Annotated in this window: 54 protein-coding genes (2 of these 54 running past the window's edge); 22 read left to right on the top strand and 32 right to left on the bottom strand. The window is 44.7% G+C overall.

Annotated elements, in window-relative coordinates:
* Positions 1 to 3,104: the 5' portion of a DUF1566 domain-containing protein gene (locus APB76_RS15695; RefSeq protein WP_054961877.1), read on the bottom strand. The gene continues 1,750 nt to the left of window position 1, outside the view; the window shows 3,104 of its 4,854 coding nt (coding positions 1-3,104); the start codon lies at positions 3,102 to 3,104; its stop codon lies off the left edge, out of view.
* A gap of 162 nt (positions 3,105 to 3,266) precedes the next feature.
* On the opposite strand from APB76_RS15695, the gene APB76_RS15690 reads away from it, so the two are divergent.
* The 5 genes from APB76_RS15690 (at position 3,267) to APB76_RS15670 (ending at position 10,839) form a co-directional block, all read left to right on the top strand.
* On the top strand, positions 3,267 to 5,276 hold the full coding sequence (locus APB76_RS15690) for a hypothetical protein (RefSeq protein WP_237767917.1): 2,010 nt from the start codon (positions 3,267 to 3,269) through the stop codon (positions 5,274 to 5,276).
* 372 nt (positions 5,277 to 5,648) lie between these two features.
* A complete protein-coding gene (locus APB76_RS15685; protein WP_054961947.1) occupies positions 5,649 to 7,400 on the top strand; it encodes an SgrR family transcriptional regulator in 1,752 nt (583 codons plus the stop codon).
* A gap of 227 nt (positions 7,401 to 7,627) precedes the next feature.
* The gene (locus APB76_RS15680) at positions 7,628 to 8,617 is read left to right on the top strand and encodes an ABC transporter substrate-binding protein (protein WP_054961876.1); all 990 of its coding nucleotides are present in this window, start codon (positions 7,628 to 7,630) and stop codon (positions 8,615 to 8,617) included.
* A gap of 100 nt (positions 8,618 to 8,717) precedes the next feature.
* Entirely contained in the window at positions 8,718 to 9,617 is a 900-nt protein-coding gene (locus APB76_RS15675; protein WP_054961875.1) for an ABC transporter permease, read from the top strand.
* Entirely contained in the window at positions 9,610 to 10,839 is a 1,230-nt protein-coding gene (locus APB76_RS15670; RefSeq protein ID WP_054961874.1) for a quaternary amine ABC transporter ATP-binding protein, read from the top strand. The genes APB76_RS15675 and APB76_RS15670 overlap by 8 nt, the downstream gene beginning before the upstream one ends.
* Positions 10,840 to 10,897: 58 nt before the next feature.
* Here APB76_RS15670 and APB76_RS15665 read toward each other — a convergent pair whose 3' ends face one another.
* Positions 10,898 to 11,221 (bottom strand): hypothetical protein, encoded by a 324-nt coding sequence (locus APB76_RS15665; RefSeq protein ID WP_054961873.1) that lies wholly within the window; start codon positions 11,219 to 11,221, stop codon positions 10,898 to 10,900.
* Positions 11,222 to 11,327: 106 nt separating this feature from the next.
* Positions 11,328 to 12,383, bottom strand: coding sequence for a 3-deoxy-7-phosphoheptulonate synthase AroG (gene aroG / locus APB76_RS15660; RefSeq protein WP_054961872.1), 1,056 nt, complete (start codon positions 12,381 to 12,383; stop codon positions 11,328 to 11,330).
* A 305-nt stretch (positions 12,384 to 12,688) separates the two neighbouring features.
* Here aroG and APB76_RS15655 point away from each other — a divergent pair, with 305 nt between their 5' ends.
* The 4 genes from APB76_RS15655 to APB76_RS15640 are packed head-to-tail and all read left to right on the top strand — an operon-like array spanning position 12,689 to position 16,018.
* Positions 12,689 to 13,405 carry an amino acid ABC transporter ATP-binding protein gene (locus APB76_RS15655; RefSeq protein WP_049843331.1) on the top strand — a complete coding sequence of 239 codons (717 nt, stop codon included), beginning with the start codon at positions 12,689 to 12,691 and terminating at the stop codon, positions 13,403 to 13,405.
* Positions 13,406 to 13,407: 2 nt separating this feature from the next.
* Complete coding sequence (locus APB76_RS15650) at positions 13,408 to 14,202, top strand: amino acid ABC transporter permease (protein WP_074181715.1); 795 nt, start codon at positions 13,408 to 13,410, stop codon at positions 14,200 to 14,202.
* An 11-nt stretch (positions 14,203 to 14,213) separates the two neighbouring features.
* Complete coding sequence (locus tag APB76_RS15645; RefSeq protein ID WP_054961870.1) at positions 14,214 to 15,053, top strand: transporter substrate-binding domain-containing protein; 840 nt, start codon at positions 14,214 to 14,216, stop codon at positions 15,051 to 15,053.
* A 53-nt stretch (positions 15,054 to 15,106) separates the two neighbouring features.
* On the top strand, positions 15,107 to 16,018 hold the full coding sequence (locus APB76_RS15640; RefSeq protein WP_054961869.1) for an amino acid ABC transporter permease: 912 nt from the start codon (positions 15,107 to 15,109) through the stop codon (positions 16,016 to 16,018).
* A gap of 7 nt (positions 16,019 to 16,025) precedes the next feature.
* On the opposite strand, the gene APB76_RS15635 is transcribed toward APB76_RS15640, so the two are convergent.
* The 5 genes from APB76_RS15635 to APB76_RS15615 form a co-directional block, all read right to left on the bottom strand.
* Complete coding sequence (locus APB76_RS15635; RefSeq protein WP_054961868.1) at positions 16,026 to 16,445, bottom strand: VanZ family protein; 420 nt, start codon at positions 16,443 to 16,445, stop codon at positions 16,026 to 16,028.
* Positions 16,446 to 16,534: 89 nt separating this feature from the next.
* Positions 16,535 to 17,431 carry a heme o synthase gene (cyoE, locus tag APB76_RS15630; RefSeq protein WP_054961867.1) on the bottom strand — a complete coding sequence of 299 codons (897 nt, stop codon included), beginning with the start codon at positions 17,429 to 17,431 and terminating at the stop codon, positions 16,535 to 16,537.
* On the bottom strand, positions 17,424 to 18,464 hold the full coding sequence (locus APB76_RS15625) for a COX15/CtaA family protein (RefSeq protein WP_054961866.1): 1,041 nt from the start codon (positions 18,462 to 18,464) through the stop codon (positions 17,424 to 17,426). Before APB76_RS15625 ends, cyoE begins: the two co-directional genes overlap by 8 nt.
* 18 nt (positions 18,465 to 18,482) lie before the next feature.
* Entirely contained in the window at positions 18,483 to 19,025 is a 543-nt protein-coding gene (locus APB76_RS15620) for a hypothetical protein (RefSeq protein WP_054961865.1), read from the bottom strand.
* Positions 19,018 to 19,758 carry an SURF1 family protein gene (locus APB76_RS15615; protein WP_074181719.1) on the bottom strand — a complete coding sequence of 247 codons (741 nt, stop codon included), beginning with the start codon at positions 19,756 to 19,758 and terminating at the stop codon, positions 19,018 to 19,020. The genes APB76_RS15620 and APB76_RS15615 overlap by 8 nt, the downstream gene beginning before the upstream one ends.
* Here APB76_RS15615 and APB76_RS15610 point away from each other — a divergent pair.
* Positions 19,757 to 20,005, top strand: a complete 249-nt coding sequence (locus APB76_RS15610) for a DUF2909 family protein (protein ID WP_049843339.1) — start codon at positions 19,757 to 19,759, stop codon at positions 20,003 to 20,005. The genes APB76_RS15615 and APB76_RS15610 overlap by 2 nt on opposite strands.
* A 17-nt stretch (positions 20,006 to 20,022) precedes the next feature.
* On the opposite strand, the gene APB76_RS15605 is transcribed toward APB76_RS15610, so the two are convergent.
* The 4 genes from APB76_RS15605 to coxB are packed head-to-tail and all read right to left on the bottom strand — an operon-like array spanning position 20,023 to position 24,299.
* Positions 20,023 to 20,907, bottom strand: a complete 885-nt coding sequence (locus APB76_RS15605) for a cytochrome c oxidase subunit 3 (RefSeq protein ID WP_049843340.1) — start codon at positions 20,905 to 20,907, stop codon at positions 20,023 to 20,025.
* Positions 20,904 to 21,503, bottom strand: a complete 600-nt coding sequence (locus APB76_RS15600) for a cytochrome c oxidase assembly protein (protein WP_049843341.1) — start codon at positions 21,501 to 21,503, stop codon at positions 20,904 to 20,906. The genes APB76_RS15605 and APB76_RS15600 overlap by 4 nt, the downstream gene beginning before the upstream one ends.
* Positions 21,504 to 21,513: 10 nt before the next feature.
* Positions 21,514 to 23,178, bottom strand: a complete 1,665-nt coding sequence (gene ctaD, locus APB76_RS15595; protein ID WP_054961863.1) for a cytochrome c oxidase subunit I — start codon at positions 23,176 to 23,178, stop codon at positions 21,514 to 21,516.
* Positions 23,175 to 24,299, bottom strand: coding sequence for a cytochrome c oxidase subunit II (gene coxB, locus APB76_RS15590; RefSeq protein WP_408058712.1), 1,125 nt, complete (start codon positions 24,297 to 24,299; stop codon positions 23,175 to 23,177). The genes ctaD and coxB overlap by 4 nt, the downstream gene beginning before the upstream one ends.
* Positions 24,300 to 24,661: 362 nt before the next feature.
* Between coxB and APB76_RS15585 the strand changes: the two genes are divergently transcribed.
* The gene (locus APB76_RS15585; RefSeq protein ID WP_054961861.1) at positions 24,662 to 26,368 is read left to right on the top strand and encodes a phospho-sugar mutase; all 1,707 of its coding nucleotides are present in this window, start codon (positions 24,662 to 24,664) and stop codon (positions 26,366 to 26,368) included.
* Between the two features lie 56 nt (positions 26,369 to 26,424).
* On the opposite strand, the gene APB76_RS15580 is transcribed toward APB76_RS15585, so the two are convergent.
* From APB76_RS15580 to APB76_RS15555, 6 genes are all read right to left on the bottom strand, one after another.
* Positions 26,425 to 27,123, bottom strand: coding sequence for a DsbA family protein (locus APB76_RS15580; RefSeq protein WP_004745737.1), 699 nt, complete (start codon positions 27,121 to 27,123; stop codon positions 26,425 to 26,427).
* Positions 27,124 to 27,132: 9 nt separating this feature from the next.
* Positions 27,133 to 27,633, bottom strand: a complete 501-nt coding sequence (locus tag APB76_RS15575; RefSeq protein WP_054961860.1) for a protein disulfide oxidoreductase — start codon at positions 27,631 to 27,633, stop codon at positions 27,133 to 27,135.
* Entirely contained in the window at positions 27,633 to 29,741 is a 2,109-nt protein-coding gene (locus APB76_RS15570; RefSeq protein WP_054961859.1) for a protein-disulfide reductase DsbD family protein, read from the bottom strand. The genes APB76_RS15575 and APB76_RS15570 overlap by 1 nt, the downstream gene beginning before the upstream one ends.
* 132 nt (positions 29,742 to 29,873) lie before the next feature.
* Positions 29,874 to 30,239 (bottom strand): hypothetical protein, encoded by a 366-nt coding sequence (locus APB76_RS15565; RefSeq protein ID WP_054961858.1) that lies wholly within the window; start codon positions 30,237 to 30,239, stop codon positions 29,874 to 29,876.
* An 83-nt stretch (positions 30,240 to 30,322) separates the two neighbouring features.
* Positions 30,323 to 30,742: a GNAT family N-acetyltransferase gene (locus APB76_RS15560; RefSeq protein ID WP_054961857.1), complete on the bottom strand. Its 420-nt coding sequence runs from the start codon at positions 30,740 to 30,742 to the stop codon at positions 30,323 to 30,325.
* Between the two features lie 230 nt (positions 30,743 to 30,972).
* A complete protein-coding gene (locus tag APB76_RS15555) occupies positions 30,973 to 31,605 on the bottom strand; it encodes a LysE family translocator (protein WP_049843350.1) in 633 nt (210 codons plus the stop codon).
* A 221-nt stretch (positions 31,606 to 31,826) separates the two neighbouring features.
* Between APB76_RS15555 and APB76_RS15550 the strand changes: the two genes are divergently transcribed.
* From APB76_RS15550 to APB76_RS15540, 3 genes are all read left to right on the top strand, one after another.
* A complete protein-coding gene (locus tag APB76_RS15550) occupies positions 31,827 to 32,651 on the top strand; it encodes an AraC family transcriptional regulator (protein ID WP_049843351.1) in 825 nt (274 codons plus the stop codon).
* 88 nt (positions 32,652 to 32,739) lie between these two features.
* Positions 32,740 to 33,459 carry an AzlC family ABC transporter permease gene (locus tag APB76_RS15545; protein WP_049843352.1) on the top strand — a complete coding sequence of 240 codons (720 nt, stop codon included), beginning with the start codon at positions 32,740 to 32,742 and terminating at the stop codon, positions 33,457 to 33,459.
* The gene (locus APB76_RS15540) at positions 33,456 to 33,764 is read left to right on the top strand and encodes an AzlD domain-containing protein (protein ID WP_049843353.1); all 309 of its coding nucleotides are present in this window, start codon (positions 33,456 to 33,458) and stop codon (positions 33,762 to 33,764) included. The genes APB76_RS15545 and APB76_RS15540 overlap by 4 nt, the downstream gene beginning before the upstream one ends.
* 179 nt (positions 33,765 to 33,943) lie before the next feature.
* On the opposite strand, the gene APB76_RS15535 is transcribed toward APB76_RS15540, so the two are convergent.
* From APB76_RS15535 to lamB, 4 genes are all read right to left on the bottom strand, one after another.
* Positions 33,944 to 34,558 (bottom strand): fumarylacetoacetate hydrolase family protein, encoded by a 615-nt coding sequence (locus APB76_RS15535; RefSeq protein WP_049843354.1) that lies wholly within the window; start codon positions 34,556 to 34,558, stop codon positions 33,944 to 33,946.
* A 190-nt stretch (positions 34,559 to 34,748) separates the two neighbouring features.
* Positions 34,749 to 35,759 (bottom strand): porin, encoded by a 1,011-nt coding sequence (locus APB76_RS15530; protein WP_049843355.1) that lies wholly within the window; start codon positions 35,757 to 35,759, stop codon positions 34,749 to 34,751.
* 323 nt (positions 35,760 to 36,082) lie between these two features.
* Positions 36,083 to 36,916, bottom strand: coding sequence for a MalM family protein (locus tag APB76_RS15525; protein WP_054961856.1), 834 nt, complete (start codon positions 36,914 to 36,916; stop codon positions 36,083 to 36,085).
* Between the two features lie 139 nt (positions 36,917 to 37,055).
* On the bottom strand, positions 37,056 to 38,237 hold the full coding sequence (gene lamB / locus APB76_RS15520) for a maltoporin LamB (RefSeq protein WP_054961855.1): 1,182 nt from the start codon (positions 38,235 to 38,237) through the stop codon (positions 37,056 to 37,058).
* A 445-nt stretch (positions 38,238 to 38,682) separates the two neighbouring features.
* Between lamB and glgX the strand changes: the two genes are divergently transcribed.
* The gene (gene glgX, locus APB76_RS15515) at positions 38,683 to 40,632 is read left to right on the top strand and encodes a glycogen debranching protein GlgX (protein ID WP_054961854.1); all 1,950 of its coding nucleotides are present in this window, start codon (positions 38,683 to 38,685) and stop codon (positions 40,630 to 40,632) included.
* A gap of 33 nt (positions 40,633 to 40,665) precedes the next feature.
* Here glgX and APB76_RS15510 read toward each other — a convergent pair whose 3' ends face one another.
* Positions 40,666 to 41,790, bottom strand: a complete 1,125-nt coding sequence (locus APB76_RS15510; protein ID WP_054961853.1) for an MFS transporter — start codon at positions 41,788 to 41,790, stop codon at positions 40,666 to 40,668.
* Between the two features lie 96 nt (positions 41,791 to 41,886).
* On the opposite strand from APB76_RS15510, the gene APB76_RS15505 reads away from it, so the two are divergent.
* Both APB76_RS15505 and APB76_RS15500 read left to right on the top strand, forming a co-directional pair.
* Positions 41,887 to 42,660 carry an AraC family transcriptional regulator gene (locus APB76_RS15505; RefSeq protein ID WP_054961852.1) on the top strand — a complete coding sequence of 258 codons (774 nt, stop codon included), beginning with the start codon at positions 41,887 to 41,889 and terminating at the stop codon, positions 42,658 to 42,660.
* A gap of 48 nt (positions 42,661 to 42,708) precedes the next feature.
* Positions 42,709 to 43,575: a hypothetical protein gene (locus tag APB76_RS15500; RefSeq protein WP_054961851.1), complete on the top strand. Its 867-nt coding sequence runs from the start codon at positions 42,709 to 42,711 to the stop codon at positions 43,573 to 43,575.
* 26 nt (positions 43,576 to 43,601) lie between these two features.
* Here APB76_RS15500 and APB76_RS15495 read toward each other — a convergent pair whose 3' ends face one another.
* From APB76_RS15495 to APB76_RS15470, 6 genes are all read right to left on the bottom strand, one after another.
* Entirely contained in the window at positions 43,602 to 44,411 is an 810-nt protein-coding gene (locus APB76_RS15495; RefSeq protein WP_054961850.1) for a substrate-binding periplasmic protein, read from the bottom strand.
* Positions 44,412 to 44,573: 162 nt separating this feature from the next.
* Entirely contained in the window at positions 44,574 to 45,002 is a 429-nt protein-coding gene (locus APB76_RS15490) for a YccF domain-containing protein (protein ID WP_054961849.1), read from the bottom strand.
* Between the two features lie 50 nt (positions 45,003 to 45,052).
* Positions 45,053 to 45,364 carry an antibiotic biosynthesis monooxygenase family protein gene (locus APB76_RS15485; RefSeq protein WP_054961848.1) on the bottom strand — a complete coding sequence of 104 codons (312 nt, stop codon included), beginning with the start codon at positions 45,362 to 45,364 and terminating at the stop codon, positions 45,053 to 45,055.
* 35 nt (positions 45,365 to 45,399) lie between these two features.
* On the bottom strand, positions 45,400 to 46,128 hold the full coding sequence (locus APB76_RS15480; protein WP_054961847.1) for a sulfite exporter TauE/SafE family protein: 729 nt from the start codon (positions 46,126 to 46,128) through the stop codon (positions 45,400 to 45,402).
* A 108-nt stretch (positions 46,129 to 46,236) separates the two neighbouring features.
* Complete coding sequence (locus tag APB76_RS15475) at positions 46,237 to 46,845, bottom strand: glutathione S-transferase N-terminal domain-containing protein (protein WP_054961846.1); 609 nt, start codon at positions 46,843 to 46,845, stop codon at positions 46,237 to 46,239.
* Positions 46,836 to 47,249: a rhodanese-like domain-containing protein gene (locus APB76_RS15470; protein WP_049843367.1), complete on the bottom strand. Its 414-nt coding sequence runs from the start codon at positions 47,247 to 47,249 to the stop codon at positions 46,836 to 46,838. Before APB76_RS15470 ends, APB76_RS15475 begins: the two co-directional genes overlap by 10 nt.
* A 133-nt stretch (positions 47,250 to 47,382) precedes the next feature.
* Here APB76_RS15470 and APB76_RS15465 point away from each other — a divergent pair, with 133 nt between their 5' ends.
* Positions 47,383 to 48,318 (top strand): helix-turn-helix domain-containing protein, encoded by a 936-nt coding sequence (locus APB76_RS15465; RefSeq protein WP_054961845.1) that lies wholly within the window; start codon positions 47,383 to 47,385, stop codon positions 48,316 to 48,318.
* 124 nt (positions 48,319 to 48,442) lie between these two features.
* On the opposite strand, the gene APB76_RS15460 is transcribed toward APB76_RS15465, so the two are convergent.
* Entirely contained in the window at positions 48,443 to 50,635 is a 2,193-nt protein-coding gene (locus APB76_RS15460; RefSeq protein WP_054961844.1) for a hypothetical protein, read from the bottom strand.
* Positions 50,622 to 50,780 carry a hypothetical protein gene (locus APB76_RS22975; RefSeq protein WP_157633206.1) on the bottom strand — a complete coding sequence of 53 codons (159 nt, stop codon included), beginning with the start codon at positions 50,778 to 50,780 and terminating at the stop codon, positions 50,622 to 50,624. The genes APB76_RS15460 and APB76_RS22975 overlap by 14 nt, the downstream gene beginning before the upstream one ends.
* 307 nt (positions 50,781 to 51,087) lie before the next feature.
* Here APB76_RS22975 and norR point away from each other — a divergent pair, with 307 nt between their 5' ends.
* The 3 genes from norR (at position 51,088) to APB76_RS15445 (ending at position 55,937) form a co-directional block, all read left to right on the top strand.
* Complete coding sequence (norR, locus tag APB76_RS15455) at positions 51,088 to 52,617, top strand: nitric oxide reductase transcriptional regulator NorR (protein WP_054961843.1); 1,530 nt, start codon at positions 51,088 to 51,090, stop codon at positions 52,615 to 52,617.
* A gap of 570 nt (positions 52,618 to 53,187) precedes the next feature.
* Positions 53,188 to 54,849 carry a hydroxylamine reductase gene (hcp, locus tag APB76_RS15450; protein WP_054961842.1) on the top strand — a complete coding sequence of 554 codons (1,662 nt, stop codon included), beginning with the start codon at positions 53,188 to 53,190 and terminating at the stop codon, positions 54,847 to 54,849.
* Between the two features lie 56 nt (positions 54,850 to 54,905).
* Positions 54,906 to 55,937, top strand: coding sequence for a hybrid-cluster NAD(P)-dependent oxidoreductase (locus APB76_RS15445; RefSeq protein ID WP_049843373.1), 1,032 nt, complete (start codon positions 54,906 to 54,908; stop codon positions 55,935 to 55,937).
* A 43-nt stretch (positions 55,938 to 55,980) separates the two neighbouring features.
* Here APB76_RS15445 and APB76_RS15440 read toward each other — a convergent pair whose 3' ends face one another.
* The gene (locus APB76_RS15440; RefSeq protein ID WP_054961841.1) at positions 55,981 to 56,877 is read right to left on the bottom strand and encodes an EamA family transporter; all 897 of its coding nucleotides are present in this window, start codon (positions 56,875 to 56,877) and stop codon (positions 55,981 to 55,983) included.
* A 103-nt stretch (positions 56,878 to 56,980) separates the two neighbouring features.
* Here APB76_RS15440 and APB76_RS15435 point away from each other — a divergent pair, with 103 nt between their 5' ends.
* Positions 56,981 to 57,671, top strand: partial view of an aminotransferase-like domain-containing protein gene (locus tag APB76_RS15435; RefSeq protein ID WP_054961840.1) — the beginning only. The gene runs 701 nt beyond the window's last position; 691 of the gene's 1,392 nt are visible here — the first part of the coding sequence; the start codon lies at positions 56,981 to 56,983; its stop codon lies off the right edge, out of view.

Genomic DNA, 57,671 nt, shown 5'->3' with positions numbered 1-57,671 from the left:
CATTTCACAAATGCATATTTGCTGTAATAACTTGGCGAGGTATCTTTTAAACCATTTTTGTAAGCAACCGCTTTACCAACCTCATCAGCCCAAACCGTATAGTAGTCTGAAATCAAGTATGAGCGAGCAAAGCTAGGCAACGTATCACGGCTCCGCGTAGACAGCGTTAATACTTCTGTTTTTTTTGGTAAAGTCCAATGCTTGATACCACACTTGTTAAGTGCATTGACTTCGGCGAACACTTCTTCCGCATTCGATTCAGAGATATACATCCAGAATGTCGGCTCTCCATCACCTTGACTGCCATACACAGCAATGCACTGCGTATCATAGGTGTTCCAACCATTATACAAACTGTAACCAGAGGCCTGATTCCAGCTTGCCATCGGTACGTACTGAATAGGCCCAAATTGTCCAGTTAGTGACGTAGCCCATAAAACACTTCCCGATGGATTATCTTTACCTGTGATAGCGTTCTTCTTGATACGTAGACCAACATGACTTTTGTCGTAAGCTTTAGGCCCAACAAACTGGGGATTGCTGGTTACCGCGTTCCATGTAGCTCCTTGATCAACGGTAAATTCGTAATGTTCAGGTCTGTTATAATTTTCACCACTATTGACGTAATCCCAACCAATCATATTGGGCGCTATGGAGTTGTTCGCTACTTTAATCTCGCCACCTGTTGGCGCAGGTAACTTTGGTGTCTCTGTAAACGGCTGTGGGTTAAAAGCTGCCGCACCTGCTGGCATACCATTGTGAGTATTGGCGCGAACGCGGACCTGAACGACACCAATTGATTTCGCGATATCACCAACAACAATAGGTTTAACGAGGGCAGGTGTCCAATTAGAACCTGAATCTGCTGACCATTCATAATTTGCCAATTCACTAAAACCAGCAACATTAGCCCAATCTAGTGTGTTGGCATAATCGTCTACCACTAAATTGGTCGGTGCGGTTGGCGCATCAGGCTGCTTAGTAAATACAGAATTATTAGATAGAACGGTACCAGCCGGGCGACCATTGAGTGGGTTCGCTTTTACACGGATTTGAATACTGTTTTGCGCATAAGCGCGATCTTGTAGCGTGATAGGTTTGTTCACTACAGAAGCCCAATCACCAGATTCAATACTGACTTCATAATCAGCTGCCGCCTCAAAACCAGCAACCCAAGTCCAATCGAATGTATTAGCGGCATCATTAACAATACCGTTTGTGGGTGCTGCTGGCGCCATAGGGGTTACAGTATATGGTTTGTCATTGCACAGTAAGCTGCCTGTTGCATTGCTTGCCCCAGCTTTAACGCGAACGCAAACTTTACCGGCATGGTAGTTAATGTCAGGAATCGATTGAGGGTTTGTCGTAACTGCTTGGAAGCTTTGACCACCATCAATAGAGAGCTCATATAGGTTTGGTTGTTGGTAACCGGAAACTAGTGTCCACCCAAACTGGTTATTAGCATCATCCACTACTGGCGACGTAGGAGAAGCCGGTTTATTCAATACTTTGGTAAAAGCTTGGCCAATAATCAGCTCTGTACCAACAGGGCGACCGTCCAGCGGATTCGCTTTAACACGTACGCGGATTGTCTTGGCGCTGAGTGCGACATTCCCCACCACGTGAGGGTTAGACGTCAGTTGCTGCCACCCAGATCCTAAATTTACTTGGTAGTTTTGCAATGCATCAAAACCAGCAACAAGCTGAATCTCAAACAAATCCGCGTTATCATCGGCGCGTAGCAATGTTGGTGCACTTGGCGCTGTTGGGGTTACCGTCATCGGCTTAGCGGACTTAGCTGTTAACCCTGCCGGGCGTGCTGAGTTAAAGTCTTCTCGCACGCGTAGCTTAAGGTCACCTGCCGCTATTGCGATATCCGCTACCTTTTGTGGTTTAGCGTTGACAATGTGCCATGTACGGCCACCATCAACTGTGAATTCATAGTCACTAAGACGCGCAAAACCCGCCGAGTGTTGCCAGTCAAAAATGTTATTGGCGTCATTCACGACAAGGAGGGTTGGTGCTGTTGGCACTTGAGTCTCGGTGAACGCCTTCGATGATTCTAGCGCTTTACCTGCAGCAATGAATTTAATAGGTTTAGCAGCCACACGAATCTGAACTGCACCGACCGCTTTTTCGCTTTCACCTACTGAGATCGGTTTTTGCGTTACCGTGGTCCAAGTGACCCCGCCATCTAACGAATACTCATAGTCAGAGAGCGAGCGAAATGGTTTTACCATAGTCCAATCAAACGTATCTGCAGAGTCATTAATGACACCATTTTTCGGCGCGCGTGGAACCATAGTGACCGTGCTACCTTGTATATCAGCATGGTCGACTTTAAGTTCATCACGGTAGTCAATAGCTATCTGATCCAAAGCTTGCTCTGCGTTTTGAGCACCATGTGACAGCTTATCAGTGCGCTGTTTCATCGCAGTTAGATCTAAGGTTGCTAGGCGATTCATTGAACCTTTGCGAGCAAACTCTTCAGTCACACCATTATCTTTTGACGCATCTTGTGCCGATTGAATCACTCGAGTAATTCCGCGGGCAAGCATGTGGATCTGTTGGCTTTCAGAACTTGTTCCAGAAACATAGTCAGATTTAAGTACATCTTCTGAAATGTTGAGTTCACCAGCAAGCGTACGAGCTGCCTGATCAAAGCTTTCTCCAGATAACTGTGCCAAGCTTGCAATCATTGACGTCATAGGGCTCACAATATCAGAGTGAGTTGCCGGAGACTCTAGGGTAAAGTCTTTGGTAATTGTCTGGTTGGGATTATCCAAATCAACGGTTAGGTTTGCCACAGCTTCAACGAGAATACTATAGCCTTGAATACTACCTTCCACCGGCAATTCATATTTGCCTTGAGAGTTTGTTTTGACAACGGATCCATCGCCGCTGTCACAAATTGAGTTTTTGTTTTTGTCTAGACAAACATTGGCGTTAACAAGGTATCCATCCATAACAACGCCGGATAAACGGTGACTTGCCGTAGGTTCTGCCGATGGTGCTAACTTGCTGTCAGATTCACTTCCCCCACCACACCCAATAAGCGCGACCGATATGGCTCCAGCCCCAAGCTTTTTGACCAGTATTCCCACCGTTCAAACTCCAAATTTATAAAACAATCACAGAAATGAGCGGGAATATTAATTTAAATGATATTTGTTATCAATATCATTTGATCTTTTATTTTGCCTAGTGATTAAATGGTAGGGATAAATACTAGGTACATTAGAAATTGATAAAATAATTGGTTATATATGCTCAAAAAACACACAGTATGCAACTTAGCCCTCAGTATATCGAGTGCTCTGTTGCTCTCCGCATGCGGTGGTAGTTCTAGTGACTCAAACACTCCCACTACGACATCAAACGTATATAGTTATTCAGGCCTACCTCAATGTGCAGACACAGACGCAGATGGCGTTTGCAGCGCCCTTGAGCAGCAGATTTCTTACAGCGGAAACTATGCGCGAATCGTTAATGACAATGGGGCGATATTAACAGCCCATAAAGACTCAGAACTCGTCTCTCCGTTCACTACTTTAATCTACAATGAAGTACTGTTTAACCCAGCATTAAAAGGTGAACCTAAAAGCGCAGAAATCTATTTACAAACAGCGTTGGGAGATAAGTTAGGGGTTAACTTTTCGAGTGCGTCTACTACTCACGGACCCAAACAACAGACTGAGATTTTGCTAAATTCATTGCGCCAAGCACAAGTTCAAGGACAACATAATCCTTTGGTAAATATAGCCCATGCTGTCGATGTAATGATTGCTAATCAAACGCTTGACTTATCTGGCTTTGACCTTAGAACTCAACCCAATAGGCATGTTTCATTTGATAACCAGCTTACCATACATGGTTCACAGGCCAATTCTGACTTGGTCGGAGCAAAATCGGTTGCGTTCAACCCCGCGAATAGCAAAATTGTCTACGTTGACGCGACAGACAACATCAAACAGATTGATATCACCAATTCAAACCGTGCAGTACTGGCAACTCGCACGATTGACGCTTACTCTTCGGCATCTTCAGATGACGACGATGACGATGACGACCATAAACACGGCGGAAGTATTCTCGACCTGCTAGGTTATCAGCCTAAAGCACATCAGCTCGTACAGGTTGTACCAGCACTAAACAGTGTTCAATCTTACAAGCTTTATCAACCTAAAACAGGTTCTGTCAGTATGCGCAGCACTGTTTGTGATACAACGGGTTCGAGCGGTATTTTCTTAACCAGTTTACAAGACAAGTCGACTCAATCTCGTTCGATGACAATAAAGAAAGTAGACGCATACGCGAGTGCCTCAGGGAGTACCGTCCCTCCTACGCCAAAGCCCGTACCAACAAACCCTGATACCAATCTATCTGCGAAACGTTGCTTCAATGACAACTTCAACTGGATTCAACCACTTTATTCACAGAAAGCTATTATTGCAGAGCTGGACGATGGATTTAGCTCTAACGACTATTTGCGTAGACTTAACGCAGACACCCTCGCCATGGAAACTCAAAGCTACACCCTTAGTTCAACCCAAAATCTCGTCGTCCCTTCTCTCGATGAGACTGAGTTACTGGTCGTGGATGACGGCGGAAACGCAAATGCCGTATTGCTTAACTCTAAAACTCTAAAACCAACCGCACCTAAGGAAATTGGCGTAAATAATGCTTCAACCGCAGCCTTTGCAATTAACAATCTGTTGGTATTTGGTCTGAAGAGTAACAAAATCATTTGGGTTGAAAAAAACACATCAGCTAACCAAATTCAATCGTTTGATGTCGATGGCACCGTGCGTCTACTTAAATCTTCCCCTAATGGGAAGTTCTCGGCAGCGGTAACAAATAGTTCTTTGTATATATTGAACAACAGCTCACGCAGTTCCATCAAAAAGATCGCTATAGCAGGTAATGATGTCAAAGAACTTATTGTTCTTAACAACAAGGCTGTCGCAGTTAAAAACAATGGCTTAGACTATGTGCAATTTAGCAATATCTCTGGACCAAAACTTAAAGTTGCGGCTCAGTTAATCACTAATTCGCTCAAAGACCAGTGGGCAAGCACTCCAGGGATGAACTGGAACACTTCAAACTTCGGCTATATCCTCGAAAAAACCGGAGTCACTCAACAGGTTGCCACTCAGTTCGACAATATCGAAATCACCTGGCTACCCGCGGGCGTGTCTCAGGCAAGCAGTGTGACAGGGGCCAACATTAGTGGCTTAGATAGAGGGCGATGGATCACCTTATATAAATCCATGTAGTAGCAAAAAAGCAGCACCAGATAACGGTTCTTGGGGGTCAGGAGCTTATTGCATCAGGTGCTGCTTATTTTTACCAGTTCAAAAGTTGAATCAGGCCTATTAGCGCGACCTTCTCTAATAAGGATGAGCTACTCTCTAGCCTTGTTCGGTAGTAAGCACTGAGTAATTGTTCACGTTTATGAATGTCCATTTTTTCCTCCTAGGTCGCTTACTATTTTGCGCCTTAATACGGAATAGAAAAACAGCCAAAATAATGATAGTTCGTTCCCTATAAAAACAGAAATGACAAATTGGCTGCTAAAAATAGTGGTAATTTGGCAAAACTAGGAACAAAATCAACTGAGATAATTCTTGTTTGTTGAGTATTTTGTTGTGTCTGATCTAAATCTATTGCGCTATTACACTCGTTTAGTTCCATTGGGTGTTGGTATGGAACACAAAACGACGTTACCTATCGTAGCCGATGCCTTGTTTACCACTCCAAGACACGCCCGTAACTTGCTCAATCAAATGTTTGAACTCTCATGGCTATCATGGACCCCAAAACCTGGTCGAAACCAACGCTCAACGCTGCTACTTAATCTGCAATTAGACGAACTCAAAGCACAACTCGCAGCAAAGAGAATCTTGGAGGGAAAATATGAAAAAGCCCTATCGATACTTGATGACAATGAACTGGCTTTTGGCAGACTGCTACAAAGCACTTCGGGTGCGTCAATTCGAGAAGGCCTGCTGCACATTCAGCTTACTTATAAACGTCCTTTTGAACGCTTAGTCCCTCACCAATTGCAACGCTCTAGCGAACGATATTTACTGCGCCAGATATACTGTTGTTTGGTATCTAGCGGAGCCAATGGAACTCTGGAACCACAACTTGCCCATCATTGGTACTATGATGAAACGAGTCTTGAATGGAGCTTTTATCTTCGACCTGGATTAACTTTTCACAATGGTGAGGCAATTAATGAAATTACTGTCGTCGACCTGTTTCAAAAGCTAGCAACGCTAGAAGATTATCAAAGTGAGTTGCATCACTTAGTCGATGTTTCTTCACCCATGCCCAATAAAATCATCTTCAAACTTTCTAAACCTGATCTCGGTTTTGGTGGTCTTATATCAGGGGTCAAATACTCTATCCAACCTGTCACACAAATCAACAATTCAATGATCAAACAAGTCGTTGGCTGTGGCCCCTTTGAAGTCACTGAACACTCTGACAGTAAGCTCTGTTTGCAAGCTTTTGAACGATTCTATGCCTGCCGAGCCTTAACTGATCAAGTCACCATCTGGCATCTTGATGAATCCGATCTAGAGAATAAGCAAATTCAAACTAACCAGCCCGGCGCTCAGTCTAGCAATAACTGTAATTATTATGTCTCTCATGCTGTTAGCCAACATGTAGATCGCAACGTGCAGCAAAGTCGAACGGAAGATGGTTGTATGTTTGTGCTCTTCAACCAATGTAGTGAAATTGAGTTGAACGACAAACAACGACGCTTCCTTTCAACCTATTTCACCCCCGATAAAGTGTTCGATTACCTAGACAACCACAACCTCCTGTTCGGTTGTGAAATTGCCCATAACCTGCTGCCGATGTGGCATAAGATAACTCGTCCAGCAATGCCTCAAGAACCTCTCCCACACAAGTTGAGCATTGCCACCTATGACTACAGTTCACTACGAAATTGCGCTTTGGCAGTAAAACACCTGTTGGAGCAATTTGGTGTTAAGGTCTCCATTAACAATTATAGCTATCGTCAACTGACAGCCCTAGCCGACTCTGGTCAATTACAAGAATCCATCATCATTACTAATATTAACCTTGATGATAATAGACACGCTTCTGCGTTCAATAGCCTTTATCACAACCCAGTCATTCAGCGCTGTATCGGTGAGGAGTCGAAGATATGGTTACTTGATAGGCTGAACGAGCTTCGCTCAAAAACAGAACTACATGACTATCTAGATGCTCTTGAACCCATAGCTTCAGCGCTGATCAATCAATATTGGCTCTCACCTCTGTTTCATCATCGCCAGACATTACGCTTCCAAGGTGTACTTAAGGATGTCGCACTCACTAACTGGGGATGGCCGGATATTAAAAATGTTTGGTCTACCAACTAATGTAATTTTTATCGCACAGCGTTAATCATTCGAACTCGAAATATAAAACCCTCGTAAATCGGTTATACTGCGTAATTTTCCGTGACCATAGTGCCGTTTTTTGCTGGCAATTGTTTTATTTTTGTCACAAAAAACATCAACACTGGTTCACAGAGTCAACATATTAATTTGAACTCTAAATATCAATTCGCTACTTTTATAACGTATTCATTAAAAAGGAAATTACAATGAAACTAAAAACGGCTGCATTACTAACCCTAAGCGCAACCGCTTTCCATGTCCAAGCTGAAGAGTGTGGCAAGGTTACAATCGCTGATATGAACTGGAACTCTGCAACAGTGATTGCCAACGTAGACAAATTTATTCTAGAGCACGGTTATGGCTGTGAAGCCGAATTAATACCCGGTGATACGATGCCAACAGGCACATCTATGATTGAAAAAGGTCAACCGGATGTTGCACCCGAGTTATGGAGCAACAGCCTTAAAGATGCATTAGACAAAGGTGTTGCCGAAAAACGCCTTCGCTATGCGGGAAAATCTCTCGTAGATGGCGGTGAAGAAGGTTTTTGGGTTCCGGCCTATCTGGTCAAACAGTATCCTGAGATTGCCACGATCGAAGGCGTTAAAAAACACGCTAAGTTGTTTGAACACCCAGAAGACCCAGACCATTCCGCCTTTTATAGCTGCCCTGCAGGTTGGAACTGCCAAATCAGCGCAGGTAACTTATTTAAAGCCTTAGGCTTAGACAACTCTGGTTTTACCATTGTTGATCCTGGCTCAAGTGCCGGTTTATCCGGTGCTATAGCTAAAGCCTATGAACGTGAAGAAGCTTGGTTTGGCTACTATTGGGCACCCACTGCAGTACTAGGCAAGTATGAGATGGTCAAAGTCGACTTTGGCAGTGGCGTTGATGAATCAGAGTTTGTCGGCTGTACAACACAAGCTGAATGTGAGTCGCCAAAAGCGACCATGTATCCACCGTCACCTGTGCATACAATTACTACCGAAGAGTTCGCAAGCCGCGCGCCACAAGCTTATGACTATTTCACTAAGCGTGGGTTCAGCAATGCCGATATGAACCAGCTTCTAGCCTGGATGGAAGACAACCAAGCAGATGGTGAAGAAGCGATGTTCCACTTCCTAGAAGAGTACCCACAAATCTGGCAAGCATGGGTGCCGAAAAATGTTGCAAACAAAGTGAAGCAAGCACTTTAGTACCAATAGCATAAGAAACCTATATAGCGCATGACGCGCTATGCTTTAGATGTACTCCTTCGCTACCTATGTAGCGAGGGAGAATAAAAGGAACTTATTGATGTCAAATGAAAGCTGGTTCAACAGCTTCCCTGAAATGGAGCGCTCAGATCTAAGAGCAATCCGCAAAACGCTTGATGGCGCATATCGAGATTTCTCCCGCGAGTATGGCGACCTAATCGAATCTTTCTTCGACCCACTTTTATCTTTTTTAATCTGGTTTGAAAAACTTCTTCTTTCAACGCCCTGGATGATCGTTCTCGCGGTTAGTACTGGTCTTGTTTATGCCGCTAGCCGTTCTTGGAGATTGGCCGTTGGTTGTTTTGTCTCGTTAATACTGATCGGCTACTTCGGAATGTGGGAAGACACAATGCGCACCTTGAGCATTATCACTGTCTGTACCATGCTGTCCATCGTGCTAGGAATTCCAATTGGTATTGCTATGGCTCGATCTAATCGTGTTCAATCGATAGTCACTCCAATGCTCGATGTAATGCAAACCATGCCAGCTTTCGTTTACTTAATTCCGGTCGTGATGCTGCTTGGTATTGGTAAAATCCCAGGTCTTATCGCAGTTGTCATTTACGCTATTCCACCGGTTATTCGCCTTACCAATCTCGGCATCCGCTTAGTAGACAAAGAAGTACTAGAGGCTTCCACAGCCTTTGGAGCCAGCGCCAAACAACGCTTGTTTGGTGTCCAGCTTCCCCTTGCAATGCCAACTATCATGGCAGGTATCAACCAAACCATCATGATGGCACTGTCTATGGTCGTGATCGCCTCAATGATTGGCGTAAAAGGACTCGGTCAGCCCGTTTTAAAATCGATTACTAACCAATATTTCACCCTCGGCCTACTCAACGGCTTTGCGATCGTTGCTCTCGCAATCCTATTTGATCGAGCATCCCAAGCCTACGCAAAACGAACACAAGCTCATTTAGGAGATCTAAAGCATGACTAAACCACTTATAGAGATCAGTGGCTTATATAAGGTTTTTGGTCAAAAGCCTAAGTCAGTGATGGAGCGTGTAAAGCAAGGTGAAAGTAAAGACAAAGTACTGGCTGAAACCGGGCATACGGTTGGCTTGAAAGAGATTAACCTGCAAATCAACCAAGGCGAAATATTTGTCATTATGGGGCTATCTGGCTCAGGAAAATCAACCTTGATTCGCCACTTCAATCGCCTTATTGATCCCACTGAAGGTCAGATTCTGGTTGAAGGTACCGATGTGATGCAACTTAGCCAAACGGAGCTTGAAGAGTTTCGTCGTCACAAAATGTCGATGGTATTCCAACGCTTTGGCCTACTACCCCACCGAACTGTGGTTGATAACGTTGCCTACGGATTAGAGATTCAACGGGTCGAAAAATCTCAACGGCTACAAAAGGCGAACCAGTGGCTTGATACAGTAGGGTTAAAAGGTTATGAGAACCAGTACCCGTCTCAGCTTTCAGGTGGTCAACAGCAGCGTGTCGGCTTAGCTCGCGCTCTGTGTACAGATGCTGAAATACTATTAATGGATGAGGCATTTTCGGCCCTCGATCCATTAATCCGCAGCGAAATGCAAGATCAGCTAATCGAGCTACAAGAGAAGCTACACAAAACCATTATTTTCATTACCCACGACCTAGATGAAGCACTTCGGTTGGGTGATAGAATCGCTATTCTCAAAGATGGCGAGTTGGTGCAGCAAGGAACACCTGATGAAATCTTACTTCACCCTGCCGACGATTACGTAGAGGCATTCGTCAAAGATGTAAACCGGGCCCGCGCCCTAACCGTTGAAACGGTGATGAACCCACCCGCCTATCGCATAACGGCCAATACAATCCAAGAAGCCATTGCCCAAATGAAAGGCTTTAAACAAAATTATGCTTACCACGTAACAGAAGATGGGTACCAAGGCGTATTAACCAAAGAAGGGCTACTAGACGCGGCGAAAGATACGGCTACAGCAGAAGAAATCAAACAAGAGTTCTACGAAGAAGTTCCGGCGGTTTCTCCAGATGCTGCGATTGAGGAAGTGTTGGTCGATACTATGTCGTATGACTACTCATTACCTGTTGTCGACGAAGATGGCAACTTACAAGGTGAACTTGAACGTAGTGCTGTCGCAGAAATATTCTCTGACAATACTGAGGAGGAAGTCTCTCCTTCCCCAAAGCTAGATAAGGTCTCTTAGACTTCTGAATACAAAAACGCCACTTGCGACACAAGTGGCGTTTTTATAATTCCAATTGTTATGGTTCGTAATTTGGATTCATCAATGAATAACGATACTCTTGGTCAGCTTTACCTTCGACAATCATATGCAGTAAAACAAGCCCTGTCATACTCACCCCACACTTAACATCACATGGTGCGTCGTATTCAAGCTCGACAGGCAGTGATAAGTCCGTCGCTGCTAGCGGTGTAGCCGTGTCCTGATGCTCTACCAACAGCCCTGCATCTTCAAGTTCAGGAAGCGAATACAGAAACAATTCTTGTTGTGTATCGGCAGCAGACACTATCTTCGTCGTCGCCAACCATAAAACACTCACAAGCGCGAGTTGGTTCAGTTTCATAAATTAGCCAAGTTTACAAATTCCCTTGCATTATAACTCGCAGCTATCAATCAGCAAACAAAAAAGCTCCCGAAGGAGCTTTCAGTAATTGAGTATAAAAGGTCGATTACTTGTTATTACGGCGCGCTTCAACGGCATCAGCGAGTTGACGAAGCACCTTCTCTGTATCATCCCAACCAATACACGCATCAGTGATTGACTGACCATAAGTTGGTGCTTGACCATCAACTAGATCTTGGCGACCTTCGACTAGGTGAGATTCAATCATCACACCAAAAATAGCCTGCTCACCACCTGCAAGTTGACCTGCAACATCTTCAGCAACCACCATTTGGCGCAGGTATTGTTTAGAGCTGTTCGCATGACTGAAGTCAATCATCACTTTCTGTGGTAAGCCCGATGCTTCTAGCTCTTGCTTGATAGTGCCAACATGGTCAGCGCTATAGTTTGGCTCTTTGCCGCCACGTAGAATAATATGACAGTCTGGGTTACCCGCGGTTTCGATGATTGCAGAGTGGCCGTATTTCGTTACTGACAAGAAATGGTGCGAAGCACTTGCGCTGCGAATCGCATCCGACGCAATTTTAATGTTGCCGTCAGTACCATTTTTAAAGCCAACTGGGCAAGAAATACCAGAGGCAAGTTCACGGTGAACCTGAGATTCTGTCGTACGCGCACCGATTGCGCCCCAGCTAATCAAATCAGCCACATACTGAGGAGTAATCATATCTAGGAATTCACTTGCCGTTGGCATTCCCATGTCAGTTAGGTCTAGTAGCAGTTTACGCCCCATGCGTAAGCCGTCATTGATCTTAAAGGTATCGTTTAGGTACGGGTCATTAATAAGCCCTTTCCAACCGACAGTAGTACGCGGTTTTTCAAAGTAGACACGCATAACCACTTCTAGGCGGTCGCCTAGCTCATCACGCAGTACTTTTAAACGCTTGCCGTACTCAATCGCCGCCTCTGGATCGTGAATCGAGCAAGGACCGATGATCACAAGCAAGCGGTCATCTTTGCCTTTTAAGATATTTGAGATGGCTTCACGAGAACGAAACGTAGTCGAAGAAGCAGATTCAGTTGCAGGAAACTTCTCTAAAACCGCAACTGGAGGTAATAACTCTTTGGATTTGTTAATTCGTACATCATCAGTTTGAAACATTGCTACTTCTTCCTATTACTCTTGGTTGAACGCATCACCTAAACTATGTGGTGAAAAAACGTTCACGCTTTCTAATTCCTGTTCTGTGTAACTTATCTATCAAAAACCAAGGTTGCAACCACTATTTTAAATAAAAGGCAATATTTCTAACATTTTTACATTTTACATAGACTGTAAAGATTAAGTTACACCCTAATAAATAAGGCGCTAGCAGAGTTTTTATACCAGTTTTCTATACCACCAGATGCATTATCAATCTGATATTGATAAGGTATTAGCACAATAACAAAAGCGGCAGATCAGGCATGCACGCCATTGAATTTACGAACGTTAGTAAGTGGTATGGGCAATTCCAAGCACTAAAAAATATTAATCTATGCGTACGAAAAGGGGAGATTTTGGTTGTCTGCGGTCCTTCAGGCTCAGGTAAGTCGACCCTGATCCGAACCATTAATGGACTTGAAGCACTCGAACAAGGGATAATATCCGTATTAGGCAAACGCAACTCAGCATTAAATCCAGGGCAAGTGGGAATGGTGTTCCAGCACTTTAATCTATTTCCCCATCTGACTGTGCTTGAAAACTTAACACTTTCACCAATACGCACGCTTAAACTGAGCAAGGAAAACGCCTATCAGCGCGCGCTTCATTTTCTGAAACGGGTGAATATTGAAGAACAGGCCAACAAATACCCGGTGCAGCTTTCTGGCGGACAGCAACAAAGAGTCGCCATTGCCCGCTCTCTATGCATGCAACCAGAAATTCTACTCTTCGATGAGCCTACTTCTGCACTCGATCCAGAGACAATTCAAGAAGTTTTAGATGTCATGACAGACTTAGCGCAAGATGGCATCACGATGATCTGCGTAACGCATGAAATGGGGTTTGCGAAAAAAGTCGCAGACAGAGTGATCTTTATGGATCAAGGGCAAATACTTGAAATGGCAACACCAGAGCAACTCTTTTCTGCCCCAAGTCATCCAAGAACGCAGCAGTTCTTAGCGCAGATCCTGAGTCACTGACAATGAAAAGAGTATTCCAACCCATTCTGTCAGCAGTATTGCAAATCACCTTACTTATCTTAGCCCTGTTCTGGTTACTCGATTCTGGAGCCAAAAGTATGGGTTATCAATGGCAGTGGGAGCGCGTTCCCGATTTCATCACTTTTTATGAAGATGGAGAATGGTGGCCTGCTGAGTTAGTCGAAGGGCTGATAGTTACCATCAAAGTCTCGGCAATCAGTTTAGGTTTTACGCTAGCGATCGGATTGACTACCGCGCTGCTAAAACTGTCTAACTCTTGGGTTGGTCGAAATCTCGCTACTGTTTACATCGAAGCAATACGCAATACGCCACTGCTGGTGCAGATATATTTGCTCTACTTTGTCTTTGGCCCAGTTATCGGTTTAGATAGGTTTTCCACAGCGGTTCTAGCTCTGTCACTTTTTCAAGGCGCTTATACCGCAGAGATCTTTCGCGGTGGTTTAAATAGCATCCCGAAAGGTCAGTTTGAAGCCTCTAAATCCTTAGGGCTTAACTCATTTTTTACTTACTACGATGTGATCTTACCACAACTGATTCAACGAACACTCCCTCCACTAACCAACGAAGTTGTATCTCTAATCAAGAACTCTTCCATTGTCAGTGTAATGGCTATCTTCGATTTAACTACCGAAGGACGAAACATTGTCTCGGAGACAGCCATGCCATTTGAGATTTGGTTTACAGTGGCAGCTATCTACCTGGCTCTAACACTGACATTGTCAGGGCTCTCTGCTTGGCTAGAACATAAACTCGGCGCAAGTTGGCGCACACAATAGAGGACACTTCAATGATCAACATAGGAAAAAAACGCATTTCAGGGAAAGGTTTTAAAGCAGCCATTACCGCGTTGTTAGGTCTCGCGATTAGCTTACCTAGTTTAGCTTCTGAAACACCGAACTTAGATAGAATTAATGATCGCGGCACTTTACGTGTTGGCATGTCAACTTTCGTTCCTTGGGCAATGCGCAATAAGCAAGGTGAGTTAATTGGTTTTGAAATAGATGTTGCTAAACGTCTTGCCAAAGATTCAGGCTGGCAAGTCGAATTTGTACCTACGGCTTGGGATGGCATTATCCCAGCACTACTCGCAAAAAAGTTCGATGTCATCATTGGAGGTATGAGTATTACTTCAGAGCGTTCGAAAAGTGTGTTGTTCTCTACTCCCTACTCCCATTCTGGCGTTCAGGTAGCGGCGAACAAAGAGCTCGCAGACGGATTCTCTGAGTTGAGTGACTTCAACTCTCGCCGAGTAAAAATTGCCGCACGTCGCGGAGCCTTTACTGTACAAGTTGCTCGTGAAACTTTCCCGAAAGCTAAAATTCTTCAATTTGACGATGATGCACAGGCGTTCCAAGAAGTGCTTAACGGCAATGCACATGCAGTGATTGCCTCGAGCCCAAAGCCGGAACACGAAGCGGTTAAAAACAGCGATAAACTCTTTATTCCTTTCACGGAACGTTTGTCTAAAGGCAACGAAGCGTTTGCTGTCCGTTTAGGCGAGGCCGACAAAGAAGCCTTCTTCAACAGTTGGATCCAGGCACGTACGCAAGACGGATGGTTAAAAGAGCGTTATGAATACTGGTTCTCCACACTAGACTGGCAAGATCAGATCGCTTCAGGCCAATAACTTGATCGCCTCTGATTTAGGTAAGTCAGAGGCTCTTACCGTGGAATAAATAAGTGACTAAAAGTAACGCTCTAACCTCAATTTCGCCATCAGTAAGCAGGCCCTCTATCAACAAACTCGATATCGTTTTGTTGCTGCTATTAGCCGGATTCAGCTACTGGATTTACTACCGCTCTTCGGCAGGGGTTAATTATACTTGGCGCTGGCAAGAAGCGTTATCTTTACTTTTTACACCACGCGCAAACGGTTCACTACCCTATTTTTTCCAAGGATTGGTTGCCACTTTAAGATTGAGTGTTTGGGGAATGATATTAGCCCTAAGTTTAGGAACAGCGCTCGGCGTCGCTCGACACTCTAAAATCACTCTATTTGCTGTACCGGCAAATATGTTCGTTCAACTAATTCGAAATATTCCTCCTTTGGTGTTTGTCTTCATATTTTACTTTTTTATCTCTAACCAGCTGATTCCATTGTTGGGTTTAGATAGTGTACTAAGAGAGTATTCTGGAAACATTAACTGGCTACAGTCTGTATTATTTGGTCCTGCCAATTTATGGGAAAACCTACTGTCTGGTGTACTTTGCGTTGGACTACTATCGGCAGCTTATGTCGCTGAAGTGGTGCGTTCTGGTTTATCTGGGATTCCAGAGGGACAATGGGAAGCCGCAGATTCATTAGGTATCTCAGGATGGCCGAAATATCGCTATGTGATTGCTCCACAAGTACTCGCGGTTATCACTCCCGCATTAGCTGGACAAGCTATCTCGCTAGTCAAGGACACTTCGATCGTCTCACTCATCTCTATTCAAGAAATGACGTTCGTCGGCACTGAAATCGCCAACTCGTCAGGTCTGATTTTTGAAATTTGGTTGATTGTCGGACTATGCTATCTTTCGATCTGTTTATCTTTGTCACTTTTCTTTAAAAAGCTGGAAAAGAGGAGCCTAAGACATCTTAATCGGTAGCTGAAAATCAAACGGCCTTACTGCCCAGGGGAAACTTTAACTTCAGGAAATTTACGTAAAGCAAAGCACCTAACGTTACACAAAACAGATTAATGGTCAGGTCGAGCACAGCAAACTCACGCAGTGGATTAAACATTTGCAGCAGTTCATCTAAGGAGACCATCACCAGTAAACCTAGCACCCAAGGGGAGAGGATCAACCGATGGTAATGATAGTAAGAAACGGGTGTCGACCACGCGGCGATAAATCCGAGAGTAGTCGCTACCGTGGCATGCAATACCCAAGCGCCCCCTAAGGTAGACTCAAGTGCTCGTATCGCGTCACCATGAAAATCAAATGATTTTGCCATCGATGCGCCACCGCCCATAGCCATTAGGCTAAAAAGAACAATCAATCTTTTACTAAAAAGCTGCTCGACCAAGTACATAAAAGCCTACTACTGAGGAAAACAAAACGCTCAGTAGACTAGCTGAAGTTTATTGCAGAAAAAAGCGCATCTTGGCGTCGTCTTAATATTTAGACAGTTATGTAATGATCCACCAGCAGCAACAGGAACAAAAACATTAAGTGATAGATAGAAAACTTGAACGTTTCAATCGCTGATTTCTCATCTGGGTTGAACTTGAGTTTCCATGCATGTCCAATAAAACCTAAGCTTAGAGCTGTCGATCCAACCCAATATAATATGCCCGCCATACCCACTAAAGCAGGTAACAAACACACTAAAGCAAGTAGCACTGTATAGAGCAAAATGGACGTTTTAGTGTATTCAATACCGTGAGTAACGGGCAACATTGGAATATCCGCTTTCGCGTAGTCATCTTTGCGGTGGATCGCTAATGCCCAAAAGTGCGGTGGTGTCCAGATGAAGATAATCATCACTAACAGCCAACCATTGGCGTGCATCTCTCCAGTCACGGCTGTCCAGCCTAATAGTGGTGGCATGGCTCCCGCTATTCCTGCAATCACAATGTTCTGCGGTGTCGCACGCTTTAAGTACATGGTGTACACCACTGCATAGCCAAGCAAGCTCGCAAACGTTAACCATGCCGTTAAAGCATTCACACCGATATAAAGAACGGTGAAACCCAACACCCCGATCGCAACCGCGAAAGCAAATACATGGCTAGACTTGATTTCTCCTGAGGGTAGCGGCCTTTTGTAAGTTCGAGCCATAACCGCGTCTATGCGCTGGTCTATCAGATGATTAAATGCCGCCGCCGAACCTGCCATCAATCCAATGCCTAAAAGCCCAAGCACTGTACCTTGTACAGGCAATGCGCCAGGAACCGCAAGACACATTCCGACTACCGCGGTCAGTAACATCAGAGCAACGACTTTAGGCTTAGTCAATGCCAAGTAGCTACGCCATAGTGCTCTCTCTTGAGCAGTAACAGATAGTGTTTTACTCATGCGCACTCTCCTTATTAATCAGAGCAGAATCCACTGCAGACTGATGACTGGTTTGCCAAATTAGATAGTTGGTTCGTAATACGATCAAAAGCAACAAAGCAGCCCCTAGATTGTGTGCCACCGCGATAACCAAAGGTAAGCTCAATAATACGTTACCTATGCCGAGTGCAATTTGAATAGCCAGCATCAGCAATAACCCTTTCGCTACTTTGGTGTAAGCATGTTTTTTCTCCGCGAACAGCATAAATGCTAATGCCGAAACAAACAGAGTGACGACAACAGCTCCCACTCGATGCGTAACATGAATTGTCATCCGCGCGCCGTAATCTAACGTGCCAAACTCATAGCTTTCTTGTTTGGGTTGAATCAATTCAAAAGCGCGCCCGAAGTCGAGATAAGAAGTCCAGTTTCCTTCACATATCGGAAGAGTCGTACACATCAACGCAGCATAATTAGAAGATGCCCAACCGCCTAACGCAATTTGCAGCACCACCACCACAAGCGTCGAAGCAGCTAATAGCTTCAATCTCTGCCTTGCCTTATTGCGATCCTTAACCAAGGGAGTTTGCCTCGCTTCGAGTCCCCAGTGAGTTAGCGCTAGCAAACTGAATAAGGTAAAACCTCCAAGCAAGTGACCCATTACAATGATTGGCATTAACATCATGGTCACTGTCCACATTCCAAGTAAGGCTTGAAATATCACCACGACAGAAATTGCCGAAGCCATCGCGATTGGTATTTGCCCTGTTCTGACACCAATAAAAGTAATGGCAAACACCACTAAACCCAGAGTTCCTGCAAAGTAACGGTGAATCATTTCGAGCCAAGCTTTATTGGCTTCAACGGTAAGAGATGGGTACAGCGATTGAGCCAAAGCGATTTCATGCTGCTCATTAGGGACGGTTAACTGACCATAACAACCCGGCCAATCAGGACACCCGAGTCCTGCATCCGCAAGTCGTGTGTACGCGCCGAGCATGACAACAATGAATGTGAGGATAAGACTGAATCTGACAAGGTTGATCAACTTCATATCATGACTCCTAGCGGATTAGCCAACGCGAGATAACTTGAGCAGCTTACGAAAATCGGCAAGTAATCCCTTGCTTTGTGCAACCAACTCACCTTGTTTGCTCACTTTGGGATAACGCATCACCAACTGGCCCAGAGGATCAACAATTACGTATTCAAATTGATCAACAAGCTGAGAAAAGCCATCATTTACTTTTATCTGAGCATATTCTGAGTTTGCCAATACCTCGCTGCTAGGCGTAGATATCAGCACGGGTTGCACACGTTGTTGGTACTTACCCAGTGCGATATGGCTCTGACCAAGTAAATAGATTTGTTGCTGACAGAACTCATCGCATTGATCCGGAACCACATAACCAAGCTGCCACTGGCTCTGTTGGTAAGGGTTATCGATACCTAACGATTCCAATGTCGCCACCGGTTCAATAAGTTCGCCCTTGTTGGTTACACCCGCTTGATACCAGTGTTGGCTCAATACTGTTTTGGCAATAATGGCAGGTAATGCAAACATCACCACTAAGCTGACAAAAATGATCCTTCCTCTTAAAACTGGGTTACTCATCTTTTACTCCCTGCTTCAAAGCTTTGACTAGTAAGCCGACACTTAACAACGCAAGTACTGCCGCCATGGAAAACCACTGCACTGCATAGCCTAAGTGCTTGTCTGGATTCATTGAGACTGGTTGCCAAGGCTGAATATAAGGCCAAGACTCAACCAACGGCTGCACAACAAAAGGTTCTAATTCGATCTGCCAATGCTGCTCTAACTGAGCAAAATTAAGATTCTGAATTCGACTCATCGTGCCTTGCTCCAAGTGCAAATCTTTGCTGAGCGGATTTCTCGATTTGCGATAAAGCCTGCCTTCCAGTGCATGCTCGCCATTTAACCAATCAACCTGTGGCAGCTGTGAGCGTAAATCAGGCGCTTCAACAAAACCGCGTTCGAGCAACAGGTATTTTCCAGATTGTGTTTTCACTAACTGCAACGCCAAATAACCTACCTTGCCATCAACACTTTGGTTATCTAGCAACAAGTACTTATCCATCACTGGGATCGCGCTAAGCACTACTTTTACCCCAGTTGGGTTACTGATTTGTTCCTGAGTCAGATCAGATAAACCAATAGGTGACATTTGCGCTCTCTGTATAACCTTTTGCTCTATTTGGCTTTTCTCATCTGCTCTAGATAATTGCCATAAACCTAAGTTGATCAATATCGAAAAGGCGACCACAGTTATTAGACAAACAACCACAAACCTTGTGGTTTTCAGCGGAGCAAAAAAGGAACCACTCATGGTATTCATATTCAAACTTGTCCTAGTACTGCTGCTACTCTTCATCCTTGTTAACCTCGGTAGAGCGATGTTTGAAATGGTTAAAGGTCCCGAATCGGAAGACGACTCTGATGAAGATTCCCTCCCAGATGACAAACCCATGAGCTTTTATTTAGGTCGCCGCGTTTTCCTTTCTGCACTCGCTATTGTGTTAATGGTGGCCGCCTTATTAAGCGGCCTAATTGAACCTAACGTACGCCCTTACTAGCACTGTTTAGATTAACGTTAAAGCACGTATACAAAGACGAACAAGCATAGCCACACCACATCAACAAAATGCCAATACCAACTACCAGCCTGAAAGGCAAAATGGTCTTTGGGCGTGAAATGATCTTTTGCCACTCTAGCCAGCAATATGATCAAAAATGTGGTGCCCAATAGAACATGCATGCCATGGAACCCGGTTAATAAGAAAAAGGTATTGCCATAAATTCCTGATTGAAGCGTTAAGCCTAAATCTTGATAGGCATGTGCGTACTCAACCCCTTGGTAGTACAAGAAGAAACACGCCAAAACAATTGTGATTTCAAGCCAGACAATCAACGCCATACGCTTATTCTGCTCTAAACTGACATGCGCTAGATGAAGAGTAATCGAAGAAGTGAGCAGGATAATCGTGTTGATTAATGGCAAGCCTTGCCAAGGCATAGCATTGGTCGTGTCTCCACCTGGAGTAGTCGTTAATGGCCATAAAGCCTCAAATGTCGGCCAGATAACCTCATGGGTCATGGCATTGTTACCTGCCCCGCCAAGCCAAGGCACAGAAATCATACGCGCGTAAAAAAGAGCGCCGAAGAAAGCGCCAAAGAACATCACTTCAGAAAAAATAAACCAGCTCATCCCTTGCCTATAAGAACGGGACAACTGAGCAGAATTCTTACCACTCATAGATTCAGTAATAACGTTGCTAAACCAACCCGCGAACATATAGAGCAGAAAGATAAAGCCCGCGAGCAAAATCAGCTTGCCAAAGACACTTCCATCCCCACCTTCAGCCATGTTCTGTACGGTCAAGCCTGCACCGACAGCAATTAAAAACAAAGCAACAGCGCCAACAATCGGCCAGCTACTTTGAGCGGGAACGTAATAGGGTTGATGTTTTGAACTCATTGTGCTGCTCCTTGCAAAATCTCATCGCTTGATGATGAAACGTTAGCTAACTCGGTTGAGGTCGTTTTCTCTGTGATGTCATATAAGGTGTACGACAAAGTCAGGGTATGAATCGAGTCTGGGATATCCGGTTCGATATAGAAAATCAGCGGCATTTCTGCTTTTCCAGCAGCCTGCAAAGGCTGTTGATTAAAACAGAAACATTCAATTTTGTTGAAATAGGTAGCACCTAGCCCCGGAGAGACCGATGGCACAGCTTGGCCGACAATATCTTTAGAAGACAAATTCTTAGCGAAGTAAGCGGTTTGAATCACTTCACCGGGATGCACTTCCATTGAAGTTTGTGCAGGGACAAAAGACCAAGGAATTCCTTGATTATTGTGCGCCATAAACTCTACGCGAATAAGACGTGATGTGTCAGGGACCATACCTTGAGGTTGTAGCGCAGACTCTGTATTGGTTTTTCCGTTGATTCCTAATGTTTCACACATCACGTCATATAAGGGGACAAGAGCAAAACCGAAGCCAAACATGGCGACAACCGCAGCACATAGCTTGAGCGTAAGCTTTCTATTGGATTTCGCTTGCCCGTCCATAGCAGAGTCCCTAGTCCACTTTTGGCGGTGTTGAGAAAGTATGATGAGGTGCAGGACTTGGTACTGTCCATTCCAATCCTTCAGCACGATCCCAAGGTTTCGCCGAGGCCTTTTCACCACCTTTGATGCATTTGATCACCAGCCACAAGAAGATTAACTGTGACAGGCCAAAGGCAAAGCCTCCTATTGAGACAATTTGGTTAACGTCTGCAAATTGAATCGCATAATCGGGGATACGCCTTGGCATACCTGCTAAGCCTAAAAAGTGCATCGGGAAGAAAAGGACATTGACTGAAATGATCGAACACCAGAAATGCCACAAACTCAACTTGTGGTCATACATGTTCCCCGTCCATTTAGGCAACCAATAGTAAGCCGCCGCCATAATCGAGAACACAGCTCCCGAGACCAACACATAGTGGAAATGGGCGACAACAAAATAGGTATCGTGATACTGAAAATCAGCAGGCACAATCGCGAGCATCAACCCAGAGAAGCCGCCAATAGTGAACAAAATAATAAACGCAATCGCGAACAACATCGGCGTTTCAAAAGTCATCGCCCCTCGCCACATGGTTGCCACCCAGTTAAACACCTTAACGCCCGTCGGCACCGCTATTAGCATGGTGCAATACATAAAGAAGAGTTCGGCGAAAACCGGCATGCCCGTGGTAAACATGTGGTGTGCCCAAACAAGGAAGGACAACAGCGCGATACTACAAGTTGCGTACACCATCGAGTGATAACCAAACAGCTTTTTACCACTAAAGGCTGGAATAATCGCAGAGACAATACCGAAGGAAGGCAAAATCATGATGTACACTTCGGGGTGACCGAAGAACCAAAAGATATGCTGGAACATCACGGGGTCACCGCCGCCCGCGGCATCAAAGAACGAGGTTCCAAAGTACTTATCGGTGAGCACCATAGTAACAGCCCCCGCGAGTACAGGCATAACAGCTATCAATAGAAACGCCGTGATAAGCCAAGTCCAGACAAACATTGGCATTTTGAACCATGTCATTCCCGGAGCGCGCATATTGACAATGGTAACGATCACGTTAATTGCTCCCATGATCGAGCTGATCCCCATAATATGAACCGAAAAGACAAACAACGCGGTACTGTCAGGTCCATAGGTCGTCGAGAGTGGCGCGTAGAAAGTCCAACCAAAGTCAGGACCTCCGCCTTCCGTAAATAGCGAAGCAATAAGAATGGCAAAAGCGAAAGGGAGAATCCAAAAACTAAGATTGTTCATTCTAGGCAGAGCCATATCTGGCGCACCGATCATCATCGGGATCATCCAGTTTGCTAGCCCAGTGAAAGCCGGCATCACTGCTCCAAACACCATGATTAAGCCATGAACGGTTGTCATTTGATTGAAAAACTGCGGCTCGACCAATTGCAAACCCGGCTGGAAAAGCTCTGCACGAATGATCATTGCCATCGCACCGCCGATTAAGAACATGCTAAAGCTAAACCAAAGGTAAAGCGTCCCAATGTCTTTATGGTTCGTCGAGTAGAGCCAACGGGTAATTCCCTTAGCTGGACCATGGTGGTCATGATCATCAGCTTCAACAGCAATCGTGCTATTGGCGCGACCGATATCGGCATCAGTAGCTGGCGCTGATTTGGTTTTGTCTTCTACGATCGAATCAGGTTTGGACGTTTTCATTGTCCCTCCTTAGACGCCTTAAGCTGGTTAACATCTGATGCTTGAACTAAATCACCCACACTGTTACCGAGACCATTTCGTTGGTAGGTCACCACTGCAGCAATCTCTTTATCTGTCAGCTGGTTAGAGAATGCTTGCATTGCTGTACCCGAACGACCATTAACCACAATATCAATGTGCGAAGAGGCATCACCCGTTGCGACTTTACTGCCCGTAATGGCTGGGAATGCTCCGGGTATACCAGCACCATTTGCTTGGTGACAAACCGAACATCGATCGAGATACACTTTCTCACCAACACTTATTAACTCATCCAGAGACAACGAGGCGGTGAGTGAGGCTGCAGCTTCTTGCTTCGCTTTCTCTAATTCCGCTTTCTTGGCAAGCAGCCAGGCGTCGTATTTCTCTTCTTCCATCGCATGAACAACAATGGGCATAAAGCCATGAGCTCGACCACATAACTCAGCACATTGACCGCGGTAGACACCAGGCTTGTCTATGCGAGTCCAGGCCTCGTTAATAAATCCTGGGATGGTGTCTTTCTTCACCGCAAAGTCCGGCACCCACCAAGAGTGGATGACGTCATCAGCTGTTAGCAAGAAACGTACTTTACGATTGATCGGTAACACCAACGGATTGTCCACTTCCAACAGATAGTGCGCGCCTTTCTCTTCGATGCCATCTATCTCTTTTTGGCTAGTTGCTAGCAAGCTAAAGAACTCAACGTCTTCACCGAAATAGCTGTAATGCCACTTCCATTGCGAGCCTGTTATTTTTACGGTCAGATCTGATTGAGTAGTATCTTCCATTGCGACTAAGGTTTTGGTCGCCGGAATAGCCATTAAGACGAGGATAATAATTGGAATAACCGTCCAGATAACTTCCACTTTAGTACTTTCATGGAAGTGTGCCGCCACCGCACCTTTGGATTTGCGGTGATGATACATGGAGTAAAACATCACCCCAAAGACCACAACAGCAATGGCGCAGCAGATGTAAAATATCAGCATATGAAGGTCATAAACCTGCTCACTGATATTGGTGACTCCCTGAGTCATGTTGTAGGCACTTTCTTCTGCGTGTGCAAAAGCAGTGACACAAATTAACAAAACACTGCTCAATCGCCACAGTAACAACTGTAAACTTTTCAAAAGACCTCTCCTCTGCCAGAGTCATCAACCGTGATGCTGGTACTTGTTCCTGCATGTCACCTGAGCCTGCAAGAAAGTACCAATCAGCCTTTGGACTTGGATAATTCCTTATAACCAGTAAATTTCATGTAATTTGTTATATTTATGTTAATAAACGTTAGTTGGCGTTTCTAAATTGTGCAAGAAAGTCCTATTAGAAATGGTGACTAGGCAGAGCATAGAAAGGTTTAGCGATTGCGCTCTCGCAAATGATAATCAATATCAATTAAAATCAAGCTAAATTCAGCAAATAACATAGACTTAAGTTAGGACATGAAGAAGGTAAAAACATCATGATGGAACAAGTGACGCGTTGGTTAGAGAAAGATCCTGACCCACATACAAGAGAAGAGCTTCAACACCTAATCGATGAACAAGCATTTGATGAGTTAGACGATCGCTTTAGCCAACGTCTGGAATTTGGTACTGCCGGCCTACGAGGCAAAGTCGGTTGTGGTCCCAACCGAATGAACCGTTTAGTGATTCAAGAAACCGCGACGGGCCTTGGTCACTATCTTGTTCAACAAGTCAAAGATGCAAAAACACGCGGTGTTGTGATTGGTTATGATGGTCGTACAGACTCTAAGCAGTTTGCTCACGATACGGCTTCTGTTCTTACTTCTCTTGGGATTAAGGTGTTCCTAACCCACGCAGTAGCGGCAACATCAATTGTTGCATTTGGGGTAAAACACTTTGATGCAGCAGCGGCTGTTGTGGTTACAGCCAGCCACAATCCACCAGAATACAATGGCTTTAAAGTGTACTGGGAAAATGGCGCTCAAATCATCCCGCCACATGATTCAGGCATTGCAGGTGAGATTGACATTGCAGCGACCAAGCCTATACCACTTATGGCACTAGATGATGCCGAGAAGCATGGTTTACTCGTTTGGTTGAAAGAGGATTACTACGAAACTTACCGCCAAACGATGAATAACAATCCACTCTTGGCTAACCACACTGCGCCTAACGATGTCGCTATCGCATATACCGCTATGCATGGTGTAGGGGCAAACATGGCGCAAACCCTACTCAACGACGCGGGCTTTAACCACTTTTACAGTGTTGCAGAGCAAAGTGAACCAGACGGCTCTTTCCCTACCGTCAACTTCCCGAACCCAGAAGAAGCTGGGGCGATGGATATGGTCATGGCATTAGCTAAACAACACAACGCAGACATTGCATGTGCCAATGACCCAGACGCAGACCGATTTGCTGTCGCTGTGCGCAAGCCAGATGGTGACTATCAGATGCTGACTGGCGACCAAGTGGGAACTTTATTTGGTCATTACCTCTTGTCACAAACGGAGGCGAGTAAGCAACTTGTCGGCAATACGATTGTTTCATCCACTTTGTTAAACAAGATAGCCGATGCGCACGGTGCCACTTACTTCCAAACACTGACTGGCTTTAAATGGCTAACCAATGTAGCGATGCAAAAGCAAAGCGACGATCAGCAGTTCCTATTTGCCTATGAAGAAGCACTAGGCTACACGGTTGGGAACAAAGTCTGGGATAAGGATGGTCTATCCGCTCTGGTTGCCTTTGCGCAATTGACCGCCGAGCTAAAAAGCCATGGAAAAACCATTTGGGATCAATTAGAAGCCATCTATCGTCAGCACGGTATGTATCTGAATTCGCAACGCAGTATTGCGCTTGATCCGAAGGCACCACCTGTAGGTGATAAGCTCAGGGCTAATCCTCCGACTATGATTGCGGGTAGTAAAGTGGAAGTGACAGAAGATCTTAAGTCACTCACCAAGCACTTTGCTGATGGTTCAACTCAATCCATCGACCTGCCAGCAAGTGACGTACTTATCTATCACCTATCGTGTGGTGCACGAGTGATCGTTCGTCCTTCAGGAACAGAACCGAAGCTGAAGTGTTACTACGAAGTGATCGAGAAGTTTGAAGATTCTGATAGCTTTGAACACGTACTTGATAAGGCGTCAGAGTCTATGGGGATGCTGATTTCAGAACACCAACATAGTTTGCTTTAATACATTAAAGAGCTCTATAAATAAAACCCCATACCTATTGGTATGGGGTAGAAAACCTAAAGTTGCTCTTTAACCACTTCTTCAAGTTGCTGATAAGGCACATAACCTGGGATCACTTGTTCACCCATGATAAGTGCTGGCGTACCTCTTAAGCCTAAACCAGTAAACATGGCATAGTTGTTTTCTAACTGCGCCTTCACTTCATCACTGACATTCAGATGCTCCGTCGTCCCAGTTTTTTGCGCAATCTTCATTAAAGATGCAGCATTATGTGTGCCCGGTTTTGACACCAATAAATCATGTACTTGCTGATATTTATCACGATCTTTTTGCCAAACGTTAAGCGCGTAAGCGGCCGAGTTCACCGAAGAGCTGCCTTCTTTAAGCGGTACATAGAGATTCACCACTTTGATTTGCGGGTAATCTTTCACGAGCTTATCTAACTCCACGTCTAATTTCTTACAGAATGGGCAGCTGTAGTCTGTCACGTTGATGATCGTGAACTCGCCGTTCTCTGCACCCATAAATGAGTGATTAGGATCGTTAAGGTAGTTTTGGCTACTCTCTAGTAGGTGAGTGAACTGCTGTTGCTGCTTGATATACATTCCTAGGCTTTCATGTAATCCATCGACAACCTGCGGGTTTGCCTCAAGCATCTCTACAATCTCAGCTATCTTTTGATCTTGAGGTGCTGCCAATGCTGGAGCAGTAAAAAGAACGCTTGTCGCCAGCGCTAACGTTAATTTATTGAACATAATGAATTCCTAATTGTTTAGCCAAAGACGTGTAAGTAAACCTGGTGGAGTCGTAATACCAGTCGTAATTGATTCGATTTTGCCGTCTCTGACAATGAATATGGTTGGTGTCACTGAGATGCCCCACTGCTTAAACAGCTGAGAGTTCTCGTCGTTGACGTTGGTAAATTGATAATCGTGTTTTTGCTTGAATGCCTCAACACGCAAGTCTGTTCCAGAGGCTCCTGAGACCGCAACCACAGGGTAGTATTGACTCACCCAATCAACGGTAGGGCTGACAAACTTACATACCGGACACCAAGTTGCCCAAAAATAGATAACGACCGGGGTTTGGTAACTCATCTCGATCACATCAACTGGGTTTCCCTTTTCATCCACTGTGACTAAGTCCGGCGCCATTTCCGTCGGTACATCTTGGGCACGATAGAGATCAATTGCAGTGGTGATCACAATCGCGAATAGCAAATACTTTGATATTTCTTTGAGCCAGTGGAGCGGTCTTATCTTCATTAACCCGCCTCCCCACTCGCTTGCTTAAGCGCTTGTGTGACCGATTCATCGGTTAATATCACAGGCAGTGGGATGCCTTGAGGCGCATTAGGTCCATAGACAATATTAAACGGCACACCAAATCTGCCATTGGCTCGAAGATAATCTGTCACTAGACCATCAGGGTGAGTCCAATCACCTTGAATAGGTGTGACATTCGGATGCTGCAGCGCTGAGTAAACGGGATCTTGTAAGATCACACCAATCTTGTTCGCTTTACAGGTCACACACCAGTCTGCTGTCACGTTAACAAACACAGTATTGCCATTGGCTACTGACTCAGTAACGGCTTCATTCGATAACCTTACCCACGGCAAATCTTCAGGTAACGGCGTTGACCAATGATCCGCCGTCATACTTCCAATCACTAGCCCGCCAGCAAGCAGCAGTAAAGATGCGCCACCAGAAATGACAAACGCCTTATCGCTATAAACCTTTTTGATGCGCATAAGCACAACGACCAATGCGGTGACTGCTAGAACAATGACCCAGAACACTGGAAGGTGGTTGGCGAGCAAGTAAAGCAGCCAAACGCTGGTGAGAAGCATCATCACACCGAATAGTAGCTTCACCTTATTCATCCAAGCACCCGGTTTAGGCAGGTAAGAGGCAAGTCCAGGGAACAATGCCACCACTATCCAAGGTAAAGCCATACCTAGCGCAAGAGCAGTAAAGATAACCAGCATATCTACTGTGCTAGCCGCTAATGCAAATGCTACAGCCGTCCCTAAGAAAGGCGCAGAACATGGCGTGGCCAGTAGCGTGGCAAACATACCTTGCAGATAGTGCCCTGCATAAGAGTCATCCCCTTTTGAGGCAAGCCATGTATTGGTGTTCGACGATAGCCTAATTTCAAACAAACCAAGCATATTGGCACCAAACAGAGCCGTTACTGCCACCATGAAGCCGATAAACCAAGGGCTCTGGAACTGTATCCCCCAACCAATGGCACTACCAGAGAACTTCAAAATAAGCAGAAATGCCGCCAACAACCAGAACGAAGTCAAAATGCCTGCTGAAGAAGCAAGAAACTGCAATCGCACTTTACGACGCTCTATACCTTGGGCGCTAATGACACCACTCAACTTCATCCCCAACACAGGGAGTACACATGGCATCACGTTGAGTATCAGTCCGCCCAGTAAGGCAAAACCAATCATCTCAACCACTGAGAAGCTTGGTATTGGTGCAGACACGAGACCTTTTGTCACTTGCGCGGCTTGTTCAGCGATAAAATCCGTATCCTTAATGGTCACATCGACGGACTGTTCGCTTAGATTGATGTCACCAAGCCATGTCGATACATCAAACACTGCGACAAGTTTTTCTCCCTCAACAGTAAGATGGTTGAGCGCATAACTGTAATCACTGATCGCTTCTACTCGACTATCTACAATAAGTTCGGGTACATCCCAGCCTAGTGGTTTTATCAAAGTCACTTGAAGCTGATTAGTCGAACTATCCCAAACTGCACTTTGCTCTGAAATCAAAGGGGATGCTTTAGGCACCTGACTGATCGCTTGAGCATGTTGGTACATAGCCTGTTCTGAGACGACCAACTCACTCGGTATAAAATCCAAACTAAATGGATAATCGGTCAGTACGCAGATGGTGGTACATGAAGATAACGTCAGCTTAGCATCGAGACTTACTGGCTTGTAAAAGTCTTCGACGTGCAGCGTCATTGGGATCAAGGTATCCCCTTTGTAACCAAGAGTGTTGATACCGAGTAGATTAAACTGCTGTGGGTAAGGCCAATGCCAGTCAACGGATTCAAGATTAGAAGAGCCCTGCCATGAAATACTTGGCGCTATACCTCCTTCACCTGGCGAGCGCCAATAGGTTTTCCAGTCACCTTCTAAAGCAACTTCTAGAAAACCTTCGACAGTTTTATCTGTAGGGTTTACTTGCCCTGTCACGACAAAGCGAGTTTTTGCAGGAGGATGATCCGGATTAACCATCCACCCCGTCTCAACCTGTGCAAATGCTAAGGTCGAGAAAAGCACACTGCTCAGCATAAGGAAAAAGCTCAGCAGACTAAAAGGTGCAAATCGAGTTTGTTTTATCATTGTTGTGTCCAATTGAAACCAATCTAATAAATAGATACTCAAATATCTATTTTGGTTGGTATATGCCCCTCAATGGGGGAATAACAAATACGAGCTATCTCTGGCTAAAACTCAAGCCAGTAACGAATTTGTTTACTCTCGGAACACACAGAAAGTGAGATGAAGACGGGATTTGGGGACTATAGGTTCAGTAAACTGAGGAGAAACCTGCCTAGTGGAGACAAGCCAAGCAACAATCACCAACAGCGCAACAAAGAAAGAAACAACGACGTGATCAAGATTAACCTTAGCACTGCCTAAAAGCTTCTCCGTTAAATCACACTGCTTACTAATGTCCGTCGATTGATCGGTAACATGAGTGCTATCGGCAAGAGAAGCATACTTGTACTCACACACCGTTAGCATACCTGAATTTTGCGTAAGACAAATAGCAAACACCCAGCCAATTAGGGCTAGAGTAATTTTTGCAGATTGTGTCGTAGCAAAGTTTTTAAACATACAGTGCGAATAACTCACGAATTAAAGCCAGAGATTATGACAACCCCAAACGCCAACATTGTTAGTTTAATGTGAGAAGTCTCTTAGACAATTTTCTTTTGTAAGAAAATCTTATCAACGCCCGCGGTTGGAAACCCGGTATAACGTCCAACTTCTTCAAATCCTAATTTGGCATAAAAACCCGGAGCTTGAAAGCTGTAGGTATCAAGATATAAATCTGTAACACCTAAAGCGATTGCTTCAGACTCGATGCGTTCCATCAGCAGTGAACCAATGCCAGACTTCCTTTCACGCTCATCCACCCAAAGAAACTCGACAAACAGCGTATTGGTAAATATTTCGCCCGTTAAGCCACCAGCGAAATTACCCTCATCATCTTCTATGTAACAAGCGAGACTCTGAATCTCGTCATCCGGGAAGTGCTGCATATTGAATGCTTTCAAGCCATTGTAGATTACATCTTTAACGTTCTTCGGCGGGTTAAGTACAAACTGAACATTCATTGGCGCTACTTCCTTGTTTCCATATAGATCAAAAAAGGCCAGCACACGCTGACCTTTTATACCAATCTGGATAAGTAGGTGGTCAGATAATTGCGCAGGAAAAATCGCTTAGAGCAAGGCATAGATTGCAGCTAGCTAGTTGACCTACCTACAAAATCTATAACGCAGCTATCAGCGATTTTAACTAGCAAGAATGCCCAGATACTTATTTAGGTTGGTATTAAATGCGGCTAGCTCGCAAATGAGCTTAACATCCAAATCGCTAACACGACAAATATCAACCCCATAAACTTATGCTGATATGTTCTAAATTTAGCGTTTTCGAGTAGCGGCTTACCCAACGTACCCACTAACGCCACCAGCAATAGGTTGAACAAGAGACCTAAGACATTCAGCAATAAGCCCAGTGCTAACATTTGTTCGCCAGAACTTGCGGTAATGTTGCTGGAAACAAATTGAGGCAAAAACATCACAAAGAACACTAAAGCTTTAGGATTAAGCAAGTTACTTACCAGAGCTCGCTGATAAAAAGTTGTCGCGACCTTGTTTGATCCATCCATTTGTGGCGCATCAGCGGCACTTGCTCGAATACAGTCCCAGCCCATTTTTAGTAAGTAAGCACCACCTAACAAGTGCAGCGCTTTTAAGGCAATTGGGCTCATGGCAATCAGTGCAGAAACACCGAGTGCAGCAAGTAGGGTCAGGATAATCCCTGAAGTGGCGTTACCTAAGCTCGCAAAAATGCCTACTTTACGACCGTAGCTCATACTTGAACTGGCGATCAGCAACATATCCGGTCCAGGTAACAGCAGCAGTGCAACAACAGCGGTCAAATAAATCGGCAGCACAGAAATATCAATCATAGTTATAATATTAATAAACCAAAAAACCGCGGCATTTTAGTCCAACACTATCAATTTATCCACCACAAACAATAAACAGCCATTCATAAAAACAGACTAAATGACTTTTATAGTTGTTAATAAAATAAGCATCAACTTGAGCAATTTTGTACAAAAATAACTAAGGCCTATAAGCTAGACTGTCAGATCCGTAAACAAACATTAGAGCGCAAGGAAAGCTTATGGCGAAAGGCAGTAAAGAATCAGCCAGTTTTCATTTAGCCAATGAGCTAGGTGGGCTTGAATTGTTAGATGCGAAATACACGCATCAGAATTTCTCTCGTCATAGCCACGAGGGCTATACCATAGGTGTGATTGAGAAAGGTGCGCAACGTTTTTATCGTACTGGGGGCAACCACATTGCCCCACAAGACAGCATCATTCTAGTGAATGCTGATGAAGTTCATAACGGTCAAACTGCCACTGAGGGTGGATGGGAATACAAAGCCATGTATCCATTACCTAATCAGTTTGCTCAGCTTACAGAAGGCCTCTCACCTGGCTCATCCATCCCATACTTTCCAGAGCCCGTCGTATACGATCCAGAACTCGCTCAGCAACTACGGTTGGTGTTTGACACTTTAGCGCAATCAGACAATAAGCTGCTTAGGGAGACATTGATCTATGGCACCTTAGTCAAACTCGTTTCTCGTCATAGCAAGTCTAAACTCGATTGGGAGCCGAAAACGCGCAGCCAACGCCAGTTGTTGTTAGTTAAAGAGTTTTTGGACGATTTCCCACAAGCAGATGTGAGCCTTGAGGACTTATCCAAGCTGGCGGGACTCAGCCCTTATTATCTCACACGTAGTTTCCAAAAAGAGTTTGGTCTACCGCCACACGCCTATCAGATCCAAGCGCGACTCAGGGTAGCAAAACAACTTCTTCGTCAAGGACTTAAGATTTCAGATGTCGCTCAGGAAACTGGCTTTCATGACCAAAGCCACTTCCATAGACATTTCAAGCGCGCTTTGGGCGTCACACCAAGACAGTTTGTTGGCAAAGGATAAGGCAATACTAGCCAGCAATTTTGTACAAGCCGCTATAACTTGAGTGTGAGTTAATAAGATCATTATCCATCACATCAAAACAATAACTATGAATACCATGACCTTCGAACACAACATACAACTCAGCCGTTCAAAACTCTTTTGGCAAGGTACCCTAGCGATGGTGCCACTCAGTATTGCGGTTATTCCATGGGGATTACTTGCTGGCTCATTTGCTATTGAGTCTGGACTCACCGTTTTAGAAAGCCAAGCATTGTCGGCGATCCTCTTTGCCGGTTCTGCTCAGCTAGTCGCAACCGGAATGTTTAAAGCTGGCGCAACGCTTGCCACCATGCTACTCGCGGCATTCTTTATTACTTCTAGGCATTTACTATATAGCGTTTCAATGCGAGATAAAGTTAGCCCTTTACCACTGAAGTGGAGACTGTGCCTTGGCTTTCTTTTGACCGATGAATTGTTTGCTATCTGCGGTCAACAATCTGAACAGCAGTTTAATCGCTGGTACGCACTAGGAGCAGGACTGAGTTTTTATCTGTGTTGGAATCTCGCCACACTCGCAGGCATTGTCGCCGGAAGCTACATCCCGGCATTGAATGAGTTAGGATTGGAATTCGCAGTCGCTGCAACTTTTATCGCCATTGTCGCTCCCAATGTAAAATCTTCTCCGGTACTTCTTGCGGTCGTCGTTTCATTGGTCACATCAGTCATTTGCTATGCCCAAGGAGTTGAGTCTGGGTTGATGATTGCCAGTATCGCTGGAATGCTTGCCGGATACGTTGCTGAAACACTAAATAGGGCTAACCAATGATTATGCTTTCTATACTCGCGATGACAGCACTGGTATTTGCAAGTCGATATCTTTTTTTAGAGCCTCGTCTACCGTTAAGGCTCAACTCACAGGCTCAGCGACTGCTGAAATACTCAAGCCCTGCTGTGTTAACCGCAATTTGGGCGCCGATTGTCTTTATGCCAGAACAGAAACTTTGGCTCTCGGCAGGTAACCCTTACTTGGTCGGTGCTTTCATCGCAGCATTTCTAGCATGGAAAACCAAGAATGTTCTATTAACAACCTTGGTCAGTATGGTGGTGTTCTTGTTTCTAAAACTGCTCTAACCAAATAGAGCGGCAATTAGGAACAAAACAATCGCCATTATCGCTATGCACTTGAGAAGTAGACCGACATTGTTGCTTCCACCTTTAGGCGCTTGATTACAACAACCCATAATAAAAACCTCCAATTGAACTCTCAATTGGAGGTTAATCCTTGACCTAGGGGCAGAGTAAAGCGTTAATTATTGAGCAACCCACTCAATCTCTATCAGCGTTTTGTCACCGGACTTTAATCGAGCTAAGAACACATCGTCCGCATGCACTTCACCTACACCTTGTGGGGTACCGGTCATAATGATGTCACCATCGCACAAGGTAGTGTAACTCTTGAGCTCTTCAACAATCACTGCTGGCGAATAAATCATTTGTTTCACCGAGCCTTTTTGAACACGGACACAATTGATAAACAGCTCAATTTCTAACGACTCTATCTCTAAGCCAGCCAAAGGGACAAAACGACTAAACACCGCAGAACCATCAAAGGCTTTAGCGCGCTCCCAAGGTAAACCTTTTTCTTTTAGTTGAGACTGTAGGTCACGCTTGGTCAGATCGAGCCCGACCCCCACCGCAGACAAATTGCCATGCTTAACGATAAAGCAGATTTCGCCTTCGTAGTGGAGTCGTTCTTGATGAAAGGAACTTAGATTAGAGGCAATCGAGGATGGCGGTTTGGAAAACACCACCATTTGCTCAGGAACAGAATTATTCAGCTCTTGGATATGTTCTAAATAGTTACGACCAACACATAGAATCTTGCTTGGCTCAACCACAGCCTCTCCAAGTTTTACTGAACTCATGTCACCATCCCTGACGTTATTTAAGAACCTGACATTCTATGCTAAGTGGCTAATAAAAAAACGGTTTGGTTTCAAAACTAAGAGCTCATACCCAATATTACTGAGGTATCACTTACCAGAATAGAAAAACGCCTACTCAAATGCGAATAGGCGTCAACACGATAGATGTGTTAAGGCAGTAGATTCTTAGTTATAGGAAGTAACGTGCACCAATAATCCATTTGTCATCGTCTTTGGTTGCCGGGTCATCATCACCTAGATCGACTTCATAACCTGCAAACGTGACTAGACTTGGCGTAATGGTATATTCGGCCTGAAATGCACTTGTACTATATTGAGTTTTGTTGGTCTTATCGTCTTCTACCGCTTCATAATTCACACTGAAGTTGAGACCGTTTTCCAGTCCGAACGCGAGTAAGCCTTCAAGCTGAATGCTGTCTTCCAGTCCCGCATAGAAATACTCATTCATACCATAAACAGCCGCAACATAGAGGCCGCTACCATAGCTACCATAGTTTGCTGCAACAACGTGGGAGTTGGTATCTTTTTTCACTCCTGATATCTCTAAATCGCCACCAGAGTATGTATACCCTAAACCGAAGCCCATAAACTTCATTCCGAGAGCAACCTGACCACGAGCATCCGCGCTTTTCTCACTTTCATCGCCTTGCCAACCCAATCCGAAGCCTAGGCTTGCATCCTCATTAAAATCGAATGAGTTTCGATAACTGACCATTCTTTCTGCACGACCAGTGCCTAGTAAGTTGTGGTTTTCGTACAAGAAGTCATTGGCAAATGCGATTGGCATATCGGCGACACCTGCAACATCATAGTAGGGAGCCCACTGAGTACCGACAACCATGCGACCTGCCTGTTCATGAGTAACTCCTATGTAACCTAGGCGGGTAGAAAATGAGTTGTCTCCACCGTCTAGATAGTTGAGCGCCCATTCACCTTTTGCATCAACTACGACACCGTTACCAAGGTCCTGGGTACCAGAAATATTTATGCGAGGAGATATCTGGTTGACATCAACATCTTGTGCTGAAGCGGCGGTACCTTTCTCATACTCCCCGATCCCCACATCAACATAACCACCAATTGAAAGAGTTGAACCTTCGCTGCTGTAGATTTCTGCTGCGAAAGCGTTTGTACCACATGCTGTTGCCGCGATTAAAGCGGCTAATAATTTAATGTTCATAACGTATATCCGTATTGGGTTAAACCATGTCCGAATTAGTGCGCAATGCCTAAAAACTGCACGAACACCTAAAACGTAGTAGGTAATACTCAAAAATGAAGTGCAACTAGGCACTTATACGCATCTAAACTTTGTCACAACGTAACACTGCAATTTATCAATTAACATTAAATATTTGAAATTATTATCATTTTACAAGTGGTAGCCACATAAATTTATTTACACGATCAAGTTCACACTTTTATAAATTTAAACGGAACTTTTGTAAAAAACGCAAAAAGCCCTCGCACAATTCGAGGGCTTTGGGAGGAAAAATGGTTAATTTACTTAGCGTTGACTGCTTTAATAAATACCTGTTGTGCGCCTTCTACATTAAGTGCTTTTGCTTCTTCTAGCAGGCTAAGTGCTTTATCCAAATTGTTGGATTCCACCGCACTACGAATCGCGTTGTGGTAATAGGTTTGTGTTTCTGGTTGTACGATCTCTACCGCAGGTGCTTCCGATGGTTTTAAAGGCATATCATCAGTGGTTGGACGACCGATTGAGAATAAGCTTACTCGGTCAATGGATACTTCAATTTTACCCGTATCACCGTTCGGCACAGGAATGTCTTTCACTTCTGGCAGGTAATTGCCACGGCCTTCAGCGTCAAGACGAGCTGGATGAATCACATCAGTAAAGCCACCAATCTCTGATTTGTCGGTGTAGACAATAAGGTAAACCGAATCTAGGCCAACTGGTGGGAAGAAGTCATGCTCTGCAACTAGACGGTTGCCCAAATTGAGTCGTGGCTTAGTATAAACAAAGGTATCTTTATCGTAACTTTCCAGAATGTTACCTGCTTTGTCGACAATGATTGCACGCGGGACAAACGCAGTTTTTTCAATATGGCTGGTTATCGCGACTTCAAACTCACCGCGATTAGCGGGTAGCTCAAACACAGCAACTGGGCTATCAATGTCGTTAAAGTTTAAGTACTGAGAGCTTGAATTAACATTGACTGTAACCGAGCTCGGCAACCTCATGGCTACCGATTGCAACTCAGAAACGGTGGTGACTTTTTCTGCTTGAGCAGCTTGGACATATTCGGTAGGTTGCGTAGTTTGACAGCCAGCAAGCGCAACACAGCCACTAAGAATGAGGGCATGAAATTTCATAGTGTATCCTTTGGTTATTTTTCTAAGAGCTTACTATATACAACAAGGTGATCGAACACCAAAAACAAAAGCGCTTAGAAAAATAGCCGGCTTTCGCCAGCTATTTATATAATCAACTATAAGGACAGTTTATAGTCTATTACCACCAAGCTTCTACTTGGATACCTGCTACTAGCTCTGTATCTTCACCAGTGCCGAATTTATTGTCATCTTCTAGGTCAGAGATGTAAGAACCATACACTCGGATTTCTGGACGTGCCCAGAAGCTATCACCCATTGCCCAAGCTTGTGCAACCGTCAGTTTAGATTGACCAAAGTCTACCTTATTGTCTTCGCCTTTGTTGATGCCCGCTTCAAAAATCGTACGCATAGTATCGTTCCACTTATACATAGGACGAACTACAACTGAGTATTGATCTTTATCGGTTTTGCTAGTGCCCAAATCTGAACCACTCATGTAGGCTAACTGGTGGCCCATTTCCCAACTCTTGCCAAGGTTCATCACACCCCAGTTTAAGATACGGAAACCTGAGGCTTCATTTTGGGTACCACCATCACGGTCATAGTAGCTACCTGCGCCCCAATCAGCCATTTGTTTGCCGTAGCCATTAGTACCATATTGGAAAACCGTTTGGTTAAAGCCATTGCTCATACCTTGGTGGATAATCGCAGTCGCTAATACACCATCGTCTGAAGCTTCAGTCTTGTCTTTCTTCTCGTTAGCAAAGTTGTAGACCGCGGCAAGTTCTAAAGAGGCATCTTCCCACAGTCCGATACCTGCTAAACGAACGTCAGCCTTGTAGGCAGCAGCATCATCAGTTTCCTTGTCTTGCAGAATAGCAAGAGATAGTTTTTGATTACCTACAGAGATATTCTCAATACCACCACCGGTACCTGAAGTATCTAGGAAGTAGAAGTCTGTAATATGGATATCTTTACGTTGGTAGTAGGTTTTACCAGCCCAAAGTGTTGCATCTCGGTCAAACGCCAGAACACCTTTAGCCTTTACAGCAAACTGAGCAACGTTAAAACTATTACTGTCTTCCCAACCTTGCTCACCGTTATCACTCTTCGCAATCATAGACTCTAAACGCCACGTTTGCTCACCAGTCTTCAATTCTTCAGCAAAACCAAATTCATAGTAGTTGCCGTCTTCATTACCTAAACGGCCAATACCTTTGTTATTTACATTTACATCACTACCCGAGTTGGCACTGATACCAGTACCAGCACGCATGTAGCCATTAAAGTCTACGGCGAACGCAGAGCCCGCAGCTAGGGTTGTTGCCACTGCAGCAGCTAATACACTTACTTTTTTCATTTTTAACTCCATTTAGGGTTTATTATTCTTTTTCCTATCTGATTAACTTTTTCCGTAAAGGCAGAAACAGAAGTCATTAAAAAGAGAGGTAAGATGGGCAAGCCCCCCGAGACTTAGCCCCATTTGCTTCAACTGCAGCAAGATTACCTAGGGAGGAGAAAAAACGACTCATCCAGATGAGAAATAGTTAGGGGGGATGAGAAGGGATGAGAAATCATACCGAACAATATTTTTATGTATTGAGTCACAAAAATTAGGCTTAGATATAATGTTCTTAGAAAATTATCAGCAGCAAAATACAACCTAGCTCACTGTTTAACACTTAATCATCATAATTTTGAAATAAAATTACATTTATAATTTTGTCGTAAGGCGCTTGACCAATCTCATTCAAGACTATTTACTTAAGATTCAACAATAAACAATTACATTAAAAGTAGTGACCATGCCGTGCTCCCATCCATACCCTTTAGGCGCAACACCAGATAGCAGAGGGTGTAACTTCTCCATTTACTCTCCTCATGCAGAAGATATTCAACTCGCGTTGTTTAATGACAATGGGGAGTTTAAAACCTATCCATTAGATCGTGAGTATGCCGGAATTCGATTTACCTATATTGAGGGCATCTCGGCCGGACAAATGTATGGCTACATAGTGACTAATGATGGCAAACCGCATTATGTTTCTGACCCTTATGCTAAAGCGTTAGAAAAACCGCTCCATTACTCCGCTCCATTCAACTCCGAAAAAAGCTTTCAGCTTGCGAAGTGTGTTGTGGTCGAAGATAAGTTTTATTGGCAAGGTGTCGTAAAGCCCAATCGTCCTCGTGAGGAAATGGTACTATTCGAAACCCATGTTAAAGGCGCAACTAAACTTAACTCAGCAGTGCCTGTCGATCAGCGAGGTCACTATCTTGGGTTAGTCAGCGAGTCAATGCTGCAGTTCTACAAAGAGCAGAATATCAATACCCTTCAGTTGTTGCCTGTCGCTGCATGCATGCATGAACCTCATTTACTGGAAATGGACAAGGTCAACTACTGGGGCTACAACCCATATCTATTTATGGCACCCGATCCTCGTTATGCGGCTGGTGATGCTGTTACCGAACTGAAGACCACCATACGGGAGCTACACCGGCATGGAATCGAGGTGATTCTTGACGTGGTTTACAACCATACAGCAGAAGGTGGGCCTGATGGGCCAGTATTTAACCTCAAGGCACTTGATAGAGACTACTACTTCAAACATGGTAAACACTACGCTAATTTCACCGGTTGCGGTAACACGGTCGATCTCTCTTATCAGCCTGCCATGAATTTGGTCATGGATACGCTGAGATACTGGGCAAATGAGTTCCAGGTGGATGGATTCCGTTTTGACTTAGCCGCTACGCTCGGGCGTCATGGTGAGCACTTCAGCCCAGACTCTGCATTTTTCAAAGCGGTCGCTCAAGACCCAATTCTCCGCGAGGTAAAACTCATTGCTGAACCTTGGGATATAGGCCCGAATGGCTACCAGGTCGGAAACTTCCCTTTTGGTTGGAATGAATGCAACGATAGGCTGCGCGATATCACTCGTAGTTTCTGGCGCGGAGATCAAGGCTTCTTGAAAGAGTTTGCTACTCGATTAATGGGCTCTCGTGACCTATACAGTGCTGCAAACTGGCCTTACAAGCTCACTGTTAACTACATTACCTACCACGATGGTTTTTGTATGCAAGATCTTGTTTCTTATAAGCATAAGCACAACGAAGCTAACGGCGAACAAAACCGAGACGGGCATGGTGACAATCGTTCAGACAATTACGGTGTCGAAGGGGAAACTGAAAGTCACGCAGTGATAGAACTGCGAGAGAAGCAAAAACGCAATTTTATGGCTAGCCTACTATTTGCATTTGGTATACCTCACATTCTATTTGCAGACGTCCTTTCTCACACGCAAAAAGGCAACAATAACGCCTATTGCCAAGACAACGAAACCAGTTGGCTGAACTGGCAACCTTCTGAAAACAAGAAGAAGTTTAAGTCTTGGCTCGCTGACATGGTCGCGGCAAGACAAAGATATATGGTGCCATTTATTCGTGCTTTCAGTGGCGAAATGCGCAATGAAAACCGTGTATTCTGGCGAAGACTTGATGGAAGCTCTATGGAACACGATGACTGGAATCGTCTCAGCTCGGTTGCTGTACATTTAGGGCTAGGTAAAACTGGAGATGAGCTGTTCTACTGCATTAACCAAACCAATGCGCCCGCACGCTTTACCATGCCTGAAAATGACAAAAACGAATGGACGATGATCTGCAATACAGACTCCCATGACTTGCATCAATCCATTGACCATAAACAGGTGTTAGTTGCACCGAGATCAATCGCAATATTTTTCGCCCATTCTTAGTTAGTCTTTAACGAGCAGCATGGTGACATGCTGCTAATTTTTACGAGCCGAACTTGCAACAACTATCAGTAAAGCGCTCACAAACACCGCAACCCCTAAGTTCTGCATTAAACCAACAGCGGATAAACCAAAACCGATCAGCAAATAATAGAGCAAGCCATACAGTGCACCAGCACTACCAATCTGTGATTTATACTCTATTAGGGCTCGGCTCAATATATTTGGAATCCCTACACCAAATGAAGCAACTACCAATAGCATTGGGGCTAGCAGGGCAACTCCGTCTTGAAGCAACCACACCATAACCGACCCGAATACAGCGCCCCATGCCGACAATTGAACCAAGAGTTTTGACTCATAACCTCGGGCAAGAAGCCCTTTGTTTAGCCAGCTGCCAGCAAAGGTTCCTATTGCCAGAATGATCCCGCTGTATCCGAATTGTTTGCTGGTAAAACCCATAGCATCGAAAATAAATGGACCGAGCAAATAATAACTGAACAGCATTACATTAAAACAAGCCACCATTATGCCATCTAACCAGATATTTCTATCAGCTAACATTTGCTTGGCAAGTGGTACTAATTGAGTGTTACCTTTCATAACTGGCTTGGTTTCCGGTAAGCTGACCAGACAAAGCAGGAAAAGAGCTATCGCCATTATTGTGAGAGAGAGAAACACGGCTTTGTGACCTGCAATATCAGCGAGTACTCCGCCAGACATTAAACCTATGACTGGGCTTATCGATATACCTATTCCCATTAAACCAAATACTTTGGCTAACCGTACACCATCATAACTATCACGTAGCATAGTTTGGGTAACCACTGAACCGACCGCAGCCCCAAATGCGCTAAGTGCACGCATGAGTAGAAGTGTTTCAAACTGCGAGCACTGCATAGCACCAACAGCTGCTACGCCATAAACCACTAGCCCTAATAACATTGAACATCTTCGCCCTAAATAATCAGCAGCCACTCCCCAAAACACAACACCTAGTGCGAAGGCACTAAAGTAAATTGATAGCGTTTGTGCAGCACTATTACTCGCAACATTAAAAGCGAGGGCAATGTGGGGTAAGGCTGGGCTATAGATAGTCTCGACGATTTGCGGAAACATCATCAGAGCTAGCATTACCCCAACGGAAGGAATTTTATTCATTACAACATCCCAATTAGAAAAAGTGGGCGTAGTTTAGACAAGAGTGCTAAAGTCCCAATAACGACATTGGAACAATAAACTTCAATATAAGAACAAATGGCACTGATCAATGACAAGTCCGTATTTGACGTCGATACACTAGATAACACAGTCATCGGAATCGCGGCTCGAATCGGCAAGCATGACTCAGGGATGCATATCCACAGTAAAGCTCAACTTCTCTATGCTCCAGAAGGATGTATCAGCATACAGCTAGACGATAAAAAAAGTGTCTTGCCCCCCACGCGTGCTGCTTGGATACCTGCGGGGGTGCGGCACTGTGCGACCATGAACAACGTCGTTGAATATCGTTCACTCTACTTCGAAGAAGCTCTGGTTGCGTCCTTCAACGAAGTGAAAGTCATCTCTGTAAACTCATTGCTAAAGGCTCTGATCGAGCGAATGTCTTTTTGGCAATGGGACAAGCCTAAGCGAGAAATGCACGCGACACTCCAACTATTTCTGGAAGAGCTCCAATCTGCATCCGAATATCAACTGACGCTACCATTTCCTAACGATCCTAGACTCAATCATTGGCTTGATTCACTTCAACAACCGGACTCTAACGTGCCAAATTTGAACAACTTAGCCAAACAGATTGGAGCTAGCAGCAAAACAATAAGTCGCATATTTTCCAACCAAGCAGGGATGCCGTACCAGTCGTGGCGACAGCAATGGAGACTATTGAAATCAATAGAACTTCTCTCCCAAGGAAAACAGGTCAACGATGTCGCTTACCAATTAGACTTTTCAAGTGATAGCGCTTTCATCACCTTCTTTAAGCAACAAACAGGGACTACGCCGCTCCAATATATGCGCACAACAACTTGATTCATTGGCAGATTACTCTAACAATGACGTATCAATGAGGGAAAGCCAATGTCCGACAAAATCTCTACAACTGCATTAGCCAAATTACGTGAACTGGAACCTAAGCAATTGTTCAACGAACTGAAATCTGCGGGTTACATTAATCGTGCTGAGGAAAGCTGGGTTTTGACCGAGATCGGCGCCAAGTTCGGTGGCGAATACGTCGAACATGCGAAGTTTGGTAAGTTCATTGTCTGGCCAGAAAACCTACTCATAGACAGTGTAGCGACCAGTGGTAAAACGATGAGTGCAACTCAAATTGGAGAACGCTTATCTCTCAATGCCAAAAAAGTGAATCAACTTTTGCAAGAGCTAGGTTGGATTGAAAGGACAGAGAAAGGCTGGACGGTAACGGAATCAGGGCTAACAGTTGGCGGTTATCAACGGGAAGATAAGGAAAGCGGCTATGGTTTTGTTGTTTGGCACGACTCTATCGTTCGTAACAAGCGCTTAAAGCAGTCTGTGATTGAGTTTTCTGGACAAGATGCCATGGCACATGCAACAGACAAATCCCTTTCTAGCTTTAGACAAAAATTTGAAGCGAAACATCGCACTTTAGACGGTCACTATGTACGTTCTAAAGGTGAACTCATTATCGACAACTGGCTCTATATGAATGGAGTGGTTCACGCCTACGATCGTCAATTACCGATAGAACAAGACGTCTTGAGTGACTTCTATTTACCGACTGGAAAGGTCTATTTGCAGTATTGGGGAACTGACGCTGGAAACACATCAGACAAAGAACAGCAATCTATCCGCGAGTTGTATCAGCAGCATAACTTTGCTCTGATAGAGGTATTCCCCGAAGATATCGACAAACTCGATGACGTTTTACCAGCAAAACTCAAAGCCTTTGGCATCAAAGCCTACTAACCTAGCTAAAACCTCTTAGTGGCCTACTACTTCATCGCGTTGCGATATCTGATCATGATTTCACTGTCAGGTTGATATTGCTGCATTAAGTCAGCAAGCTTGCCTTGGTTCTTAAGCCTGTTAAAACTTTCTCTCAATGCATCTACAACTTGTGACGATGTCTTGTTGCCTGTCACCAGCCAAAGCTCCTTACAAAGCTTATCGACTTTAACCACCTCGATAAACTCTTTGGGCTCATACCCATACTGTTCCATTCGATAGTAGTAGCTCGATTTTACCAGTGGAGCAAAGTCCACACGGTGAGCACGCAATAATTTGATGGCAACTTTGCCGTAATTGACGGGAATAATATTGGTAAACCCCTCTCCCTTAGCAAGCTCTTCAAAGTTACTCGCCGTTTGAGCGGCAAAGCTGAAGTTTTTTAACTCTAGGAACGAATTGGGAGAGACTTTGGGGCCATCCAAATGACGATAAATTGCAACTTCATAAGGTGATACTGGACCTATCCACTGAAACTCAAGTTCTCGATTGGGTGTACGAGATAGAGAGAAAAATAGAGTATTTTCATTTTCTTGAGTATTTCGGATAGCCCGCTTCCATGGCGCAAAATGCACGTTAGATACTTCCATAGCAAGCGATTTTGAAGCATGTTCAACCACCGCTTCAATGAACTTTACAACATATCCTTCTGCTTGTTCATCAACTTGAACCTGCAGCGGCGGAAAATCTTGAGTATAAAGATCTAATTGTATTGGCTCAGCATGGCTAGATGTCGCCAAACAGAGGCCCAACCATACAATAGCAACTCTACTGAGCTTACCAGACTGACTTAGCATATTATTGTTCTATTAATTTATAAAAACCGGGCAGCAATTGTCTCTCTACTATAAACCACCTATTGATAGGATCAATTGGCTATTGGTCTAACCTGTTGTATAAGCACTTTTTAACTAAGTCTTTGATAGTAAAAAGCCCCTTTCGGGGCTTAGTGATTTGATTTACTTCGAATATCTTGCCATTGCGGCCTGTTCTTTGGAAACAACCGCCTTACCTATAGGAGCGAGTGATATATACGCTAACTTTAAGTGCTGAAGCGCGAATGGAATACCAATAATGGTCACAAAACAAGCTACCGCAGACATGATATGACCGATAGCAAGCCAGATGCCCGCTAGTAAAAACCAAATAATATTTCCGACCATACCTAGTGGGCTGGTACCAATATCCATTTCATTGCTCAGTTCGTCACGAGCGATCGCTTCCTGTCCAAATGGGAAGAAAGAAAAATTACCCATAACGAAACATGCTCGTCCCCACGGAATACCGACAATACTGATAAATGCGAGCAGTCCGAAGAACCACCACAACAGTCCCATAATAACGCCACCACACAGGAACCAGATGATATTTCCAATAATTCTAAGCACTTTGTTTCTCCTTATAGAAATCAACACCAATCAGATTAAATAGCTGAAATCTACTCGTCCCGATTGGTACAACCGTAAACTGACTCGTAATGTTCTACGGTTGGGAATGGATCATAAAAATGGTGTAAAAGAGCTTTCCATTCCTGATATTCAGCAGACTGCCTAAAGCCCTGCTCGTGGTCTTCTATTGTTTGCCAATTCACTAACAAAATATAGCGATTTGGTTTTTCTATACAACGTTGCAACTGATGCGAAACGTACCCCTTCATAGACGAAATTATAGCCTGCGCTTTACCAAAGTTTTGTTCAAACTCTTTCTCTAAACTTGGCTTAACATCTAAGATTGCGACTTCCAGTATCATGGTTTTTCCTTAACGTAAGATGAACAAAAGGGTTTCTAGCTCAAACCTTGCCAAACGGCCGTTGCGCCACTGATCGAGCAAAGTAAAAGAGCGCCAGTGCGAATTTTCTCTTTCGGTAAGGATTGAGTGGTCATCATGGCGAGTTTATAACCCACCCACGCGGCTGGAATAAGCGGAATACTTATCCAAAGGTGGTGTAAGGTTAAAAAGCCTGCTGGCATTTGAATCACAAGCGAGATGATAGAGCTAAAGACAAAAAAGGCAGACAAGTTGCCACGCAGTTGATTAGCTTCTTGGTGCTGAAGTAGCAATGCCATAGGAGGCCCGCCTATCGCAGAGCTGGTACCAAAGAACCCAGAAAAGAAACCCGCGACACCCATTCGCATTGGCGTTGGCTCAATACGAAAAGGGAGTAAGCTCACGACAACCGCAAACAACACCAAAACTCCCAGCCAAAGAGCAAGCAAGTCAGTCGAAACCATAACCAATAACACACCACCCGCTATCGAACCCGGTACGCGACCAATCAGCGCCATTTTAAGGCCGCCAATTTCGACGCTGTCGCGATGATTTAGAGCGTTGAGGATTGAAATAAACAGCGCCACTAAACAGATTGGAGCAGGCACATAATCGGGAGAAACAAGAAACAACAGGGGTGCAGCGACAATCGCCAGACCAAAACCGATCGCAGTTTGAACAAACGAACCAAGAAATATCAAAAACGCAGCAATTAATGCCTCAGGCGTCATCCATTCAGCGAACATATAAACCGTTTAAATAAAAAGAAAAGTTAAGCAATGGTAATCGAAATGAACGCCATTAGCTTAACTTTTATTCACCTTTCTTACGCTGCAGCAGTGTAAACGATGAATTTAAAAATCGAACAGCCTTCCCCACTGTCTCATCTGCTCTATCCCTGATTGCATAAGCTCCCAATCCAATAGACTAGCCTGATATTTAGCAGCCTTGCCCTCTAAACGAATACCATAACTGCTGAGGCGGTATGCAAGCACGGCATAAAACGCGTCTACAGCGCATGGTCGAGCAAACATAAAGGGAAGTTCAGCCTGCGAGAAAATAGCTTCAACTCGTTCAATCTCAAGTCGTAGTGCTTGGTTTGACAAATCCGCTGGCGGTACAGAATCCAAGGTAAAACTGCATTGAGAGCGAAGGGTAAAAAAGCCTGAGTGCATTTCATTACAAAGCGAACGCGCTATCGCCCTATGACTTTGGTCTTGCGGGTACAGTGATCCTCCAGATTGTTCATTAAGGTATTCGACGATTGCTAGCGAATCATGCACAACCAAACTTCCATTTCTTATAACAGGCACCAAGGTTGAAGGCGACAATTGAGCTAGTTGCTGTTTTGATTCTGGATTAGAAAGATCAATCACTTGGGCATCCAGATCTAAGTCAGCCATTACTGCGCATAACCAAACACGCAGTGACCATGTTGAGCTCGTTCCGACGATTAGCTGCATTGTGCCTCCTCCTCTGCAGTCAATTCAAACCCCTCATCTAACCAGCCTGTAATACCACCAATCATCTTTTTCACTGGTCGGCCAAGCTTCGCTAAACGAATCGCTGCTTTCTCTGTGCCATTGCAATGTGGCCCTGCGCAGTACACGACAAACAGTGTATCAAGCGGAAATTCAGCTAAGCGTTTTTCATTGAGCCTAGGGTGGGGAATGTTGATTGCACCATCAATATGTCCTTGTACAAACAAGCTTTCCCCTCTGACGTCAACCAATATGAAGTCTTGGAGACCATTGGTAAGAGCATGATGCACATCCCAGCAATCGGTTTCGAACCTAAGTAGTTGTTCAAAGTGCGCTAGAGCTTGTTCACTTACTGCGGCTTTCACGCGAGATACTGCACTGGTCATAACTTATCCCTGTTTTGTTATTGCTTGTGTACATAGTGCAACCAATTCTCAATGCATTAAACTGGCTTAAAAGACATATATCGCCAATAATAAGCCAAAATCAGAAAATGAACTTAGTCTTCAAGGAAGAGAAATGAAACGCGTCGCGATACTTGCCCACAGCCATGCTGCACTGTTTGAAATGTCTTGTGCTATTGAACTATTCGCCCTGCCCAGACCTGAGTTTGAGTCTTGGTATGAGACCGACGTGGTAACGTTAGAGTGCGCTGATATAAACACCACAGGAAACATCACCCTTAGCGCGCAAATGGTCGATAACCTTGAAGCTTACGATACTCTGATTATCCCCGGATGGCCTACTTGGGACTATGTGGTTCCCGAGAAAATAGAGGCAGAAGTAATCCGATTTTCCAAACAAGGTAAGCGAGTGCTCACTTTTTGTTCAGGCGCATTTTTATTGGCTAAGCTAGGACTGCTCGATGGTAAAACAGCTACTACTCATTGGATGTACGAGCAAAGCTTTCGCTCTCAATTTCCAAACGTAAATTATCAATCCGATGTCCTCTACGTTTTTGATGGTAATATCGGCTGCTCTGCTGGTAGCGCAGCTGCACTCGACCTTGGCTTAGCGGTTATTCGTCGCGATTTTGGTTATAGCTTTGCCAATCAAGTCGCAAAAAGGTTAGTGATTTCCGCCCACCGACTTGGCGGTCAAGCACAGTTTGTCGAGACACCGATGTTAGAGGTTCCCAACAATTTTGCATCTGCACTCGACTGGGCAAACTGTCATCTAGACAAGAGTATTAGCGTTGATCTTCTTGCTGAAAAAGCCAGCATGTCACGTCGAACGTTTGATCGAAAATTCCGCGCTAGTTTCAACTTGTCTCCTAAAGAGTGGCTAATTCAGCAACGTATTGATCGCGCAAAAGGTCTGCTCGAAATCGAGTCTCACTCTATCGAGCGCTTAGCCAGCATGGCAGGCTTCGAAAGTGCCACAACTTTACGCCATCACTTTCGACGTTTAGTCGGCGTCTCCCCCCAGCAATATCGCAAGCAGTTTGGGGGCTAAAACTCGTCGCAGGTCTACCTCAAACCTGTTGTTTCTAATTCGACCTGCTCAACTCAAATCTAGAAAAACACCACTCTAATAACAAAGTGGTGTTTTATCTAATTTAAAGAACTAACTTTAATCACTACTGAGTCACGCCTGCAATCACCGATGGATCGCCAGTAACGATTGGCATATCCCCGATATCTGCGCTGCCTTGAACGGAGCTAGGGACGGGTACAGCGGGATCTTGCAACGTCAAGTTGCTGCATTGCCCTGCCGCGTTTTGCATTGTTTGTTCTAGCTCTATCGCCTTAACCACATATTGGCTTGAATCACCAAGCAATACTCCATCAGCCAAAGAAAATGCAGGGCGATAGCGGTTATTGTCGTTGGAGTAAGGGATTCCCCACAAATCACCGTTACCTCCATAATTGATCATGAAGGTTTGACCATCATAGTCTCCTGCACTCCCGCTACGATCTTTTGCATTACTATGCTGATAAGCCAGCTGTAGTGGGCGAGAGAAGCTAACAATGCTGTTTGACCCATCCCTCACAGTGGAAAGCTGATTCCAGGTATTGATACCCGTTTCCCATACATAGAATTCCGATACGATAGCAGGGTTATAGATGTCATATGAGTTGCTTACCGATCCTATAATCATCGGCCCGCTGCGCACCCCCCAACTATGTGGTGTTGAGTTGATATCATTTTGAGTGAGGGAAGCTGTATAGCGAACAGGTTCGCTACTCGCCACGCTAACTAAGGTCAGTGCATTTCCCCCTGTGGTCGTAAAGGTAAACGTAAATGGCCCTGAAGTTGTTTCGAAAGGACTATTTGAACCAGAGTAGTTGGTCAGATCGCCGATGGCAAAAGTACCAATAGGGCAATTGTCGTAACAGGTTAAAGTGATGGACCCAGAGTTAAGTAGTTCGCCACTTCCTGTCTCACTGCCATTAATAAATGTCTGTTCGTAGTAAGTAAGCGCAGACTGTCCATCGAGATACTTCACCTCCCCTCCAAGTTGCTCGGAATACATATAAAGTGATTCATTGGCGGAAAGTGAAATTAGAGCAGGAGTTTGATCCGTTATTTGTGGTCCGTTCTGTCCCCAAGCGAGCTTACCCGTTTTGTAAAATCCATCTTGCCCTACTGGGTCGCCAGCAGCAGTCATATACTGTACAACCCATTGGTCGTAATTGTTGTCGGCAAAAATCGTACTATCCCAGTAAGAGAATCGAATGCCACGCGCATTGGCCAACGCTAAAATTTTTACCGTATTTTTGACCAATCTTCCCGGGGCATTGACATAGGTATAAGTGGTTTGAACACCGCCAGTATCTCGGATGACGGTGTCACCATTGGTCAGAGCGCCTTCGGTTTCTGTCCATGCTCCCCAGTAACCAATATGACCATAGCTGTCATAACTGCCGTTGCTGTCACTGTCATATTTGATTGAAAAGCCACTATTGATATTAACCTTTGCCCCTGTCGTTGAATCAAACAAATCATAGCGGTGGGCAAAACTATCAAAACTGGTACGACTTAAACACTGACCAGAATTGTTTCCTGACTTGTAAGGTAAATTAGAGAAACCTCCATTAACGCTTTGAATCAACACATTACTAGAGTTAAACGCCAACGCATAAGATGTCTGTCCATTGCCACTATGGTTTACTCCTGTGAGTGCCACTCCATTAGAGCGATCGCTTGACATTACCACACTAGCGCTTTGTTGGTAGGTGTCACTGCCCTGAGAACTCGATTCGTACAATGTAAATCCAATTGAGCCTGGCACCGTGTCTACCGTAATCACTTCACCACCACCAAGCTGGTTACCTGCTGAGAAACTGTCGAAGAAATCAAAGTTAAATGTAAAGCTGCCAAATGGATTACTCTCATTCGCTCCTTGCGAGATCTCGGCTTTAAATTTAATCGCCTGGCTCTGTCCGTCTTCCCCCATATCTGGCAACCATACATTGACGATCAAGGGTGAGGTATCATCTTGGCGAGTGACATTCGATATCGCCTTCATATAGCTAGGGGTGTTACTGGCGCCTGAAGACTGCCCAGTCGAGCCATCTTCTTGGTTATCAAAGCAGGCAGACTCATCGGCCAGAACAGAATAAGGACCTTGGTTCACAAACTCGACACCATTAAATTGCGCTGTAAAACACAGTATGCTGTTGACCAATTCAATAGGGCTAAGGGCCTCATTCCATACGTGAGAGTTGACCTCTGCATTGCTGTAATCGGTTCCTAGGTCGTTGTAAGCTGCTCCTGCGTAATAGGGAAGCAACGCCGCCAACGCAAAAAAGAGTTTATTCTGTTTCATTGGTCACTACCTCCAATTGTTCTGGTAATACCAAAGAGCTGGTTGATACTGAGGATGTAGAGCTAGCGCCGTCGCTATCGCTACATGCACCTAAACCTATAACGAGTAACGCAAGTGCGACTCCTTTAATGACAAAGTTATACATAATTCCTCCTTGGACTTCGCCGAAAGAAGCGATCCTTACTCCCTACTGAGAGGGATCTTCTCAGACGTTTATTCAAAATAACTATATGCATGGAATGGAATATATTCCTTTAACAAATCACCTGCCTTTTACCTAACAACGTGTAGAAAATAAGGATTTATCAATACAATCAATAAGAAACCGATCACATAAAAATTCACAACAACATTGATATATATCAATAGAGTTAAGGTTAGCTTGCGGAGCTGATGTAAAAATTACATCACCTTGTTAGCATGGCGACTCTTCAAAAAGGGATCGCCAAATCATGAAAGCTAACTTGAATAAAGTCCTGTTGGATATCGCGCTCAATTTAAGTTCCAACCAAAACAGTGAAACCCAGTATCAGCATCTTATTGATGGTATTGATCAGGTATTTCCTTGTGATGCGAGCGCGTTATTTATCCTCGATCAAGATGGCTTTCTTACTCCCGTCGCGGTTAAAGGCATATCGAGCAGCATCCTAGCACGGCGATTCTTCCCTAAAACTCACCCTCGCCTACAAGCTATCATGGAGAGCAAACAACCCGTCCGTTTTGGTGCTGACTGTGAGTTACCCGACCCATTTAGTGGCATCCTGTTAAGTGAAGAAGCGGAGCTTGATGTCCATGACTGTATGGGCTGCAGCTTGTATGTCGGTGGGCAGTTGGTCGGAGTGCTGACGCTAGATTCTTTGACTGTGGGGGCATTTGACAGCATTGACCCGGTAACAATCGAAACTTTCGCCGCACTTGCTGCTGCAACTCTGCGTAATATCGCCCAAGTGAAAGCCCTTAAGGCGCAAAATAAAAAGCAAAAACATGTCACGGAAACCTTGATTCAGCAAGCTCGCTCCAAGCAAGGAGAGATGGTTGGCGTTAGTCCGCAGATAGAAAAGCTACGCACCAACATAGCGACAGTCGCGCAGTCTGACTATGCCGTGTTGATCACAGGGGAAACTGGGGTGGGAAAAGAACTCGTTGCGCACAGTGTGCACGCTCAAAGTCATCGCGCCAACAAACCAATGATCTATGTAAACTGCGCCGCGCTACCTGAAGGTCTCGCCGAAAGTGAGTTATTTGGTCATGTTAAAGGGGCATTCACAGGTGCAAACAGTTCCAGAGCAGGTAAGTTTGAACTTGCCGATGGCGGCACTATTTTCCTAGACGAATTGGGCGAGTTGCCACTTGTGCTGCAGGCAAAATTGCTGCGTGTGATTCAACAAGGAGAGCTGCAAAGAGTCGGTAGTGACCAGCATTTGTTGGTTAATGTACGTATTATTGCGGCCACTAATCGCTCACTCGCGCAAGAAGTTGAAAATGGGCAGTTCAGAGCCGATTTATACCACCGCCTAAATGTCTTCCCTATTTCAGTGCCGCCGCTAAGAAAGCGCGAAGGTGATCTCCCGGTACTCGCGGGTTACCTGTTAGAAAAAGTCCGCAGTCAGTTCAATATCCCTAACCTGCATTTACACCCTAAAAGCCTCAACCTACTTGAGCGTCAAGCATGGCCGGGCAATGTCCGAGAGCTTGAGCACACCCTCACCAGAGCCGCCCTGCGCGCCATCCAAAATCAGCAACAGATCATTACAACTCAACACTTCGACGGTGGTATTGAGACCACAGAAAAGCTGACAAATAACAATTACCTACCCAAACAGAGTCAAGCTATGCGCGGATTGGTTGAAGACTATCAAAAAGATCTCATCCTTCATGCACTTGAGAAATCGAATGGCACGTGGGCTAAAGCCGCTGAGTTTCTGCAAATGGATAGAGGAAATCTATACCGGATGGGCAAAAAACTCGGAGTAGAGATTTAACACTTCTCCCGCAATTAAACCACACTGACGTCACTAAATCTGAAGCCAAAAAATCAAATATGAAAGACAAAATAACTTACAGGCTAATTACAATATCACCAGATAAGACCTAGCCTTCAAAGTCATTTTGGTTGCTCTGTGTCAATGGAGTGCTGGTTTATACGCTTACTTAGTCGAATTGGAAACCGATCTGTTAAACGGTGGTAAGCACTCTAAGCTTAGCTCCAAACCGGTGCTTCCAGCGTTGTAATAATCACATCATTCCTTAGACATCCCATTAACCTACGTATTTTCCTCGAGTTATCGCATTCGACTGACACAGGAGCGTGTTTATTGTTCAAGGTTTAGCCACAGACTCGATGCTTAGTTGTTCTTTCTCCGCGTCAAAGCACTAGCGCGATGTAATAAACACATCGCTCGCGATGTAATAAGTACATCAATTCAATACCAGACAAAACAATAAATCAAATAAAAACATATAGTTAGGTATTGGCACGCTACCTGCTCTATCAGTCTCAAAATAAAACGGCGGATGGTTCCGCTAACAATTATCACGACTGGAGACGCGCAATGTTCTGTATTCAATGTGAACAGACTATTCAAACCCCTACTGTAAAGGGCTGCTCATTTGCACAAGGTATGTGTGGCAAAACTTCTGAAGTTTCTGATTTACAAGACGTATTAGTCTACACCCTACAAGGTGTTTCTTACTGGGCTGAGCAAGCGCGCAAATTCGATATCATCGATACTGAAATCGACCAGTGGGCACCAAAAGCTTTCTTTTCTACGCTGACCAACGTTAACTTCGATCCAGAGCGTATTCTTGAGCTTGCTTCATTGGCTGCGCAATACAAAGCTCGCTTAAAAGAGCAAACTCTCGCGGCAGCTAAATTGGGTAATATCGAACTAGTTGAAGCACCATCTGTCGCCCACTTTGAGCTTCCGGCAAGTGCGGAAGAGATTTTGGCTCATGCTCCTCTTGTGGCAGTTAACCGCGGCTACCAACATCTGAGTGAAGATGTGATTGGTCTGCGCCTACTTTGCTTATACGGCCTAAAAGGTGCAGCAGCCTATATGGAACACGCACGCGTACTAGAGCAAACCAACACGGATATTTATGCCGAGTACCACCAAATCATGGCATGGCTTGGCACCGACCCAGAAGACTTAAACGCTCTGTTAGAATGTTCGATGCAGATCGGCCTAATGAACTACAAGGTGATGGAGATGCTAGACGCAGGTGAAACTGCTACGTTCGGTCACCCTACTCCTACTGCCGTTAACGTTAAGACAGTAAAAGGCAAAGCGATTCTAGTGTCTGGTCATGACCTACATGATCTAGAAAAGATCCTGCAACAAACTGAAGGCAAAGGCATTAATGTCTACACCAATGGTGAAATGCTACCTGCACACGGCTACCCAGAACTAAACAAGTATCCTCACTTAGTGGGTAACTACGGCAGCGCATGGCAAAACCAGCAAAAGGAGTTTGCCAACTTCCCTGGCGCAATTGTCATGACATCGAACTGTTTGTTGAATCCAAATGTCGGCCAATACGCCGATCGCCTGTTTACACGCAGTATTGTTGGCTGGCCGGGCGTAGCACATATCGAAGGTGATGATTTCAGCCAAGTGATTGAGTGCGCTCTAGCTCAAGACGGTTTCCAACATGATGAAATCGAACAGATGATCACGGTTGGCTTCGGTCGTAATGCGCTCATGGAAGCGGCACCGGCAGTGGTTGAACAAGTTAAGGAAGGCAACATCAAACATTTCTTCCTAGTGGGCGGTTGTGATGGTGATAAGTCTGAGCGTAGTTACTACACAGACTTCACCGCAGCAGCACCTGAAGACAGCGTTATCCTTACCCTAGCTTGTGGTAAATTCCGTTTCAACAAGAATCAGTTTGGTGACATCAACGGTATCCCACGTTTACTCGATGTTGGTCAATGTAATGATGCCTATTCAGCAATCCAACTTGCACTAGCGCTATCTAAAGAGTTCGACTGTGATATCAATGAGCTTCCGCTAACCCTCGTTCTATCTTGGTTTGAGCAAAAAGCGATTGTTATCTTACTTACCCTATTCGCTTTAGGTGTGAAAGGTATCTACACAGGTCCAACAGCACCTGCTTTCTTGACCGACAACCTACTGGCAATCATCCAAGAGAAATTCGACATGCGCAGTATCGGTAATGTTGAAGACGATCTAAAAACCATCTTAGCTGCTTAATCCTCGCCAATTTGCCTAGGGTTTGTTGACCCTAGGCACTTTTTTAAGAGAAAACTATGACAAGTGAATGGCAAAACAACCTGCCAACAACTTTACGCTGTGTAGAGAAGTGGCAAGAAACCCTTGATACCGTGAGCATAACGCTGGCCCCTATAGACGATGAAGATATCGCTTTCGAATTTAAGCCCGGACAGTTTGTCTCACTCGGTTTTGAGATGGAGGGTAAAGTTGAATATAGAGCGTATTCGATTAGCTCTGTGCCTAACGAACCTCAGTTAAAACTGACCATCAAGCGCGTAGAGGGAGGGTTAATCTCAAACCACATTATCGATTCCTTATCCCCGGGTGATACTGTGTTGGCCCTTGCACCTACTGGTCCATTTAACAGTGTCGATTGCACGCCAAAAGATAAAGTCGTTATGCTTAGCGCAGGTTGTGGTATTACCCCAGTAATGTCGATGACAAAGACTTGGTTAGCTGATGGCAAAGATATCGATATCGTGTTTATTCATATGGCTAAAAGCGCTCAGCAAACCATCTATTTTGATGAGTTAGAGTCAATGGACAGCATTCACAGCCACTTCCACTTTAAGTTGCTGCTAAAAGACAACACCGGGACACGTCATCCGCAAGGTCGCCTAGATAAGGCATGGCTGCAAACCCTATGTCCTGACATCGCGGAACGCACCGTTTATCTATGCGGGCCAACTCAGTTTATGCAGGATATGGAGTCTCACTCTCTCGCGCTCGGAGTCGAGCCTCAAGCGTTTCATCAGGAAAGCTTCACTCCAATCGAAACCCATCAAGAGCCATCTGCTGGCGGTGTGGTTCAATTTGAAGTGCCCGCTTTTGGTGTCACTGCTGAAGTTGAGCAAGGTGCAACACTTGCCGATGTCCTAGAAGACAATAGTGTACCTATCATCATCGCTTGTCGCAGTGGCATGTGTGGTTCTTGCAAATGCAAAGTGACTAAAGGAGAAGTGTCTCGTACTAGCACCGAGACTCTGACTGAACAAGACTTAGCGGAAGGTTATACGCTCGCTTGCTCTAGCCAGATTCAAAGCGATGTTGAAGTTGAATTAATGTAATGGTAAACATTCCGAGTAAGCCTTCACTTACTCGGAATCCATTCTATCGTGCTAGCTTACTAAACGCTTTAGTCGAGCTCTTTTGCATCGATGCAGGCTTAACGATTAATCCAATCCCAACCAAAAACAGTCCAGACGCAATGATCTGTCCCATAGATAACACTTCATCATACATAAAATAACCACTGACTAAAGCAAACACGGGCACAAGCAAGGTTAACGGTGCCGTGGTGCTTAACGGATACTTAATCAGTACCAAATTCCATACCCAGTAGCCAAACAAAGTGGTTGGATATGCCTGAAATACAACCGCAATCGTGGTGTTCCAATCCCACAGTTCAAACGCCTGCCAAATGATCGCTTCCCCATTAAGCGATACAGCAAACAGGACAAGTGGCAGTGGTGCAAACAGCATTCCCCACACATTGAATGCAAAAGCCTGAGTGGTCTTTGACGCTTTAACAATCACACCCATCAGGGTCCAAGAGCAGGCAGCAATCATAATCAAAGCAACGCCTTTTAACGTCACATTGCCTGTTGTTGCTGAAACCAGTACTGCCAAGGCACACATTGCTAGAGCCGCACCCAAAACTTTGCGCAGCGGAGCTTGCTCTTTAAAGACCCAAATGCCCACGGCCATGCCGATCAGTACGTTGGTTGACAGTAGAACTGAAGACATTCCAGACGAAAGCCCTGCAGTGATAGACCAAGAGGCCATTCCCCACACGCCAACCCCAAACACAATGCCGTAGCCAACTAAGTAACGCCACGCGACATTTGGCCTAGCAATAAAGAAGATCGCAGGAATCACTGCGAGCGCAAAACGTGCCGCTGTTGCCAACAAGGGGTGAACATTAGTTACCCCCATTTTGATCATCGAGAAGTTAAATCCCCAAATAGCCATGACAAGCACCGCTAACAATAAGTCATTTCTTTTCATATTCGTCCCTCTTATGTTTTGCCACAGTATCCCTTGAGCGACAAATCATATACAGATACAATTTTTTAAATAAAAACCAGTACAGTTAAGTGAGAAAGCGAAAATGAGCATCTACCAACAACTCGCCAATCAATTTATTGAAGAGATAGAAAACGGTAAAAGAATCGAAGGAGGGCGAATGCCATCGCTCAGGCAGTTGGCTAAACAGCAGTCGGTAAGTATGTCTACGGTAGTCAGTTGCTATCAAGAATTGGAATCGCAAGGCTGGATTCACTCTAGACCACAGGCGGGTTACTTTGTTTCTCCTCGTAAGCCCACGCACGCGACGCCTGACTGGGCTCAGTTTGAAAGTAAGGTTTCTCACGTAACAGCTCGCACTCCCACCCATACAGCGAGAAGTGGTCCTTTAGGTGTATCTAGCACCTCAGCCGACCAACAGTCTGTTGTTGAACTAGAACGAAGCTTTCGCCGAGCACTCAAACGATTGGGAGACAGGCTCAATCACTATCCGGATGTCCAAGGAGAGCCATCGCTACGTAGCGCTCTTTCAACTCATTTTAACAAGCTCGATTTGCATTTTAATACCGATGAAATCGTGATTACCGCGGGTTGTATGTCTTCGATAAAAGCGGCGTTAGAAGCCTGCACAAAACAAGGTGACACTATTGCGATCAGCTCACCATGCTTCAACGGCATTTTGGAATTGCTCGGTCATATGTCACGTAAGATCATTGAGATCCCCTCTTTAGATGATGGTATCGATCTAGAGCAACTTGAAGCACACCTCAAACACA

Origin of the sequence: Vibrio bivalvicida (assembly GCF_001399455.2) — a bacterium.
Classification (GTDB): Bacteria; Pseudomonadota; Gammaproteobacteria; order Enterobacterales; family Vibrionaceae; genus Vibrio; species Vibrio bivalvicida.
Note: the sequence above shows the minus strand (reverse complement) of the source record. Positions and strands in the feature narration are given on the sequence as shown.

What these genes read in the sequence shown, in the direction of transcription:
- APB76_RS15690 (WP_237767917.1), top strand. Translation starts at nt 3,267, where the DNA reads ATGCTCAAAAAACACACAGTATGCAACTTAGCCCTCAGTATATCGAGT.
- APB76_RS15680 (WP_054961876.1), top strand. Translation starts at nt 7,628, where the DNA reads ATGAAACTAAAAACGGCTGCATTACTAACCCTAAGCGCAACCGCTTTC.
- APB76_RS15675 (WP_054961875.1), top strand. Translation starts at nt 8,718, where the DNA reads ATGTCAAATGAAAGCTGGTTCAACAGCTTCCCTGAAATGGAGCGCTCA.
- APB76_RS15670 (WP_054961874.1), top strand. Translation starts at nt 9,610, where the DNA reads ATGACTAAACCACTTATAGAGATCAGTGGCTTATATAAGGTTTTTGGT.
- APB76_RS15665 (WP_054961873.1), bottom strand. Translation starts at nt 11,221, where the DNA reads ATGAAACTGAACCAACTCGCGCTTGTGAGTGTTTTATGGTTGGCGACG.
- aroG (WP_054961872.1), bottom strand. Translation starts at nt 12,383, where the DNA reads ATGTTTCAAACTGATGATGTACGAATTAACAAATCCAAAGAGTTATTA.
- APB76_RS15655 (WP_049843331.1), top strand. Translation starts at nt 12,689, where the DNA reads ATGCACGCCATTGAATTTACGAACGTTAGTAAGTGGTATGGGCAATTC.
- APB76_RS15650 (WP_074181715.1), top strand. Translation starts at nt 13,408, where the DNA reads ATGAAAAGAGTATTCCAACCCATTCTGTCAGCAGTATTGCAAATCACC.
- APB76_RS15645 (WP_054961870.1), top strand. Translation starts at nt 14,214, where the DNA reads ATGATCAACATAGGAAAAAAACGCATTTCAGGGAAAGGTTTTAAAGCA.
- APB76_RS15635 (WP_054961868.1), bottom strand. Translation starts at nt 16,445, where the DNA reads ATGTACTTGGTCGAGCAGCTTTTTAGTAAAAGATTGATTGTTCTTTTT.
- cyoE (WP_054961867.1), bottom strand. Translation starts at nt 17,431, where the DNA reads ATGAGTAAAACACTATCTGTTACTGCTCAAGAGAGAGCACTATGGCGT.
- APB76_RS15625 (WP_054961866.1), bottom strand. Translation starts at nt 18,464, where the DNA reads ATGAAGTTGATCAACCTTGTCAGATTCAGTCTTATCCTCACATTCATT.
- APB76_RS15620 (WP_054961865.1), bottom strand. Translation starts at nt 19,025, where the DNA reads ATGAGTAACCCAGTTTTAAGAGGAAGGATCATTTTTGTCAGCTTAGTG.
- APB76_RS15610 (WP_049843339.1), top strand. Translation starts at nt 19,757, where the DNA reads ATGGTATTCATATTCAAACTTGTCCTAGTACTGCTGCTACTCTTCATC.
- APB76_RS15615 (WP_074181719.1), bottom strand. Translation starts at nt 19,758, where the DNA reads ATGAGTGGTTCCTTTTTTGCTCCGCTGAAAACCACAAGGTTTGTGGTT.
- APB76_RS15605 (WP_049843340.1), bottom strand. Translation starts at nt 20,907, where the DNA reads ATGAGTTCAAAACATCAACCCTATTACGTTCCCGCTCAAAGTAGCTGG.
- APB76_RS15600 (WP_049843341.1), bottom strand. Translation starts at nt 21,503, where the DNA reads ATGGACGGGCAAGCGAAATCCAATAGAAAGCTTACGCTCAAGCTATGT.
- ctaD (WP_054961863.1), bottom strand. Translation starts at nt 23,178, where the DNA reads ATGAAAACGTCCAAACCTGATTCGATCGTAGAAGACAAAACCAAATCA.
- APB76_RS15585 (WP_054961861.1), top strand. Translation starts at nt 24,662, where the DNA reads ATGATGGAACAAGTGACGCGTTGGTTAGAGAAAGATCCTGACCCACAT.
- APB76_RS15580 (WP_004745737.1), bottom strand. Translation starts at nt 27,123, where the DNA reads ATGTTCAATAAATTAACGTTAGCGCTGGCGACAAGCGTTCTTTTTACT.
- APB76_RS15575 (WP_054961860.1), bottom strand. Translation starts at nt 27,633, where the DNA reads ATGAAGATAAGACCGCTCCACTGGCTCAAAGAAATATCAAAGTATTTG.
- APB76_RS15570 (WP_054961859.1), bottom strand. Translation starts at nt 29,741, where the DNA reads ATGATAAAACAAACTCGATTTGCACCTTTTAGTCTGCTGAGCTTTTTC.
- APB76_RS15565 (WP_054961858.1), bottom strand. Translation starts at nt 30,239, where the DNA reads ATGTTTAAAAACTTTGCTACGACACAATCTGCAAAAATTACTCTAGCC.
- APB76_RS15560 (WP_054961857.1), bottom strand. Translation starts at nt 30,742, where the DNA reads ATGAATGTTCAGTTTGTACTTAACCCGCCGAAGAACGTTAAAGATGTA.
- APB76_RS15555 (WP_049843350.1), bottom strand. Translation starts at nt 31,605, where the DNA reads ATGATTGATATTTCTGTGCTGCCGATTTATTTGACCGCTGTTGTTGCA.
- APB76_RS15550 (WP_049843351.1), top strand. Translation starts at nt 31,827, where the DNA reads ATGGCGAAAGGCAGTAAAGAATCAGCCAGTTTTCATTTAGCCAATGAG.
- APB76_RS15545 (WP_049843352.1), top strand. Translation starts at nt 32,740, where the DNA reads ATGAATACCATGACCTTCGAACACAACATACAACTCAGCCGTTCAAAA.
- APB76_RS15540 (WP_049843353.1), top strand. Translation starts at nt 33,456, where the DNA reads ATGATTATGCTTTCTATACTCGCGATGACAGCACTGGTATTTGCAAGT.
- APB76_RS15535 (WP_049843354.1), bottom strand. Translation starts at nt 34,558, where the DNA reads ATGAGTTCAGTAAAACTTGGAGAGGCTGTGGTTGAGCCAAGCAAGATT.
- APB76_RS15530 (WP_049843355.1), bottom strand. Translation starts at nt 35,759, where the DNA reads ATGAACATTAAATTATTAGCCGCTTTAATCGCGGCAACAGCATGTGGT.
- APB76_RS15525 (WP_054961856.1), bottom strand. Translation starts at nt 36,916, where the DNA reads ATGAAATTTCATGCCCTCATTCTTAGTGGCTGTGTTGCGCTTGCTGGC.
- lamB (WP_054961855.1), bottom strand. Translation starts at nt 38,237, where the DNA reads ATGAAAAAAGTAAGTGTATTAGCTGCTGCAGTGGCAACAACCCTAGCT.
- glgX (WP_054961854.1), top strand. Translation starts at nt 38,683, where the DNA reads ATGCCGTGCTCCCATCCATACCCTTTAGGCGCAACACCAGATAGCAGA.
- APB76_RS15510 (WP_054961853.1), bottom strand. Translation starts at nt 41,790, where the DNA reads ATGAATAAAATTCCTTCCGTTGGGGTAATGCTAGCTCTGATGATGTTT.
- APB76_RS15505 (WP_054961852.1), top strand. Translation starts at nt 41,887, where the DNA reads ATGGCACTGATCAATGACAAGTCCGTATTTGACGTCGATACACTAGAT.
- APB76_RS15500 (WP_054961851.1), top strand. Translation starts at nt 42,709, where the DNA reads ATGTCCGACAAAATCTCTACAACTGCATTAGCCAAATTACGTGAACTG.
- APB76_RS15495 (WP_054961850.1), bottom strand. Translation starts at nt 44,411, where the DNA reads ATGCTAAGTCAGTCTGGTAAGCTCAGTAGAGTTGCTATTGTATGGTTG.
- APB76_RS15485 (WP_054961848.1), bottom strand. Translation starts at nt 45,364, where the DNA reads ATGATACTGGAAGTCGCAATCTTAGATGTTAAGCCAAGTTTAGAGAAA.
- APB76_RS15480 (WP_054961847.1), bottom strand. Translation starts at nt 46,128, where the DNA reads ATGTTCGCTGAATGGATGACGCCTGAGGCATTAATTGCTGCGTTTTTG.
- APB76_RS15475 (WP_054961846.1), bottom strand. Translation starts at nt 46,845, where the DNA reads ATGCAGCTAATCGTCGGAACGAGCTCAACATGGTCACTGCGTGTTTGG.
- APB76_RS15470 (WP_049843367.1), bottom strand. Translation starts at nt 47,249, where the DNA reads ATGACCAGTGCAGTATCTCGCGTGAAAGCCGCAGTAAGTGAACAAGCT.
- APB76_RS15465 (WP_054961845.1), top strand. Translation starts at nt 47,383, where the DNA reads ATGAAACGCGTCGCGATACTTGCCCACAGCCATGCTGCACTGTTTGAA.
- APB76_RS15460 (WP_054961844.1), bottom strand. Translation starts at nt 50,635, where the DNA reads ATGAAACAGAATAAACTCTTTTTTGCGTTGGCGGCGTTGCTTCCCTAT.
- APB76_RS22975 (WP_157633206.1), bottom strand. Translation starts at nt 50,780, where the DNA reads ATGTATAACTTTGTCATTAAAGGAGTCGCACTTGCGTTACTCGTTATA.
- norR (WP_054961843.1), top strand. Translation starts at nt 51,088, where the DNA reads ATGAAAGCTAACTTGAATAAAGTCCTGTTGGATATCGCGCTCAATTTA.
- hcp (WP_054961842.1), top strand. Translation starts at nt 53,188, where the DNA reads ATGTTCTGTATTCAATGTGAACAGACTATTCAAACCCCTACTGTAAAG.
- APB76_RS15445 (WP_049843373.1), top strand. Translation starts at nt 54,906, where the DNA reads ATGACAAGTGAATGGCAAAACAACCTGCCAACAACTTTACGCTGTGTA.
- APB76_RS15440 (WP_054961841.1), bottom strand. Translation starts at nt 56,877, where the DNA reads ATGAAAAGAAATGACTTATTGTTAGCGGTGCTTGTCATGGCTATTTGG.